The following is a 57671-nucleotide window of genomic DNA, read 5'->3' as shown; positions in this document are numbered from 1 at the left end:
CACCAGGCACGCGACGTTTTTCCGTCATCCGCCACCACCACCAGCCCGGCCTCGCCCGCGGCCACCGCCAGGGCCGCGTCGCCGCGTGCCGGCACCGGCGCCGGCACGATCACCGGACGCCACGACACGCCGCCGTCACCCGATATCCACAATCGGCGATCCGCGCCGTCCCCGGTCACCGCGACCAGGCGCCCGCCGGCCACGGCCAGGCCCGTCACCGACGACACCCCCGGCCCGTCCGCGCCGAACCGGCCGACGCGAGTCCACCCGTCCGGCCGGTCGGCCGGGGCCCGCCACACCGCGAAGCCGTCACGGACCGGACCGACCGCCGTCGGCGCGCCGTCGCGCAGCACCACCCGCTCCGCCGCCCCGCCCCCGTCCGCCGGCAGCGCCGCCCGCCGCCACGACCGGCCGTCCGCCGACGACCAGGCCAACGGCGTCAACGCCGTGCCGCCCGCCGGCAGCAACGACCCCACCACCAGCCAACCCGATCCCAGGGCCGCCGCGTCGTACGCCGCGGTCCGCCCCCGGGCGTCGCCGGCCAGCTCCGCGACCCCCTCGCGCACCTCGAAACCGCCGGCGTCCGGCGACGTCCACACCGCCGCGCCGTCCGTACGCGCCCCGGCGATCAACCAGCCGCCCGGCCCGGCCGCCAACCGCGACGCGCTCACCGCGCGCGGCCCGCCGAACAGCTCGAACGCCGCCGGCACCTCCCGCACCGGCCCGCCCGGACGCCACACCCACGATCCGGTACGCGGATTGCCGTGCACGCCACCCGTCTTCGCCCCGAGCGCCGCCATCCCGTCGTCGCGGCACGCCACCGCGTAGAGCACGTGCTGGCGGCCGTAGAACGTCTGGGCGCGCATGGGCAACGCCGACCACGTCGTGCCGTCCGAGCTGGACCAGGCCGCCGGCCGGGTCTCCCCCGCCGGGTCGACCACGCCGCCGACCGCGTACCACCTGTTGGCGCAGCGCGCCGCGTCGCGGAGCAGGAGGCGACCCGCGGGCCCCGCCGGCACCGGAAGCTCGACCGCCCGCCAGGCCGGGCGCACCGGCGCCGGCGCGGTCGGCTCCTCCGGCGCCGACCGGCACGCGGCCAGCAGCACCGCGACACCGGCCACCACGACGACCACCGACCTCAGGCGCGGAAGAGGCATGGATCCGATCCTATCGATCGGTCGCCTCCCGGCGGGCGGTGAACCGCGCCCGATCGGTCAGGAGGCGGGCTGCTGCGCCACCTCGCCGCCGGCGGTCTCGGCGAGGATCCGCTCGGCGACCTCCTTCATGGTCATCCGGTGGTCCATCGCGGTGCGCTGGATCCACTTGAATGCCTGCGGCTCGGTCATGCCGTAGGTGGTCATCAGCGCGCCCTTGGCCCGCTCGACGGTCTTGCGGATCTCCAGCCGGTCGGTCAGGCCGGCGACCTCGGCCTCCAGCGCGGAGATCTCCGAGTAGCGGGACAGCGCGATCTCCACCGCCGGCACCAGGTCGCTCTTCTGGAACGGCTTCACCAGGTAGGCCATCGCGCCGGCCGCCCGGGCCCGCTCCACCAGGTCGCGCTGGCTGAACGCGGTCAGGATGATCACGGGGGCGATGCGCGCGCCGGCGATCCGCTCGGCGGCGGCCAGCCCGTCCATGATCGGCATCTTGATGTCGAGGATGACCAGATCCGGCTTGAGCTCCTCGGCGAGCTTGACGGCGGTCTCCCCGTCGCCGGCCTCGCCGACCACCTCGTAGCCCTCCTCGACAAGCATCTCGGCCAGGTCCAGCCGGATCAGCGCCTCGTCCTCGGCGATCAGAACGCGCTTGCGCTCGGCATCCGTCTGCATCTCGCCCACGAGCCACTCCCACCATCGATCTCGGCACGGTCACCACCCATGCTCCCGCATGAGCCTAGTCGGGTACAGTTACCGCACCCCGCCGGGATGGTGGAACGGCATACACGGAAGTCTCAAACACTTCTGCCCGAAAGGGCTTGCGGGTTCGAATCCCGCTCCCGGCACTTCTTGTCATACACGTGTTCGAGGATGTCGCTGTGCATCCTCCCGAAATGCGGGCACGAGCCCGCGCCCTTCGCGCTCGGGGTCACAACATCCGTTCGGTGGCCCGCAGCCTCTCCCTGCCCTACACCACGGTCTGGCACTGGTGCGTCGACCGACCCGAGCCGGCGATCTTCGGCAGCGCGGTCCGCTGCTTCCGCTGCCGCCCCGACCAGGACGATCCCCCGGACCGGGCGGCCTACGCCTACCTGCTCGGGCTCTATCTCGGAGACGGACACCTGGTCACCACGGACCGGACGCCGGTGCTCCGCGTCTACTGTGCGAACGCCTGGCCGAGCCTGATCGAGAAGTGCGACGCCGCGATGCGTGCGGTGTTGGCCAACAAGGTGCAGCGCATCCGGAAACCGGGCTGTGTCGCCGTGCAGAGCACCGCCATCCACTGGCCGTGCCTTTTCCCCCAGCACGGGCCGGGCAAGAAGCACGAGCGCCCGATCGTCCTGGCCGACTGGCAGCAGGTCATCATCGAGGCGCAACCGGGCGACTTCCTGCGCGGCCTGTTCCACTCCGACGGCTGCCGCTTCGCCAACCGGGTCGTGGTTCGCGGGAAGGAGTACGTCTATCCCCGCTACATGTTCTCCAACCGCTCCACCGACATCATGGCGCTGTGCCAGTCGGCCCTCGACCTGCTCGGCATCGCCTGGCGGATGAACCTGCCGTGGTCACTGTCGGTGGCCCGGCGGGAGGCCGTGGCCGCGCTGGACCGACACGTCGGCCCGAAGTCCTGACCGGACGGTCGCAGCATCGGCACGACGCCGGTGGCGACCGGTCCGACGGCCGACGCCGCCCGGCGCGCGTCAGATCGAGGCGAGCGCCCGGGCCAGGTCGGCGCGCAGGTCCTCCGGGTCCTCCAGGCCGACCGAGACCCGCAGCAGCCCGCCGCACGGCTTGGCGTCGCCCTCGACCGGCCGGTGGGTCAGCGAGGCCGGGTGCTGGATCAGCGTGTCGACGCCGCCGAGCGAGACCGCGTGGGTGATCAGCTCGCAGGCGCCGGCGACCGTGGCCGCGGCGGGCGCGCCGCCGCGTACCTCGAAGGCGAGCAGGCTGCCGCCGCCGGACATCTGGCGGCCGACAAGCCCGGCCGGGTCGTGCCGGGACGGGTGGTGCACCCGTTCGACGGCCGGGTGGCCGGCGAGCCAGGCGGCGAGCTTCTCCGCGCCGGCCTGCTGGGCGCGGACCCGCAGCGGCAGGGTCTGCAGGCCGCGGTGCAGCAGGTAGGCGCCGAGCGGGTGCAGGACGGCGCCGGTGACGGCGCGCACCTGGCGCAGCCGGGCGGCCCAGTCGGGCGCACAGGCGACGACGCCGGCGAGGACGTCGCCGTGGCCGCCGATGCTCTTGGTGGCGCTGTGCAGGACGAGCGCCGCGCCGTGCCGGGCGGGCTGCTGGAGCACGGGGGTGGCGACGGTGTTGTCGACGAGCAGCGGGACGTCGCCGGCGGCGGTGGCGAGCGCGGCGATGTCGACGAGGTCGAGCGTCGGGTTGGCCGGGGTCTCCACCACGACAAGCGCGGTGTCGGGGCGGATCGCGGCGGCGACGTCGTCGGCGCGGGCCCAGGTGACCTCGGTGCCGAGCAGGCCGGTGGCGAGGACGTGGTCGGTGCCGCCGTAGAGCGGGCGGACGGCGACGACGTGACGCTTGCCGTCGCGGGTGGCGGCGAGCAGGGTGGCGGTGAGCGCGGCCATGCCGCTGGCGAACGCGACCGACTCGGCGGTGTCTTCGAGTTGGGCGAGGGCGGTCTCGAAGCGGGCCACGGTGGGGTTCCAGAGCCGCTGGTAGACGGCGCTGCCGCCGGCCGGGAGCGGGTTGCCGGTGGCGAGCGTCTCGTAGGCGTCGCCGCCGTCGGCCACCGAGGGCAGCGGGTTGGTGGTGGAGAGGTCGATGGGCGGGACGTGGACGCCGAGGCCGGCGAGGTCGTCACGCCCGGCGTGCACGGCTGCGGTGTCCACGGCGGTCATGCCCGGAAGCGTCGAACATGATGGTGTTCGGGGGCAATACTCTCGAAGAAGATTCTGATGATCTCGCTTCCGCCCGACGCATCTGCGGTGGAGGATGGTGGGATGCCTCTCGCACCGAACGATGTGCGGCCGTTCTCCGGCCTGGACGACGTCGACCGCGCGATCCTCACCGAGCTGACCGCCGACGGGCGACTGCCCAACAACGCGCTCGCGGAGCGGGTGGGCGTGGCCCCGTCGACGTGTCTGACGCGTACCCGGGCGCTGCGCGAGTGCGGGGCGATCCGCGGGTTCCACGCGGACGTCGACCCGGCGGCGGTGGGCCTGCCGTTGCAGGCGCTGGTGTCGGTGCGGTTGACGGCGCACGAGCGGGCCGCGGTGGACGCCTTCCGGGCCCGGTCGGTGCGGCTGCCGGGGGTGGTGTCGGTGTTCCACGTGGCCGGCGCGGAGGACTACGTGCTGCACGTGCGGGCGGCGTCCGGGGACGCGCTGCGCGACTTCGTGCTCGACCACCTGGCGGTGGATCCGGCGGTGCGGCACACCCAGACCAGCCTGATCTTCGAGCAGGCCCGGGGTATGGGCTGACCCACCCCACGGAACAATTCCGGCACGTGGCCGGTTGCACCCTGGCGTGATCGACGTACCGATGTCTGTTCTTGACCTTGCCCCGGTGGCCGCGACCGGCAGTGCCGGTGAGGCGCTGCGGCACACCACCGAGCTGGCCCGGCGCACCGAGGAGCTGGGCTTCCGCCGGTTCTGGGTGGCCGAGCACCACAACATGCCGGCGATCGCCAGTTCGGCGCCGGCGGTGCTGCTCGCGCACCTGGCGGCCAACACCAGCACGATCCGGCTGGGCTCGGGTGGGGTGATGCTGCCCAACCACGCGCCGCTGGTCGTGGCGGAGCAGTTCGGCACCCTCGACGCGCTGCACCCGGGCCGGATCGACCTGGGCATCGGGCGGGCGCCCGGCACCGACCAGGTGACCGCGCTGGCGCTGCGCCGGACCATGGAGGGGCTCTCCGCCGAGCACTTCCCGCGTGAGCTGGCCGACCTGATGAACTACTTCAGCGGGGCGGAGCCGGGCCCGATCACCGCGACGCCGGGGCGCGGGCAGTCGCCGCAGGTGTGGCTGCTCGGGTCGAGCGGGTTCAGCGCCCAACTCGCCGGCCTGCTCGGGCTGCCGTTCTCGTTCGCGCACCACTTCAGCTCGCAGAACACGGTGCCGGCGTTGCAGCTCTACCGGCAGCACTTCCGGCCGTCGCAGTGGCTCGACAGGCCGTACGCGATGGTGGCGGTCAACGCCATCTGCGCGGAGACCGACGAGCGGGCGCAGTGGCTGGCCGGTCCGGCCGGGTTGTCGTTCCTGAAGCTGCGCTCGGGGCGGCCGGAGCCGCTTGTCACGCCGGAGGACGCGGCGGCCTACCCGTACACGGAGATGGAGCGGGAGTTCGTGGCCCAGCGCCGCGACGGCCAGGCGACGGGTGCGCCGGAGACGGTCGCCCGGCAGCTCGGCGCGTTGCTGGAGCGCACCGGCGCGGACGAGCTGATGCTGACCACGATGGTCTACGACGTGGCCGACCGGGTCCGCTCGTTCGAGCTGATCGCCGAGAAGGTGGCCGGTGGGCTGCGCCGGGAAGGCTGAAACACGCTCTTCATAGCCGCGTCACCGCAGCGTCGCGTGGGACGCATAACTTTGTCCCCGGTGGTGGTACGGCATTCCCGGTCGGGACGGGTCGGGAATGCTGCGGTGTGGTGCACCGGGTCGCCGGCTGAGCGGATTCCGCGGCCGGCGACCCGGTGCCTGCGTTCTAGCGCAGGTAGATGTTCGGCGCCGCTGGCGTGGCCATCCCGTCACCGAGGTGGAAGCCCGGGTGCGGCGGCTGGTTGTAGGCGGTGTTCTGCCAGGCGACCGCGACCCGATACTGGGGGTCGTGCATCAACGTCGGCAGGCGCAGGCCGGTGGTGACCGGCGTGCTGTAGATCCGTAGCGCGCTGCTGTCGGCGGTGCGCCAGACGACCTCCTCGCGCCAGTCACCGAGGATGTCGCCGGAGAGTGCCGGGGTGCTCTTGGTGCCGTTGTTGGAGGCGACGTTGGCGCCGGTGAGCAGCCGGGTCTCGCCGCTGGTGCCGTACTTGTCGATCTTCGTGCCGTCGAGCAGCTCACGGACCGGGTCGCCGTCCCACCAGATCAGGAAGTTCGCCGAGGACGGCTTGCGGCCCACGTTCTGCCCGCGCGTGTTGAGCAGACCGTCGGCGGCCGACGACCAGGACTCCGCGCCGGGGCTGCCGGCCCAGACGTCGTCGGAGACACCGCGACCGTTGTCACCGTTCGGGGCGGTCTGCCAGAGGATCTGGCCGGTACGCGCGTCGGCCATCCACGAGCTGGGCTTGCTGCCGTCCTCGTCGACCTTGAAGACCTCCAGGCCGGCGCGGCCCGGGTCGAGGTCGCCGACGTGCAGCGCGTCGCCATGCCCGTTGCCGGTGGAGTAGAGCAGCCGGCCGTTGTCGTCGATGGTGGCGGCCCCGTACACGATCTCCTGACGGCCGTCGTTGTCCACGTCGGCGACGGAGAGCTGGTGGTTGCCCTGGCCGGCGGCGGCGCCGTTGCCGGAGGTGTTGGAGTCGAACGTCCAGCGCCTGCGCAGCGTGCCGTCGCGGAAGTCCCAGGCGGCGATCACCGCCCGGGTGTAGTAGCCGCGCGCCATGACCAGCGAGGGCCGCTGCCCGTCCAGGTAGGCGGTGCCGGCGAGGAACCGGTCGACCCGGTTGCCGTACGAGTCGCCCCAGGACGAGACGGTGCCGCGGGGCGGGTCGTAGTCGACGGTGGACAGGGCCGCGCCGGTGCGCCCGTCGAACATGGTCAGGTATTCGGGGCCGGCGAGCACGTAGCCGCTGGAGTTGCGGTGGTCGGCCGAGGACGAGCCGATCACCTGACCGGTGCCGGAACGGGTGCCGTCGGCCGTCTTCATGGCCACCTCGGCGTCGCCGTCGCCGTCGTAGTCGTACACCTGGAACTGGGTGTAGTGGGCGCCGGCGCGGATGTTGCGACCCAGGTCGATGCGCCACAGCCGGGCCCCGGTGAGGGTGTACGCGTCGACGTAGACGTTGCCGGTGTAGCCGGACTGCGAGTTGTCCTTGCTGTTGGACGGGTCCCACTTGAGCACGAACTCGTAGCGTCCGTCGCCGTCGAGGTCGCCGACGCTCGCGTCGTTGGCGGAGTAGCTGTAGGCCTCGCCGCTCGGCGTGGTGCCCCCCGGTGGGGCCTGGATCGGCACGTCCAGGTAGCCGTTGGCGAACTGCAACGCCGGGGCGGACGCCGCCTGCTCGGCGCCGTTCACCACGGCCCGCACGGTGTACGCCGACCCGGCCGCCGCGCCGCCGTCGAGGTAGGTGGTGGCGCCGGTGATCGGGCTGGGGTTCACCCTGGTGGAGCCCCGGTAGAGGTTGAACGACACGCCGGAGGTCTCGGTGCCGAGCAGTCGCCAGGAGACCAGGTTCCCGGTGCCGGAGCGGACGCTGACGAGTCCTCGGTCGAGCTTCTCCATCTGCTTGGCGCCGGCCGGGGGCGTGGTGGGTGGCGGCGTGGTCGGTGGCGCGGTGGTCGGGCCGGACGTCGGCGGTGTCGAGGTCGGCGGCGCGCCGGTGCAGGTGGTGCCGTTGAGCGTGAACGCGGTGGGCACCGGGTTGGCGGCGTTGTTCCAGGAGCCGTTGAAGCCGAAGTTCGCGCTGCCGCCGGTGCCCAGCGCCGCGTTGTAGCCGGCGTCGCGGGCGGTGACCTGGGCGCCGGACTGACCGACCGTGGCGTTCCAGGCCTGGACGACCTGCTGACCGGCGGTGAAGCTCCAGCCGAGCGTCCAGCCGTCGACCGGGTCGCCGAGGTTGGTCACGGTGACGTCGGCGCCGAAGCCGCCGCTCCACTGGTTGGTGATCCGGTAGTCGGCCCGGCAGGCGGCGGCCGCTGCCTCGGCGGTCACGGCGGTGAGCGCGCCGGTCGCCAGGGTCGCCGCCGAGGCCGCAGCGAGCAGCGCGGTGCGGCGGCGTGAGCTGGTGGGATGCACGGGGTTGCCTTTCGCGAAGGTCAGGCGCGCGACGACGCCGGCCTGCCCGGACCGGCGGGAGAGTACGCGCTTCACATCGACGTTCGTAATTGGCTTCGCGCCCTGCCAGGGTAGGTCACCACCGGACGCCCTCACAAGCGCCGGCCACGCTCCGCCCGCGTCACTTACCGTGACCGTGCGGGAAAGAGGTCGCTGAAAACCGATATACCTCAGAGGCATAAATATGACTGTGCGGTATATCGCGCTAAAAGGCCCTGTTCACCTGGAGGCGACACGCCGTGCGACAGCGCGACACGGCGACGCGCCGCGACCCACCGGCGGCCCGCCAGCAGGGCGTGGACCGCGACGACGTCGACACGCCACGACCACCGAGGACGTTCGAGCGCGGCGCGCCGATCGCCGCCCGCCGATGCACCGGACATCGCAGGCACAGGGGCGTGACACGCGCGGCGCAGCCGCCGACGCACCGGACATCGCGGGCACAGGGGCGCGACACGCGCGGCGCAGCCGCCGACGCACCGGACATCGTGGGCACAAGCGCGGGCGAGCCGCGCACTCGCCGACGTACCGACACCGTAGGCAAAGGCGCATGGCAGGAGCCGCGCGGGCGTTGACGCCTCGGGACACCGATGACGCGAGCTCGCCGACGGCCTCGGGCGGCCCGTCGGCGGCGCGGGCTCAGCCCTCGACAACGGCGGCGAGCCGGCGGGGGTCCCCGCCCTCGGCGGGCGGAGCGTCGGCGGCCGGCACGGCGGCGGCAGTCGGGGCGGCGGCAGTCGGGGCGGCGGCCGCGACCTCGGGGGACGGGGCGGTGCCGGACCGGGCCTCGGCGGACGGGGCGGTGGCGGCGAGGGCCGCGTCGACGGTGGCGCGGGCCCGGCGGGTCCGGCGCAGCGCCCGCACCGCGAGCACCACGGCGGCCACCCAGCCGGCGGCGAGCACGGCGTAGACCAGGGCCGGCACCGGGCCGCCCAGCTCGCCGGCGCGCAACAGGGTGCGGGCGTTGGTCAGCACGATCACGCCGCCGATGACGGCGCCGAGCACCTGGGCCGGGACGATGCGGACCAGCCAGGCCGCGATCGGCGCGGCGATCAGGCCGCCGATCAGGAGGGCGGCCACGGTGGGCAGCAGGAAGCCTTCGGAGCCGAGGCCGATGAGGAAGCCGACGCTCGCCGCGCCGGCCACCACGAACTCGGAGGTGTCCACCGAGCCGATGACCTTGCGGGGCTCCATCCGGCCGGACACCAGCAGGGCCGGGGTGGCGACCGGGCCCCAGCCGCCACCGCCCGTCGCGTCGACGAAGCCGGCGACCAGTCCGAGCGGGGCGAGGAAGCGGCTACGCAGCCGGCCGGCGGCGCGGTTGGCGCGCAACGGCCGGGAGAAGCGAACCAGCAGGTAGGCGCCGAGGGTGAAGAGGATGGCGGCCATCCAGGGCGCGGCCGACTCGGTGGAGATGGAGCTGAGGAACGTGGCGCCGGCGAACGCGCCGATCGCGCCGGGCAACGCGATCCGGCCGACGACCTTCCAGTCGACGTTGCCGAAGCGCCAGTGCGAGACGCCGGCGGCGAGCGTGGTGCCGATCTCGGCGAGGTGCACCGAGGCGGAGGCGGCGGCCGGCGCGACCCCGGCGAAGAGCAGCAGGGTCGACGAGGTCAGCCCGTACGCCATGCCGAGCGCGCCGTCGACCAGTTGCGCGAGGAGCCCGACGAGGGCGAGTACCAGCAGCTTGCGCACGAGCGCCCCCAGACTTTTCGGCATCTCCTATCAACTTGGTCGACAATGCGGCACGGAGGCGTCCCGGGTCAAGTCCCCCATCCGGTTGGTGAGACTCGCCGGACGGCCCGGCGGTCAGCTCCAGGCGCGCGGGTCGGCGGCCAACTCGTTGACCCGTCCGGGCAGCGTGCCGGCCGCCACGTCGGCGATGGTGACCAGCTCCAGGATCTCCCGCTCGCTGGCCCGCAACGCGATCCACACGTCCTGCAGGGCGCGCGCGGCGCCCTGGTAGCCGAGCTGCTCCGGGCGCTGGCCCCGGACGTGCGCGAGCGGCCCGTCGATCACCCGGATCACCTCGGCCAGGGAGATCTCCGCGGCCGGTCGGGCCAGCCAGTAGCCGCCCTCGGGACCACGCTGGGCGTGCACGATGCCGCCCCGGCGCAGTTGGAGCAGGATGCTCTCCAGGAACTTCGGCGGGATGTCCTGCGAGCGGGCGATCTGCTCGGCGGTCACCGGCCGGCTCCGCCCGGAGGTCGTGCCCTCGGCGACCGAGGCCAGCTCGGCGGCCGCACGGAGGGCGTAGTCGACCCGGGCGGAGAGGCGCATGCGGGCAACGTTAGTCCCCTGCTCAGCCGCGCGGCTTCCCGCCCCTCGGCCGAACGGTCACGGTTGTCGGCTCAGCCGCCGACCCGGCGCAGCAGACCCTCCTGCACGGCGCTGGCGATGTGCCGGCCGTCGGTGGTGAACATCCGGCCGGTGGCCAGGCCCCGGGCCCCGGACGCGGACGGGCTCCAGCAGTCGTAGAGGAACCACTCGTCGGCCCGGAAGGACCTGTGGAACCACAGCGCGTGGTCGAGGCTCGCGCCGACCACCCCGCCCGGCCCCCACACCTCGCCGTGCACCGACAGCACGGAGTCGAGCAGCGTCAGGTCGGAGGCGTACGTCAGCGCGCACGCGTGCAGCAGCGGGTCGTCGGGCAGCTTGCCGTCGATCCGCATCCAGACCCGCTGGTGCGGCTCGGCCGGACGGTCGCCGGGGCGGACCCAGCCGGGCTCGCCGACGTAGCGGACGTCGATCGGGCGCGGGATCTGACCCCAGATGCCGAGCCGCTCCGGGTAGCGGGCGAGCCGGTCGGCCATGGTCGGCACCTCGTCCGGACCGGGCACGTCCGGCGGGAGCGGGGCGTGGTGGTCCAGCCCCTCCTCCTGCCGTTGGAACGACGCCGACATGAAGAAGATCGGCTCGTCGTGCTGCAACGCCACCGAGCGGCGCACCGAGAAGGAGCGTCCGTCGCGGACGTTCTCCACCTGGTATTCGATCGGCTCGGCCGGATCGCCGGGCCGCACGAAGTAGCCGTGCAGCGAGTGCACGGCACGCTCCGGGTCGACCGTGCGGCCGGCGGCCACCAACGCCTGACCGGCGACCTGACCGCCGTAGACCCGCTGCGGACCGACCGGCGGGCTCATCCCGCGGAAGGTCATCTCGCCGGTCTGCGCCAAGTCCAGCACCTCCAGGAGCTGGTCGACCGCCGCCTGCCCGGTCGCCACCGGAGCGTCACTCACCGCGCTGCCCCCGGTCGCCGTCACCCGGCCCGCCGAACCGGTTCACTGAAGCGCCCGGGCCGCCGCCGCGTCGACCAGCGAACCGAGCTGGTGCACGCGCAGCGTGTTGGTGGAGCCGGGGGTGCCGGGCGGGCTGCCGGCCACGATCACCACGTAGTCGCCCGGGTTGGCCCGGTTGAGGCCCAGCAGCGCCTGGTCGACCTGGCGGAACATGTCGTCGGTGTGCTGGACGAACGGCATCAGGAACGTCTCCACGCCCCAGCAGAGCGCGAGCTGGTTGCGCACCTCCGGCACCGGGGTGAAGGCCAGCAGCGGCAGGTCGCAGTGCAGCCGGCTGAGCCGCTTGACGGTGTCGCCGGTCTGCGAGAACGCCACCATGGCCTTGGCGCCGATGGCGCGCGCGATCGACGAGGCGGCGACGGTGAGCGCGCCGCCGTGCGTACGCGGGTCGTGCTGGAGCCGGGGCACGGCGATCGAGCCGGCCTCGGTGGTGGTGATGATCTTGGCCATGGTGCTGACGGTGAGCACCGGGTACTTGCCGACGCTGGTCTCGCCGGAGAGCATCACCGCGTCCGCGCCGTCGAGCACCGCGTTGGCCACGTCGGAGGCCTCGGCGCGGGTCGGGCGGGAGTTCTCGATCATGGAGTCGAGCATCTGGGTGGCCACGATGACCGGCTTGGCGTTCTCCCGGCAGAGCTGCACGGCGCGCTTCTGCACCAGCGGGACCTGGTCGAGCGGCAGCTCCACGCCGAGGTCGCCGCGGGCCACCATGACGCCGTCGAAGGCGAGCACGATCGCCTCCAGGTGGTCGACCGCCTCCGGCTTCTCCACCTTGGCGAGCACCGGGCGGCGCACGCCCTCCTCGTCCATGATCGAGTGGACCAGCTTGATGTCGTCCGGCGAGCGGACGAAGGAGAGCGCGACCAGGTCGACGCCGAGGCCGAGGGCGAAGCGCAGGTCCTCGGCGTCCTTGTCGGACATGGCCGGGACGCTCACCGCCACGTTCGGCAGCGAGACACCCTTGTTGTTGGAGACCGGGCCGCCCTCGGTGACCAGGCAGCGGATGTCGTTGCCGGTGACGTCGCTGACCTCGACCGCCACCCGGCCGTCGTCGATCAGCAGCCGGTCGCCCGGCTTCACCTCCTGCGGCAGCTTGCGGTAGGTGCAGGAGACCCGCTCCTTGGTGCCGACGATCTCGTCGCTCGTGATCACCACCGAGTCGCCGGTGCGCCACTCGTGCGGCCCGTCGGCGAAGCGGCCGAGGCGGATCTTGGGGCCCTGGAGGTCGGCGAGCACCGCGACCGGCTGCCCGGCCGCCTCCGCCGCCTCCCGGACCATCCGGCAGACCGACTCGTGGTCGGCGTGAGCGCCGTGGCTGAAGTTGAGCCTCGCCACGTTCATGCCGGCCTCGACGAGCCCCCGGATGCGCTCCGGGGACGAGGTGGCGGGGCCGAGAGTGCAGACGATCTTCGCGCGGCGTGTCACGCCCATCAGGCTAGTCTCTCCTCCGGATCGACCTGCCGGCCGACCCCTTGCGGACTGCGGAACAGTTGTCCAACGACGCGCGAAGAACCCGCGCTGGCGGGCGGTAGGCGTACCGCACCGGAACGTCGTGTGTGGCGGGCATCGGCGACCGCGCGGCGGAAATCGTACCGCCCCCCGTCACCGGTCTACCGGGTGCTCCCGGCGATCCGGCCCGGCCGCCCCGTCACGGGGCCCAGGCGGGCCGGCGGGCGGCAACGTCGGCACGGCGGAGAACGTCAGGTGCGGGTCGTAGCGGCGCTTGGCCGTGCGCAGCCGGTCCCAGTTCGGGCCGTAGGCGAGGCGGACCCGGTCGGTCTCCTCCGGCGCGAGCAGGTTCGGGTAGCCGCCGGGCAGCGCGTGCGGGGCCAGGGCCGCGCTCGTGCGCTCGGCCCAGGCACGGTGCGGCGCCGGGTCGTCGCCCGGCGCCCAGACCGCGATGATCTCCGCCAGCAGGTGGTCGGCGCGCAGCCCGAACGCGGTCTCGGTCACCCCGACCCGGCCGGCCGCGCCGTGGAAGTGGTGCAGCGCGATCGCCGAGAACGGCGACGTGACGGCCCCGGCCGCCGCGGTCAGCGCGGCCAGCACCGGCTCGTCCACCCCGGCCAACCAGCGGGTACGCAGCAGGTAGTGGTTGCCGTCGGCCATCCCGCCGTCGAACAGGCGTAACGCCTCCTCGTAGGGCAGCGGGGCGACCTGGTCGACGAGCGGGGTGCCGAGCGCGCGCAGCCGGTCCACCGCGGCCTCGCCGGCCGCCGGGTCGTCGCCGCTGTGGAACGGGGCGAGGAAAACCACCGGCTCCCCCGCCGGGCCGGGCAGGAAACCGGCCATCACGGTCAGCTCGTCCGGCGCGTCGCGCACCACGGCGCCGTAGCCGCGCAGCACCGCCGTCGCCTGCGCCAGCGGGAACAGCAGCATGCCGGCGAGCACGGTGGCGATCCGGTGGGTGCGGTAGCGCAGCGCGGTGACCAGCCCGAAGTTGCCGCCGCCGCCGCGCAGCGCCCAGAACAGCTCGCGCTCGTGGTGCGCGTCGGCGCTGACCCGCCGGCCGTCGGCGAGCACCACCTCGGCGCCGAGCAGGTTGTCCAGCGCCAGCCCGAGGCGACCGCAGAGCGGGCCGTAGCCGCCGGCCATGGTCAGCCCGGCCATCCCGACCGCGCGCACCACGCCGGTGGGGACCACCCGGTCGTACGGCCGCAGGGCGGCCAGCACGTCGGCGGCCGTCGCCCCGCCGCCCACGGTGACCACCCCGGAGTCGGGGTCGAGGTCGACGCCGCGCAGCGCGGTGAGGTCGACGACCAGGCCGCCGTCGCGCAGCGCCCGGCCGGCCCAGTCGTGGCCGCCGGCGCGGGCCGACAGCGGCAGGTGGCAGCGACGCGCGACGCGGACCGCCAGGGCGACCTCGTCGGCGTCACGCACCCGGGCGACGAGCGCCGGGGTCGCGCCCGGGACGCCGTTCCAGAGGCGTACGGCGTCCGGGAAGCCGGCGTCGGTCGGGGTGAGCAGGCGGTCTCCGAGCGCGTCGCGGAGCAGGTCGGCGGCGTGCGGCACATCCGGGGCGGAGGTCATGGCGGACTCCCTCGGCCGACCCCGGGCCGGCGGCGCCGGACGGGCCGGGGTCGCTGCTGCGCCGGACCGTAGCACCGCCGGGACGCGCGCGCGGTCGGCCGCCCGACAGTGCCTCAGCTCTCGGTCTTGACCAGCGGAAACTCCAGCGATCCGGCGGGACAGAGGAAGGTGAGCACCTCCACCCGGTAGAGCCCGGCCTGCACCGCCGGGTCCGCCTCCATCACGCTGCGCACGTTGTCCACCGAGCCGGTGCGGGCCAGTCCGAAGCCGATCGGCGGGTCCGGCTCGCGCGCCGGTCCGTCGACCGAGCCGTCGATCAGCACGATGCCGCGCCGCTGCAACGCCTGCATGTGCCGCAGGTGCTCGGACTGGAGCCGCTGCACGGTCTCCTCCGGCAGCGCCCGCCCGGAGGGGCCGGGATAGAGCACGATGCACTCGTACGTGTCCAGCGCGAAGTCGAGCCGGGGCGTCGCGCCCATGCGCACCTCCTGCAGCGGCGTCCCGCCCAGCCTCGCACGGTGCCACCCCGCCGCGGGGCCGCTCGCCGCAACTGCCCGCCGTGCCGCCCGGTCACCGACCTGCCGAGGCGTTCGTCCGGTCGTTGCCAGCGTGTCCAGGGCATTGATATCTTTCCCCGTGCACATCGACCGGGGACCGGCCGCGAACGCCTCACCGTGGTTCGCCGGCCCGCCCGGGGAGGCCGGCACCGACCCAGCCCCGTCGTCGCTGGGCCGGGCCGTCCGCGACGTCGCGGTCCGCACGCTCACCGAGTTCGTCACCCGCTACGCGCCCGCCTTCCGCGTGCCGCGCGTCTTCGCGGGGTTCCCGGTGCAGGCGGACGTGCACGCCGACCTCGCCCACGTCCTCGGGCTGCTGCACGTCGGCGGCGTCACCCACCTCGCCGGCACGCCCGTCGACGAGGCGCTGTCGACGGTGCTCGGCGCGGTCGACGGTCCGCGCACCCACACGTTCGCCTCCTACCGGGTGGCCGAGACGGTGCGCCGGTTCGGGCCGTGGGCGGACAACGCGCTGCTGGCCCGGCTGCCGCCCGAGCGGCGGGAGCAACTGCGGGCCGCGGTCGACACCGGGCCGCACGACGCCTGGCTGGACGCCCGCACGCCGCGCAACTACGCCGCCGTGCTGGCCCGCTGCGAGCACGCCCGGGCGGCACTCGGGCTGCCCGTCGACCACGCGGCGCTGGACGGCCTGGTCGCGCGCACCCGCGCCCTGATCGAGGAGACGCCGGGCCGGCAACTGGACGACTCCACCGACGGCTCCGGCCGGTTCGACGTCTACGGCCCGGCCCTGTATCTGGTCGCCGAGCCGCTGGCCGCCCGGATCGGCCCGGCCTGGGAGGCGGGGGCCCGCCAGGCACTCGCCCTGGTGGACCTGGTGGTCACCGACAGCGGGACCGCCGTCGGGTGGGGCCGCTCGGCCGGGGCGCTGGCCCGCTGCCTCACGGTCGAGCTGGCCGGGCTGGTCGCCCGCCGCCCCGAGCTGTCGCCGACCGGCCCGGACGAGTGGGCGGCCCGGGCCGGGGACGCGCTCGCCGCGCTGCGGCAGTGGTTCGACCAGGGGCTGATCCAGTCGCACCGCCACCGGTCGACGTACGCGTACCGGGGGCCGGCCCGGCGGTTGCAGATGACCCTCGACTGCCTCGGCAAGCTGCTGGACGCCGCGAACTCGCTGGACGCCGTGCCGGTGCCGGGCCCGACCCCGCGCCGGACCCGTGACGCGGTGTTCTGGTTCGACCGCGACCGGCACGCCGGCGTCTGGTCCTACCGGTCGGCGCACACCGCCTTCGTCCTGCCGCTCGTCGGCTCCACCGTCTCGGACTACCTGCCCGTGCCGCAGTGGCCCGGCCTGTTCGAGGTGCCGGTGGACAGCGCCCTCGCCACCGGGGTGCCGGTGGCGGTGTACGACGGGCGTACGGTCGCGCCGGCCGGCCTGCCCGACGAGGTGGTCCACCGGCCGGGCGGCCTGGAGGTGGTCCACCACCGCTGGCCGGACACCGGCCGGCGGCAGGTCCCCGACGAGCCCGCGCCGGTGCGGGCGACGCGCCGCGCCCGGTACGAGGTCCGCGGCCGGACCCTGCACGTGCACGAGGAACTGCGCTTCGACGAGCCGCCGGACGCGGTCGCCCTGCAGGTGACGGAGGCGGCGGCCCGGCCGCTGCGGGTCGAGTTCGCGGTCGGCCCGGCCGACGTGGTCACCACAGTCGAGGTGCGCGGCGTGAAGGACTACCGCAGCTACTTCGGTGAGCTGCCGGTGGTGCACCAGGTGGAGTTGGCGCCGGCCGCCCGGCTGGACTTCCGCTGGTCGGTCACGCCCAAGCTGCGGGTGGCCAGCTCGGCGTACGGCCACCACTACGACGCCCTGCTCTACGGCCCGCTGCGGGACCGGGTGCACGAGGTAGCGCTCACCCGCGCGCGGCTCGACCGGCACCGGGAGATCCTCGCCGAGGTGGACGTGTTCCACCTGCACTGGCCGGAGCGGCTCCTCCCGCCGGACCTGGCCGGGCACCTCGCGCTCATCGACGCGGTGCGCGACAGCGGCACCCGGCTCCTGCTCACCCAGCACAACCTCACGCCGCACGACAGGCGGCCGGAGTGGCGGGGGGTCTACCAGGCGTGGGCGGCCGCCGCCGACGGCGTGATCCACCACAGCGCGCGCGGGCGGGACCGGGCACGCGCCGAGTTGCCGTACGCCGACCAGGCCCGCCACGTGGTGATCCCGCACGGGCACTTCGGCGAGCTGATGACGGACATCCGCGACGACGACCGGGGCCGCACCGAGGCGGATCTCGGCCTGCGACCCGGGGCGCTGCGGCTCGGCGTGATCGGGGCGCCCCGGCCGGAGAAGGACGTCGCGCTCGTGATCGACGCGGTGACCGCCTGCGGCCGCGACGACATCGAGCTGCTGGTGCTCTCCGGCACCCCGGAGCTGCCCCGCCCGCCGGATCCCCGGATCCGGGTCGTGCCCTACGAGCTGGTGCCGCGCCGCGAGTACAACCGCCGGCTCGCCGCGATCGACGTGCTGGTGCTGCCGTTCCACGACGGCGACATGCTGGCCACCGGCACGGTCGCCGACGCGGTCGGGCGGGGACTGCCGGCGCTGGTGTCGCCGTGGCCGTTCCTCACCGAGATGCTCGGCGGGTCCGCCATCCCGTACGGCCGCACCCGCGAGGACCTGACCCGCTGCCTGGACTCGCTCGACGACGCCCGCCTCGAGGAGGCCCGCGCGGCGAGCGGGCGGCTGCGCGACGCCCACGACTGGGCGCGGGTGGCGGAGCTGCACCTCGCCGCGTTGGAGTCCCTTGGTCCCGCGAAGCTCTGAGGAGAGTGGATGACCGACCAGACCACCGGCGTGGGCGCGGCCCCGCGGACGTACCCGGACCACCCGGCCGAACTGCGCGCCGCCGCCGCCGCGGTGGCGGCCCGGGCCGCGCACGTCCGGCCGTCGTCGCGCCCGGTCGACGCCGGCTACCTCGACGAGCTGCGCCGCCACCCGCCGGTGGAGTCCGGGCTGTCCCGGCTGCCGGACGAACGAACCCGGATCGGCTTCGTGATCGTCCGCGACGCGATCAACTTCGGCTCCGGACTGCACCCGCACCTGGTGAAGCTGCCCGGCCTGTCCGGCGCCCGGACCATCGGTCAGCACCTGCTCGACCGGGTGCTCCGGCAGGGCGTGCCGGAGCCCGCGTACCTGGCCGGTCTCGACGCGCACGCCTGCGCGGAGCTGTTCGGCCAGCCGACGCGGGGCCCGGCGTTCACCCTGATGACCATGTTCGCGACCGCCTGGAACGAGTTGGGCGCGCACACCCGGGACCGGTTCGGCGGGGAGTACCCGGCGCTGGTGGAGGAGGCGGCCGGGTCACCGACGCGGATGGTGGCGATCCTGGCCGGGATGCCGCACTGGCGGGACGTCTCCCGGCACGGCGACCTCGCGGTGCCGTTCCACAAGCGGGCCCAGCTCGCGACGTACGGCCTGTCGTTGTGTCACGACCCCGGGGGCGGACGGCGGTTCGCCGACCTCGGCCGGCTCACCGCGTTCGCGGACAACCTCATCCCGCACGTGCTGATCGAGGACGGGCTGTTGGAGGTCTCCGCGGAGCTGGCCGACGCGCTGCGGGCCGGCCGGCCGCTGGAGCACGGCTCGACGCCGGAGGTGGAGCTGCGGGCCGGCGCGGTGGAGGTGTGCGAGCGGCTGGCCCGGCGGGCGGCGGCGGACGGTGACCCGCTGCACCCGGTCGAGCTGGCCAGCCTGCTGTGGAAGCGAGGTCAGCAGCCGCGCTACAAGGCCACGCCCCGGCCGCGCAGCGTCAGCTTCGCCTACTGAGGAGGACCTGGATGCTCCCGGCCGCCCTGCTGATGCGCGCGGACCTGCCCGACCAGCTCTTCTCCCCCGCCGGTCGGGCCCGGCTGGACCACCTGCTCACGCTCGCCACCTGGACCTCCTGGGCGGACGCGTCGCCGGCGGCGTTGCGCCGCACCGAGCTGCTGGTGACCGGCTGGGGCTGTCCCCGCGTCGGCGCGGCGGAGCTGGCCGCCCTGCCCCGCCTGCGGGCGGTGGTGCACACCGGCGGCTCGGTGAAGGACCTGCTCGATCCGGCGGTCTGGGCGCGCGGCATCCGGGTGACCAGTTCGGCGCGGGCCAACGCGGTGCCGGTGGCCGACTACACGGTGGCGATGGTGCTGCTGGCCGGCAAGAACGTCCTCGCCGCCGCCGCGCGCTACCGGCACACCCTGGACCGCCGGGCCCTGCTGACCGGCTACCCGGAGACCGGCAACGCGGACCGGACTGTCGGTCTGCTCGGCGCGTCCCGGGTCGGCCGGCTGGTGGCGGCCCGGCTGTCCGGCCTCGGCTTCCGGCTGCTCTGCCACGACCCGCACCTCGACCCGGACGACGCGCGACGGCTCGGGGTGCGACAGGTCGGCCTGGACCGGTTGTTCGCGGAGGCGTCGATCGTCAGCCTGCACGCCCCGCTCACCGCGGACACCGCCGGGATGGTCGGCGCGGCCGAGCTGGCGCTGATGCCTGACGGCGGCACCCTGGTCAACACCGCCCGGGCCGGGCTGCTGGACCAGGACGCGCTCCTCGTCGAGCTGCGGAGCGGCCGGCTCTCGGCCGTGCTGGACGTGACCGACCCCGAGCCGCTGCCGCTGGACCATCCGCTGCGCGAGCTGCCGAACGTCCTCGTCACCCCGCACGTGGCCGGCGCCCAGGGCACCGAGCTGCGCCGCCTCGGCGACCAGGCTGTGGAGGAGGTGGAGCGGTTCGTCGACGGCCGGCCGCCGGCGGACCCGGTGCTTGCGGAGCGGCTGCCGTTCCTCGCCTGAGTCGAGGACGGCTCAGGCGCCCACCTCCGCGCGGTATTTCCAGTAGCGCCGGCCGAACTCGCTGAAGTCGGGGAACTCGGCGGTCCAGAACTTCTTCGGACCGACGCAGTGCACCAGGGACGCCTGGGCCGGGTCGCCGCCGTAGACCGGCTCCAGCCGCCAGCCCATCATGTGGTTCCACCGGTGCGGCAGCCGGCGCCACAGTCCGAACAGGACGGAGTTCAGGGCGTCCTGGTCGGGATAGCGGGCCGCGTCGGCGTGCCGCTCGATGTACGCCAGGGCGTCCCGGGTGACGCCCGCCTCCCGCCAGCGCGCGAGGTCGATCAGCAGCATGCCCGAGTTGAAGTAGGGCGCCTGCGGGTCGAGCCCGGCCTCCTCGCGCAGCCCGGGCAGCGCGCCCCCGTCGGCCAGTCGCCGGGTGTACGCGTCGCGGACCGCGCCGATCACCGCGTCGCCCAGCTCGACCTCGGCGAGCCCGGTCAGCGGCCCGGTGCAGAGCATGTCGCAGTCGAGGTAGAGCAGCCGGTCCAGCTCGGCGGGCACGAGCCAGGGCATGAACAGCCGCAGGTACATGCCCTGGGAGATGTGTCGGGCGCTGTCCCGGGTGGACAGCGGCAGGTGTGCGACCTGTTCCACCGGCAGGAAGTGCGCCTCCCCGCGGTCGCCGACCTGCCGCCGGACGGCGTCGCGCACGGCCCGGCCCGGCTCGCGGTCGGTGATCAGCCAGAACCGGGGCGCCGCCAGGGCGCTCTCGCGCAGGATGCTCTCGATGAGGACCCGCGCGTGCGGCACGTACGCCTCGTCGAAGCCGAGTCCGATGTGCACCGGCTCCCCATCGTCGTCACGGCGCACCCCGTGGTGGCGCCACTGTCAGCTTCGGGCATCCGGGGCGGTCCTGCCAACCCCGTACGACCCCTACCGGCAACGACGTCCGCCGATGCCGGGCCCGCCGGCCGGTAGGCTCGGCCGGTGGTGCCCTTCCCCGTCTTCTGGTGCTTCGCGCTGCTGTCCAACACCGCGGCCTCGGCCCAGTGGGTGAACATCGCCTGGGCGCTGGGCGACAACCGCCTGCCGGCGGCGGTGCTCGCCGTGTGGCAGATCTCCGCCCTGCTGGGCACGATTCCGGGCGTGCTGCTCGGGGCGCGGGCGGCCCGCCGGTTCGGCCACGTCCGTACCCTGGTCTGGTCGTCCGCGGTCGAGGCGGTGAGCTGCCTGGCGGTGGCCGCCGCCGCCTGGGACACCGGCGGTGGCCTGTCCACCCGCCGGGCGCTGCTGGTCGCGGTCGTCTGCTCGGTCACCCCGTTCGCGGTCGGCTTCGGCGGCCCGTCGTGGCTGGCCCTGGTCGGCGCCTGGCCGGGCTCCGCGAGCCGCACCCGCCAACTGCTGCTGGACAGCATCCAGTTCCAGCTCGGCCGCACCGCCGGACCGCCGGTGGCGGCGTTCCTGATCGCCACCGTCGACCATCCGGTGCCGGTGGCGGCGGTGGCGAACGCCGCCACCTTCCTCGCCGTCACGGTGATCATGGCGGCGGCGGCGCGGGCGCTGCGCGACGTGCCGCCACCGCCCGCGCCGGCCGGCGGGCCGACGCCGGCGCGCCGGCCGTCCTGGCGGCTGTTCGGCTCCACCGCGGTGCTGGCCGCCGCCGGGTACGCGCTGGCCAGCGACACCTCCCGGCTCTACGTGGCCCGCCTGATCCGGGCCGCTGACCAGCCCGCGGTGGTCTTCTCGGTGACGGTCTCGGTGGTGGCGCTCACCGCCGCCGTGGCCGCCGCGGTGGCCGCCCGCCGCCGGCTGCCGGACCGCCGGCTGGCCCAGCTCGGGCTCGGCCTGCTCGCCGCCGGCCTGGTCACCTGGGCCACCGCCAGCACCCTCGGCGTCCCGGCCTGGATCGTCGGCGGGGCGCTTGTCGGCGCGTCCCTGCCGCTGGCGCACGCCGCGCTCACCTCGCTGGTGATGGGCGAGGCCGGCGACGCGGACCAGGCGACCGGCGCCGCCGTCACGATGGCCACCAACACCGGCGCGGTGGCGCTCGGCAGCACCGTGGTCGCGCCGCTGGTGAGCCCGCTCGGGCCGCTGGTGTTCCTGCCGATGGCCGCGGTCGCCGCGGTCGCGCTGGCGCGGGTGCGCCGCCGCTACCGCGCCGACCCTCCCCCGCCACCGCCGCCGGCCGGACCGGTGCCGGTGGGCGCCGTCACCGCCCGAGGCACCCCGCCAGATCGTCCGCGATGACCGTGGCGCCGCTGACCGGGGCGCGCAACGCCGCGGGCAGCGGGGTGTCGCGCTGGCCGGGATGCCGCCACGCCGCGGCGAGCGCCGCGCCGAAGGCCGGGTCGGCGAGCACCCGCGCGTTGAGGTCGTGCACCGCGCGGACCCCGTCGCCCTCGGGCAGGTCGGACCCGATCGGCGCGTACGCGTCGTCCAGCACCCGCCAGGCCGGGCCCAGCTCCGCGCCGTGGTGGCGCAGCAACCGCCGCAGGTTGAGCACCTGGGAGTAGTTCTCCGGCGGCAGCGGCAGCATCGGCCGACCGAGCTGGGCCAGCTCCAGGATCGTGGTCAGTCCCGGGGGCGCGAGGACCGCCCCGGCGGCCCGGAACAGCGCGAGCGCCGCGTCGTGGCTGAGCGAACGGGCGTCGAACCCGGCGAAGAGGTCGGCGAACCGGTCGATGGCGCCCGCGCTGGTGAGCACCACCGGCGGGCCCGCCGACGCATCGGCGACCAGGCGCAGCACGTGTTCCAGGTAGACGTGCTGGCTGCCCGGGTAGGGATTGAGCAGGCCACCGAGGCTGGCCACGGTCGGCGCGCCGGACTCCGCCGCCGGCTCGTGACCGTCCGGCCGGGGCTCGACGTCGGTGATCGGCGGCACGGCCCGGACGTTCGGCACGCCGGTGCGGCCCATCACCTCCACCGAGTCGAACAGGTCCTGCACCCAGTAGCGGCGTACCGCCTGGATGCCGGGGAAACCGGCGAACGAGTCCGGCCGCCACATGTAGGCCAGGCTGTCGACGCAGAACACCGGCAGTTCCGGCGCCAGCCGGGCGGCCAGCGGCCGGTGCATCACCACGATCATCGCGTCGAGGCTCGGCCGCACCTCGACCCCGGCCTGCTCGGCGTCGTGGACGCTGCCGGTGTCCACCACCCGGGCCGGCAACCCGGTGCGCCGGAGCAGTTCCAGTCCCAGACCGCTGGACACGAACGTCCAGCGCACGGCGTCGCCCAGCCGCCACTGCACCGCCTCGGCGACGGCCACGGCCTTGCTCGCCGGCCCGTACCCGAACGGCAGCGCGTAGAGCCCCAGCCGCAGCGGGGTCCCGGCCGGGGCGCTCACCGGACGCCGCCCGAGGACCGGGCCGGCCCGGTCGCGCCGACCGGGTCGGGGTCGCCGCCGAGGCTGCGCAGCAGCGCCCGCACCGAGCGGTCGAGGCCGAACCGCTCGGCGATCCGGGCCCGGTCGGCGGCGGGCACCTCCGGCGCGTCCAGCGCGTCGCGGACCGCCCCGGTCAGCGCGTCGAGGTCACCCACGGGCACCGCGACCGCGGCCGGCCCGACGGTCTCGGGCAGGCCCGCGTCGTCGTACACCACGGTCCTCGTGCCGCTGGCCTGCGCCTCGATGGAGACCATGCCGAACGGCTCGCCGACCGAGGGCAGGACCACCGCGGAGGCCGCGGCGAACAGGCCGGCCATCTCGGCGGGGGACGACGGCGGCGGGACCAGCCGCACCCCGGGCAGCCGGCGCAACCGGTCCCGGAAGTCGGCGGTGTCCGGGTCGACCACGCCGGGGGTGACGTCGGTGACCAGCAGCTCCACCCCGAGACGGCCGGCGGCCGTCGCCGCGTCCGCGAGCCCCTTGTTCGCCACCAGGCGTCCCGCCCACACCAGGTGCCGTCCCTTCTCGACGCGCGGCTGCTCGACGAACTCGGCGGCCACGAACGGGGTGACCACGTCCACCGGGCGGTCGACCTCGGCCTCGATCAGCCCGGCCAGCCACCGCGAGCACGCCTGCCTCGACGGCGCGCCGGCGATGGCGGCGCGCAGCGCGCCGGCCGTGGCGGCGGGCGGCCAGACCCGGCCGGGCGCGAAGCAGGGCGGGTTGTGCATCATCAGGCCCGCCCGCGGCAGGTGGGGCAGCCAGTGCGCCTCCTGGTGCAGCGAGACGAGGTCGATGCCGGCCACCACCTCGGCGGCCTCCGCCGGGCTGCCCACCGCGTGCTTGCGCACCCCGGCGAGCCGGTGGGCGTGCGTGGCGAAGGCGAGGTCCAGGTCGTCGGGCACCGTGTCGTAGACGGCGACCACGTGCACCTCGTAGCGCCGGGTGAGCGCCTGGGCCCAGCCGGCCATCACGTTGGAGATCCCACCGACCCGGAAGCCGGACGGGTAGTGGCCCATGCTGACGAACGCGATCGATCCGGTCGGAGCGTGCACCCGGTCCCTCCCCGAGGGCTCAGTAGACCATCCCCATGGCGGCGCGGACCTCGGCCAGCGTGGCGTCACCGACCTCGTTGGCCCGGCGGTTGCCCTCGGCCAGGACCGAACGCAGGTAACCCTCGTCGGCCGCCAGCTCCGCCCGCCGGCTGCGGATCGGTGCCAGCCGCTCGTTGACCGCCTCGGTCACCACCGCCTTCAGCCCGGCGCCGCCGGCGCCGGCCAGCTCGTCGGCCAGCTCCTCCGGCGACCGGCCGCTGCTGAGCGCGGCCAACAGCAGCAGGTTGGCCACCTCGGGGCGACGCTGCGGCTCCCAGGTGATCTGCCGCTCGCTGTCGGTGACGGCCCGGCGGATCAGCTTGGCCGTGACGTCGGCGCTCATCGCCAGCTCGATGGCGTTGCCCCGGGACTTGCTCATCTTCTGCCCGTCCACGCCGAGGATGTTCACCGCCTCGGACAGCAGGGCGTCCGGCCGGGGGAACACGGCGTGCCGCTTGTCGGCGCGGCCGTAGATCTCGTCGAACCGGCGGGCGATCGCCCGGGACTGCTCGACGTGCGGCAACTGGTCCTTGCCGACCGGCACCAGGTTGGCCTTGCAGAACAGGATGTCGGCGGCCTGGTGCACCGGGTAGGTCAGCATCAGCCCGGACATCGGGCGGCCGTTGGTGGCCGCCAGCTCCGCCTTCACCGTCGGGTTGCGACGCAGCTCGGCGTCGGTGACCAGGGCGAGGAACGGCAGCATGAGCTGGTTGAGGGCCGGCACGGCGGAGTGGGCGAAGATCGTGCAGCGGCTCGGGTCGAGCCCCACGGCCAGGTAGTCGGTGACCAGCGAGAGCACCCGTTCGCCCACCGGGCCGACCGCGTCCCGGTCGGTGATGACCTGGTAGTCGGCGATGATGACGAAGGTCTCCACCCCGGCGTCCTGCAACCGGACCCGGTTCTCCAGCGAGCCGAAGAGGTGACCGACGTGCAGCCGGCCGGTCGGCCGGTCGCCGGTCAGCACCCGGAACCGGGACGGGTCCTCGCGCAGCTCCCGCTCGATCGCCTCCGACCGCTTGCGGGCGGCCGCGAAGGACGCGTTGTCCGACCCGCCGTCGGCCGGGTCGTCCGGGCCCGCCTCCCGAGGCGGGTCCATCAGCGAGCTGTCCTGCGCAGCGTGCATGAAACGGCAAGCCTCTCTCGTCACCGACGGCCGGTCACGGTCCGTCCCGTTCGTCCCGTGGGATTGTAGGGGTTCAATCGATCGGCGAGCCGGACGACCCGACCGCCACCGGGTCCGCGCCGAGCGCCGCGAGGAAGTCCTCGCGGGTGTACGTGCCGTGGCGCAGGGTGCGCCGCAGCAGCCCGCGGCGGACCAGGCCCCGGTAGTCGGCGCTCAGGTCGGGAAAGCGCGCGCTCCACCGCTGCCAGAGGTAGGCGGCGGTGCGCAGGCCGTACCCCTGCATCTCCGGCGCGGCCTGGAGGAACGCGGCGGCCTCCGGCTGCTCGAACAGCTCGGCCAGGTCCGCGCCGGTGATCCGGCCGGCGGCGAAGCGACCGACGGCGTGCAGGTAGCCGGCGCCGTCGGGGAACGGCATCTTGGGCCGGTGCGCCAGGTGCGCCGGGAGGAACTCCTCCGCGACCTCCCGCAGCGCGACCTTCTGCCGGGCCGGACGCGCCGAGTAGTCGATCTTGCGAGCCGGCGGCAGAGCGCGCGCGTGGGCGACCACCGCCGAGTCCAGGTACGGCACCCGCGCCTCGACGTGGTGCGCCATGGCGCACCGGTCCAGCCGCAGGCACTCCCGCGCGCCCAGGTCGCGCTGCTCGAAGCGCATCCACGGCTCGACCATGGCCGGCGGCAGGTCGGCGTAGAAGCCGTAGCCGCCGAACAACTCGTCCGCGCCCTCGCCGGAGAGCAGCACCTTGACCCCGGCGTCGTGGGCGAGCCGGGCGGTGAGCCAGGTGCCCACCCCGCCGAGCACGGTGAAGACGTCCGGACTGACCGTGTGCGTGACCACCGCGTCGAGGAGGTCGGGGATCTCCGCCTCGTCGAAGATCACCTCGTGGTGGTCGGTGCCGAGGTACGCCGCCACCTCCCGCGCCGCGTCGAGGTCGGCGCTGCCCTCCAGGCCGGCGGTGAACGTGCTGACCCGGCCCACCTCCCGGGTCGCGATCGCGGTCAGCAACGAGCTGTCCAGGCCGCCGCTGAGCATGCAGCCCCACCGCACCTCGGCCGGGATCTGGTCCCGTACCGCGGTCACCACCAGGTCCCGCAGGGCCCCCTCGCGGGGCCGGGGTCTGATCGCGACGACGTCCCCCCGGGACGACCACACCGTGCCCGGGGCCACCCGGCAGGCGAACGGGCGCAGCTCGGCGGGGATCGTCTCCGGCGTGCTGCTGACGAAGAGCGCCCCGCCCCGCCGCGCCGCGTACAGCGGCTTCACGCCGATGCCGTCCACCGCCACCACGAGCAGGTCCTGCTCCAGGTCGTAGAGGCAGAGCGCGTACATGCCCTCCAGGTGGTCGGCGAACCGCAGCCCGTACTTCTCGTAGAGGATGCCGACGACGTGGCCGTCGTTGCCCGACGGCGCGGGCACCCCCACCTCGTCGAGGATCCGGTGGTGGTTGTAGACCGCGCCGTTGAACACCACCCAGGCCCGCCCGCCGGGCGACCGCAGCGGCTGGTCCCCGTGTGCCAGGTCGGTGATGGCGAGCCGGACCACCCCGAGGGTGAACCGGGGGTCGTCGAGCACGGCCGTCGCGTCCGGGCCGCGGTGGCTCATGCCGGCCAGGGCCGCCTCGACGGCGGACCGGTCGGCGGGGACGGCGGCAGCTATCCCGCACATGGGACCGCACCCTCTCTCGTCTCGTCGGGCCGGCGCGCCCGCGCGCCGGTCGTGGTCACGCCCGCCCCGCGGGCTCGCCGAGGTCGGCGACGAGGTGCCGCCGGCGGCGCAGGTAGTCGAGGTAGCCGTCCAGCGCCGGCGGCTCGAACGTCGGCACCAGCACCAGCCGCGGCGGCGCGGGACGGTGCACCAGATGCCGCCGGAGCTTGGCCGCGACGGCCGCCTCCAACGCGCTCAGCTCGTCGTCGCCCGGATCCCGCTCCGGCACCCGCAGGAACAGCACGTCGTAGACCAGGCCGAAGCGGAGGCTGCCGGTCAGGCACTCCTGCAGGGCCCGGGTCTTCGGCTCCACGAAACCGCCCGGCAGCTCGGAGAGCAGCGCGGTGGTCACCCGGGCGTTCGCCGGCGTGGTGAGCATCGACAGCGCCGGCAGCACGTACGTGGTCAGCTCCTGGTCGAAGACGGTGCCGCCCAACTCCACGAACAGGTGCGCCGGGCGGCCCGCGTCGACCCATGCCCGGTGCAGGGTGAGCAGGAAGTAGCGGCTCAGGTGCGGCACGAAGCTGAGGTGCTCCCAGTCCGTGCCGCCGAACTCGCGCAGGAAGGACAGCAGCACGTCGCCGCCGAGGATCTGGTTCGGCCAGCCCATCACCGTGTCCGGCAGGAACCGCCGGTAGGTGGCGAGGTCGTCGGTCGGCGAAGGGTGGTTGCCGCGCTCGTTGGTGTTGAGGATGCCGTCGAACTTGACCACAGTCGCCGGGCCGGGGACGGTCGCGGCGAGCCGGGCCACCAACTGCCCCTTGCCGATGTCCGAGCGCGGATGGCCCAGCAGCACGAAGACGTGGCACCCGCCGAAGTCGACGTGCCGGAACGCCTCGTCCAGCCGGTCGGTGACCGGAGTCGGTTCCATCAGCGGCCATGAGCCGGTCATCGGTCGGTCCCTTCCTGGACGGTCCGGGTGCGCGCGTCGTCCCAGCCGAGCGCGCGGGCCCGGCTGACGTCGTACCGCAGGTCCCGGGTGGACCGGCGGATGCCGTAGCGGAGGTTGGGCCACCGGGCGGGCCGGCCACGGGCCCGGGCGGCGGCCCAGGTGAGCAGGCCCAGCGCCGCGTAGGCAGGCCGCGGCACGGGCAGCACCCGCAGGCCGGGGGCGTGCCGGCGACACCAGGCCCGGGCGAACGGCAGCGCCGCGACCGCTCGGGCGGGCGCCGCGTGGTAGACCGCCGGCCGGCCGTCCTCCACCGCCCGCCGGACCAGGTCGGCGACGTCCGCGGCGTGCACGAACGGCAGGTGGTTGCGGCCCGCGCCGACCAGCAGTCCGAACCGCCCGACGGTACGGACCACCGGCGGGGTGCGGTCGTCGAAGAGGATCCCCGGGCGGATCACCACCAGGTTCACGCCGAGCCGCTCCGCCAGCGCGCCCAGCCGGCGCTCCAGCTCGATCTTCATAGCCGGGTACGGGTCCAGCACCTCGGCGACGGCGGCCGGTGACCGCGTCTCCGGCAGCGGGACCGCGCCCGCGGCGGCGTCCAGGCCGTACACCATCACGCTGGAGACCTGCACGAACGTGCGCACGCCGTGGGCCCGCCCGTGTTCCATCAGCCGCAGCGCGGCGTCCAGGTTGTCCCGCCGGTAGTCGGCGGCCGGGTGCGGCGCGAACCGGAAGGCGCAGTGCACGATCGCGTCGATGTCGCGGGTGAGGTCCGCCGGCGCGCCCTGCCGTACCTCGATCCGCCGGCCCGCGACGGGCGCGACCGGACGGCGGTGCCGGACGGCCACGACCTCGTGCCCGGCGTGGGCCAGCGCCGCGACGCAGGCCCCGCCCAGCCGCCCCGCGGCACCGGTCACCAGCACGCGCATCAGCCGACCGCCACGCGGGGACGCACCCGGCGGAGCACGTGCGCGGCGGTCACCAGATCGGCCCAGGGGTCGCCGGTCGAGCTGAAGACGGTGGTGCGCAACGCCAGGTCGGCCGGCAGGTCGGCGAGCAGCGCGCCGAGGTCGGTGGCGTCCCGGTGCGCCGGGCCCGCCTCGGCGACTGCCAGCTCCCGGTCCTCGACCAGCAGCAGGTGCTCCCGCAGCAGGTCGGACGCCACCTCCCGGCGGTCGGCCGCGTGCGCGCCCATGCAGTTGACGTGCACCGGCCCGGGCGGCAGCCGGACGATCAGCGGCTCGACCGAGCCGGTCGCCGTGCCGATCACGTCCCGCCCGTCGACCACGTCCGCCGGCCGGTCGGCGACCTCCACGCGGCACCCCGGGCCGACCAGCCCGGCGGCCCACCTGGCGAACGCCTCGGCGTTGCCGGCCCGCCGACTGGTGACCGTGACCGAGGCCAGCGGCCGCACCGCGCACATCCCGCGCACCTGCTGCCGGGCCAGCACCCCGCTGCCGACCAGGCCCACGTGCAGCGGCCGGTCCGGGGTGCAGAGGTCGGTCACCAGCGCGGTCACGGCCGCGCACCGCAGGTCGGTCACGGCCGCGCCGTCCAGGACCGCCAGCGGGCGTCCGGTCCGCGTCGACATCACCACGGAGAGCGCGTGGATCGCGGGTTCCCCCGCCGGGCGGTCCGGCACCAGGGCGGCCAGCTTCGTCACGAAGAGACCGTCCCGGGAGCTGACCGAGGGCATGACGCCGAACGTCGCCGGCGGGTCCGTGCCGGCCACCGTGGTCCGGTGCGGGGTACGGGCGGCGGCGCGATGCCCCTCGGCGTACCCCCGGCGCAGCTCCTCGACCAGGGCGGGCAGGTCCGCCGCCTCGGCGACGGCCTGCCTGTCGACCACCAGCGGGACGAGGCCGGCTCCGGCGCTCACGCGGCGCCGCTCCCGTCGGCGCACGGGATCAGCGCGCTGCGGGTGAAGACCATGACCGGGGTGCCGTCGGACTTGAGCCCCCGGGTTCGGAACGTCACCACGCCGGCGCCGGGGCGGGACCGGGAGAGGCGCTTGGCCACCACCTCGGACTCGGCGGTCAGCGTGTCGCCGACGAAGACCGGCGCGCTGAGCCGGATCTCGTCCCAGCCGAGGTTCGCCACCGCCCGCGCGCTGGTGCCGTTCGTGCTCATCCCGCCGACGATGGCGAGCGTCACCAGGCTGGACACGACCGGACGGCCGAACTCGGTCTCCTCGGCGTAGGCCGCGTCGATGTGCAGCGGGTGGGCGTTGAGGCTGAGCAGCGACATCCAGACGTTGTCCGTCTCGGTGACGGTCCGGCCGGGACGGTGCTCGATCACGTCGCCGACGTCGAACTCGTCGTAGTAGAGGCCCCGGGACTCGCGGTAGCGGCCCGGCGCGACCTCGGTGAACGCGCGCGGTGGCCTCATCGCGACCGCCCGGCCCGGGCCAGCGTGCTCTCGGCCTGGCGCAGGAAGGGCGGGCCGAGCATCCGGCCGTCCATGGTGATGATGCTGGAACCGGTCCGCCGGAACTCGCCCACGATCCGGTCCGCGCGGTGCACGTCGGCGGGGCTGGGGGTGAACACCTCGTTGATGACGTCGACCTGGCCGGGGTGCACGGCCACCTTGCCGGTGTAGCCGAGTGCGGCGGCGCGCCGGGCGTCGGACTCGAGCGCGGCCGCGTCCTCCAGGTCGAACGTGGGGCCGTCCACCGCCTCGATGCCTGCCGACCGGGCGGCCAGCGCGACGCGGGACCGGGCCATCAGCAGCGGTTCCCACTCCATCGCGGTGCCGGTGTCGGCGCAGAAGTCGGCCGCGCCGAAGGTCAGCGCCACCAGTCGGGGGCGGGACCGGGCGACGGCCATCGCGCTCTCCAGGCCGGCGGCGGTCTCCAGGATGGCCCACAGCACGGTGTCGATCCCGGCGCCGGCGAGGACGTCGTCGACGAGTTCGACGTCGTAGGGCGACTCCACCTTGGGCAGCACGATCATGTCGGGGGCGGTCCGGGCGTCGAGCACCATGTGCAGGTCGCGTAGGCCCTCCGGGGACCGGATCGGGTTGACGCGCAGGCTGTAGCCGGCCGGCACCGCCAGCGGGTCGAGCGCGGCCACCGCCTGCCGCGCGTCGTGCTTGGCCTCCGGCGGCACGGAGTCCTCCAGGTCGAGCAGGTGGATGTCGGCGGCGTCCACCGCGCTGCCGAGGAACCGCTCCATCCGGACGGCCGGGGTGACGAGGAGGCAGCGGCAGATGCCGCGGGACCGGGCCCGGGGTAGGCCCTCGACGACTGTCATCTCGCGCTCCCGGTGACCGCGGCGGCGTCCGCCCCCCGCAGGTGGGGCACCACCCACTCGACGAGCAGGTCGACGAAGCGGCGCAGGTTCTCGTCGCCGAGGTTGGCCCGGATCATCACCCGCAGGCCCTCCCGCCCCCGGGAGGTGACCGGGAAGTAGACCGGCGCGCAGTAGAAGCCCTCGTCGAGCAGCCGCCGGGACAGGTCCACGGCCAGGTCCCGGTCGCCCACCGGGAGCGCCCGCACCGGCAGGATGCTGCCGGCGGACTCGTTGGGCACCCGCGAGTCGAAGTAGTCGAGGTTGGCGCGCAACCGGCTCTGCAACTGGTGCAGCTCCGGTCCGGCGTGCAGCCGGGCCGAGGCCAGCACGCTGCCCATGTTGGCCACGCTCGGGCTCTGCGACCAGCACATCGGTCCGGCGAACGTGTTGACCAGGGCGGGATCGACCGATTCGGGGAGCATCACCACACCGCCGGAACAGCCGAACCCCTTCTCCAGCGATCCGGTGATCAGTGTCAGGTCGTTGAGTTCACCCATCTTCGAGCGGATGTAGCCCTCACCCCGGTCGCCCATCACCGAAATGGCGTGCGAATCGTCCATCCACAGAAAGAGGCCGTACCGGTCCTGGAGATGGCGCAGGCCGTCCAGATCCGCCAGGCCGCCCATGGAATAGGCGCCGTCGGCGACGTAGGCCACCCGCCCGTACTTCTTGCACGCGTCCTCGACGAAGTCGATGTCGTTGTGCGGCGCGACCAGCACGGGCGCCTCGTCGGCGCAGATCGGTTTCACGTAGTCCATGCAGAAGTGGCTGCGCTTGTCGAAGACGGTGACCCGGGGCCGGCCGTCGACGAGGTGGCCCGACGACACGAGCGGCAGCAGCCCGGCGGTCGCCACGCTGCAGGAGAGCGCCAGCAGGCACTGCGCCCGCCAGATCTCGGAGAGCTGGTCCTGGGCCTGCCGCAGCACCGACGGACGCATCCGGGTGGGCGTGATGCCCAGACCGACGCAGCCCTGCGAGGTCAGGGCGTCGATCGCCCCCTGCACCACCGCCGGGTGCGTGTTCAGGCCGAGGTACGAGTAGGAGCTGAGGTTGAGGAACGAGCGGCCCGTGTCCGGGTCGTGCAGGGTGCCGTCGGGCCGGCACTCGAGGTGCAGGTTGATCAGGCCCCCGCTCTCCGCCTCGCGCCAGTTGCCCTGCGACAGACGCATCATCTTCGCGGTGTCGCGGAAACGGCGGGGGCCCTCGAGACCGGCCTCGCCGGAATCGTCACCACTCATGCTTCAACTCCTTAGGGGTTGCCGCGCGCACATACAGGGGTCGCCGCGCGCAAGATAAGGGTTTCGATATAGGGGTGTGAATGCATCGAGCACTCGCCACCACTCCGGGACGCACTCGGATGCAATTCCTACAAAGCCGGTGCCAGCGTATACGGGATCGCTTCACACACAAGCATTGACTTGCGTTCGTCAATGGGATAGGAGTGGTGCGGACCCGGCGAATGGTCGGGACGTAAACGGGGGCGGCAGTACGCGATGACGAATCTGCGGGGAAACCGGTGCGACAACACCAGCGTCGGCGTGCTGGTCACCGACCCGGCCGGCCGGTTGCTGCTGCTGCGCCGGGCCACCGCCCCGGTGGGGATGGCCCCGGTCGCCGGGCACGTGGACGACCACGGCACCCCGGCCGACGCCGCCCGCCGCGAGGTGGCGGAGGAGGTCGGCCTGACCGTCCTGACGCTGGACCCGGTGGCCGACGGCTGGCGGCCCAACGCCTGCCGGCGGCGGCCCGGCCCGCGCGGCACCGGCCACCACTGGTTCCTGTACCGGGCGGCGGTCACCGGCGCCCTCCGGGCCGACCCGGACGCCGCCCACGGGGTCGGCTGGTACACCCCGGACGAGGTGCGGGACCTCGCCCACCGCACGGTGGCGCACGCCCGCGCGCGGGTCACCGGGGAACGGTTCGCCGAGGAGCCGGGCATCGAGCCGGTGTGGGTGGGATTCCTGCGCGACCTGGCGCTGGTCGACGCCACCACCGAGGATCTCGCGGCGGTGGACGCGCTCGCCGCCGGACGACCGCCCCGACCACCGCGCGCCTGACCCGCGACGATCGCCGCCTGTCGTACCCCGCTGGTACGTTTCCGGGTACTCCCGTCGCCCGAGCGGAGGTCCCGGGTGAGCATCACCCCGCCCCACGGCGCCCGGTGGCCGGACATCGCCGCCGCCACCGGTGGGGGCGCGGGCACGACGATCACAGGGCGTGACGGGGCCGGGACGCCACTCGGTCCGATCGCCGACTGGCCGGCGAGCCTGCGCACCGCGTTCGCGCTCTGCCGGCTCTCCCCCGCCCCGGCGGTGCTCTGGTGGGGCGACGGCCCGGTGGCGCTGCCGAACGACGTCTACCGGGACCTGCTCGGCCCGGACCACGACGCACCGACCGGCGTCGACTGGTGGCCGGGCGACCGGGACGCGCTGGCCGCGCTGCTCGCCGGCGTGGGTGCCGGCGGGCCCGCCGCGACCAGCCCTGACGTGCCGGTGCGCCGCACCCGCGACGGCGTCGACGAGGAGCGCTGGTTCACCTTCACGCACACGCCGGTGACCGACGAGTCGGGCCGTCCGGCCGGTGTCCTCACCGTCGGCGCCGAGACCACCGCGGCGGTGGTGGGCGCGCGCCGACTGCGGCTGCTCGCCGTGCTCGCCGACGCGCTGGCCGGCGCCGCCGACCCGCTGGAGGTGGCCCGGCGGGCGGTCGCCACGCTGGCCGGCGCCGGCCGGGCGCCGTTCGCGCAGCTCCACCTGGTCACGCCGGACGGCCCACGGCTGGCCGCCGCGGACGGGGCCGACGTGCCACCCGGGGCGCCCGGCGGCTGGCCGCTGGCCGAGGTGCTGGCCGACGGCGTGCCCCGCCTGGTGCCTCCGCGGGCGACCGCCGGCCGTCCGGCCGCCCCGGTGGTGGCCGTGCTGCCGGTGCCCGACCCCGCCGCCGGACCGGCCGCAGTCCTGGTCGCCGGGTTGGACCCGCGCCGGCCGGTCGACGCCGACCACCGGGCGTTCGCCGGGCTGGTCGCCGGGCAGATCGGCGCGGCGCTGGCCGCCGCCCGGGCCCGGCAGGCGGACCACCTCCGGTCGGGCGGCGGACCGGACCCGAGCCGCGCCGAGCGGCGGGCGCTGCGGCGGGCGGAGGCGCTCGCCCGGCTGGCCGGGGCGCTCAGCTCGGCGCGGGGCCGGGAGGCCGTCGTGCAGGTGCTCACCACGCTCGCCCCGGCCGTGGTGGACGCCGCCGCGCTGCGGGTGGCCATCGCCCCGCCGGGGCTCACCGTGCTCGACGTGGCCGGCGACGACACGCCGGCCGGCCGGTTGCCGATCGACGCCGACGACCCGCTGGCCCGGGCGGTCCGCGGCGACGCGGCGCTGCCGCCCGCCGGTGGCCGGACGACCGGGCTCTGCCTGCCGCTGCGCGACGGCGACGGGCACGCGCTCGGCGCGCTGGAGGTGCGCTGGGCCGGCCCGGTCGCCGACGACGAGGCGCTGCGCAACCTGCTCGACACCGTGGCCGGGCTGGGCAGCCAGGCGCTGCAACGGGCCGAGCTGACCGGGTCGGCGCAGGCGATGGCCGGGTTCGCGGCCCGGCTGAGCGTGACCCGCTCCACCGCCGAGGCGATCGAGGTGATCCTGGACGCCGCCACCACCGCGCTCGGCGCCGAGCTGCCCGGCCTGGCCATGCGGGGCGAGGGGCGCCGGGTCCGGCTCTGGCACCACGACGACGTGCCGGGCACGCTGGCCGCGACGTTCCGCGACCTGACCGTCGACGACCCGCGCCCGATCGTGCGCGCGCTGCGCGCCGGGGAACGCATCGTGCTGCGCGACCGCGCCGAGTTCGCCGCCCGGTTCCCCGGCCTGCCCGACCCGGTCGGGGCGCACGGCCTGGTGACCACCGTGGCGCTGCCGCTGTTCGGCGCCGGGCACCGCCCGATCGCCGCGCTGGGCTTCGGCTGGCGGCGGGAGCGCCCGCTGCGCGACACCGACCTGGCGCTGCTGGACACCGTCGCCGACCTGTGCGAGCAGACCCTGGAGCGGGTCCGGCTGGCCGCCGCCGAGCACAACCTGGTGACCCGGCTGGCCGGCCGGCTGCGCAGCTCGTCGCTGACCACGCCGCCCGGGGTGGAGGTGGCCACCCGCTACCGGCCGGCGATGAGCGGCCTGCACCTGGGCGGCGACTGGTACGACCTGGTCCGGCAGGACGGCGACCGGCTGGCCGTGGTGGTCGGCGACGTGGTCGGGCACCAGGTCGAGGCGGCGGCCGACATGGCCCAGCTACGCACCATGCTGAACACGCTGATCCGGATGGGCGTGCCGCTGGAGGAGGTGTTCCTCCGGCTCACCGAGCTGCTCGGCGTCGGTTTCCTGGGCACCTGCCTGGTCGTGGTGGTCGACCCGGCGGCGCGCACGGCGCGGGTGGCCCGCGCCGGGCACCCGCACCCGGTGCTGCTGCCGGTCGGACGGCCGCCGCACAGCGTGCAGACCGCGAACGCGTTGCCGCTGGGCATGGTGGACCGGCCGATGACCGTCACCATCGTCCCGTTCGCCCCGGGCGACGTGCTCGTCGCCTACACCGACGGGTTGGTGGAGCGGCGCGGCCGGCCGTACGACGAGGGGGTCGCGGCGCTGCGCCGGTCGCTGGCCGGGGTGCGCGACGAGCCGGTGGAGGCGATCGCGGACGCGCTGCTGCACGACCTGGCCGGCTCCGAGGACGACCAGGCGCTGGTGGTGCTGCGACATCTGGGCTGAGCAGGCTTCGGCACCGCTTTTCGGGGAATGACCTCCGGTCGGAAGACCACCCACCTCAGGAGGACCGTGATGGCCACCAGCACCCAGCCGGCCAAGGCGTCGGGCAGCTACCGGATCGGTGGTGACCTGCGGGTCGACCGCCTGGGCTACGGGGCGATGCAGCTCACCGGCCCCGGTGTCTGGGGCGATCCGAAGGACCCGGCCGAGGCGGTGCGGGTGCTGCGCCGGGCGTACGAGCTGGGGGTCACGTTCATCGACACCGCCGACTCGTACGGGCCGTTCGTCAGCGAGATGCTGATCTCCGAGGCGCTGCACCCGCACGCCGACGACCTGGTGATCGCGACGAAGGCCGGCCTGACCCGCTCCGGTCCGGGTGACTGGCGACCGGTGGGTCGCCCGGAATACCTGCGCCAGCAGTGCGAGCTGAGCCTGCGCCACCTGCGCCTGGAGTCGATCGGGCTCTACCAGTTGCACCGGATCGACGCCAAGGTGCCGCTGGAGGACCAGCTCGGCGAGCTGGCGTTGCTGAAGCAGGAGGGCAAGATCCGGCACATCGGGCTCTCCGAGGTGAACGTGGAGCAGATCGAGGCGGCCCGGAAGATCACCCCGATCGTGTCCGTGCAGAACCTCTACAACCTGGCCGACCGCAGCGCCGAGGACGTGCTGGAGCACTGCGAGCGCAACGACCTGGCGTTCATCCCCTGGTTCCCGATCGCCACCGGCAACCTGGCCCGGCCGGGCGGCCCGCTGGACGCGATCTCGACCGGGCACGGCGCGACCCCGGCGCAGCTCGCCCTGGCGTGGCTGTTGCGCCGGTCGCCGGTGATGCTGCCGATCCCCGGCACGTCGTCGGTGGGCCACCTGGAGGAGAACGTGGCGGCCGCCGAGGTGGAGCTGACCGACGACGAGTACGAGGCGCTGGCCAAGGCGGCCTGACCGGCCCTCTATGCGTGGCGTGATCGAGAAACTACTGTCGGAAGGATTCTCGTGACTGGGGGTCCTGGGTGGTGGAATTCGACTACGTCGTGGTGGGCGCCGGGGCGGCGGGCTGCGTGCTGGCCGACCGGCTGAGCGAGGATCCGGGCACCCGGGTGCTGCTGCTGGAGGCCGGGGGCTGGGACCGCAGCCCGTTCGTCCGGGTGCCGAAGGCGTTCTCCCGGTTGATGGACGACAGCCGCACCGCCTGGCACTACCCGGCGACGATCGGGCCGGACCGGCGGGAGACCTGGCAACGCGGCCGGATGATCGGCGGCTCGACCTCGGTCAACGGCATGATCTGGAGCCGGGGCGCGGCCCGGGACTGGGACACGCTGGCGCCGCTGGGCTGGGGCTGGTCGGCGGTGCGGGAGGCGTTCCGGAAACTGGAGGACCATCCGCTGGGGCCCGCGCCGCACCGGGGCGTCGGCGGGCCGGTACGGCTCTCCGTCGCCACCGACACCGACCCGCTGGCCGAGGAGATGGTGGCCACCGGGGCCGAGCTGGGGTGGCGGCCGGTGGACGACCTGGACGCCGACGACGACGAGCGGATCGGGTACCCGACCGCGACCATCCACCGCGGCCGGCGCGTCAGCGCCGCGGACGCGTTCCTGCACCCGGCCCGCCGCCGGCCCAACCTCACCGTCGTGGTCGACGCGCTCGCGCTTCGGGTGCTGGTGGAGGACGGTCGGGCGGTGGGTGTCCGGGTGGCGCACCGGGGCCGGGAGGTCGACCACCGGGCGGCCGGCGAGGTGATCCTCGCCGCCGGCGCGCTCGCCACCCCGCAGTTGCTGCAGGTCTCCGGCATCGGTCCGGCCGACACGCTGCGCGCCGCCGGCGTGCCGGTGCTGCTCGACCGCCCTCGGGTCGGCGCCGGGCTGCGGGAGCACCGGTCGATCCCGTTGCAGTACCGGCTCGCCGGGCCGGGCGGGCACAACGCGCGGCTCGGCAGCCCGCTCGGGCAGGCCCGGGCGACGCTGCGCTGGCTGCTCACCCGCGGTGGCCCGCTGGCGCTGCCGGTGCTCGACGTGGCCGCACACGTGAAGTCCCGGCCGGACCTGGACCGCCCGGACGGCCACCTGCTGATGGCGCCGTTCTCGGCCGCGCCGCCCCGCCCCGGCCGGGCGCTGGAACTGGAACGGGAGCCGGGCGTGATGTGCCTCGGCACGGTGACCCGGCCGGACAGCGAGGGCAGCCTCGCCGTCACCGACGCCGATCCGCGCGTCCCGCCGGCGATCGTGGCGAACTACCTCGCCACCGGGCACGACCGGCGGGTGGCGGTGGACCTGTTCCGCCGGATGCGGGAGTTCTTCGCCGGCGGCCCGATCGCGAAGCGGATCCGGGCGGAGACGGTGCCCGGCACGGCGACGCGGACCGACGAGGAGATCGTCGAGGCGGCGGTGGCGCGCGGCTACTGCGGCTACCACGCGGTCGGCACCTGCGCGATGGGCGCGGACGACGACCACGTGGTCGACCCCGAGCTGCGGGTCCGCGGCGTCGACGGGCTGCGGGTGGTGGACGCCTCGGTGCTGCCGGCGATGGTGGCCGGCTGGACCAGCGCCCCGGTGACGGCGCTGGCCTGGCGGGCCGCCGACCTGATCCGCCGTCGCGCCGACGGGTGAGCGCGGTCGTCCCGGGCCCGCACCGACGGCGGGCCCGGGACGGCTCAGACCGCGAAGCAGTTCGGCCGGACCGTGGCGCCGGCCAGCGTCTGGCGTACCGCCGTGTAGGTGGTGCCGTCGAGGACCAGGCCGAGGTGGCCGACGACCCGCAGCGGGCACCACGCCTGCACCAGCACGTTCGTCGCGCCGTCGGCGAGTACGGCGTTGTCGACCGGCCGGACCAGTTCGTCCTGCCAGGTGCGCACCGTGGTCCAGCGGACCGGTCCGGGGGTGTCGTCACCGCCGTTCAGCTCGGCCAGGAAGCTCGACCCGATGGTCATCTGCTGGCAGGCGACGATGCCGGCGCAACTGCCCAGCCCGACGACCTGGAGGATGTTGGCGACGTACGTGCCGTACTGCGGGCTGCCGAGGCTGACGTACTGGTCGACCTTGTCGGCGCCGCCGAGGAACTTGACGTACCAGCGGCTGACCAGGCCACCCTCGGAGTGGGTGACCAGGTCCACCCGGCTCGCGCCGGTGGCGGCCCGGACCTGGTCCACGTAGGACGACAGTGCCCGGGCGGACTCGCGGATGTCGCCGAAGCCGAGGTTGGGCAACTGGTAGATGGAGACCCGGTAGCCGTCGGCGCGCAGCCGGGCGGCGATCGGCTCGTACGCGATGGAGATTCCGATCAGGCCACCGACCACGACGACCGGGTCGGCGGCCGCGGCGGCGGCCCGTTCGGCGGCGGTGACGGTGCTGGCGGGGGTGGCGTCGGTGGTGGTGACGGTGTCCGGCCGGGGGGTGGGCGCGGCGGCGTGCGCGGCGGTGGCCGGGACGAGCAGGGCGGTGGCGGCGATGGTGGTGGCGGCCAGGATCGTTCGGAGCAGCATGGGCTGCACCTCCGATGGGAGGGGGCACCCGGGGTGACCGGGAGGGACGGGTGGGATCCGATCGATCGTGGGAACGATGATGCGTGTCCGATTTCACACACGTCAATGAAAAGTTACGCGCCGGTAACCAGTTGTCTCCCCCCGCGCACGAACCGGCATTTCCGACGGCGACCGGCGCCCCCCGGCGCGCGTCGACGGATGGCATGCTGGGCGCCGTGTCCGCCCCACCGCCGGAGAAGCCGCTGAAGGTGATGCCCTGGTGGCTGGCGCTGCTCGGGCTGCTGCTCGCCGGCCTGCTCGGCTGGCTGGTGCTCGACTGGCTGCTCGCCGAGGCCGACCGGGCCGTCCAGCCCGACACCCGCGCCACGCTGCGGGTCGACGCCATCCGCACCGGCCTCACCGTGGTCGCCGGCACCGGCGGCGGACTCGCGCTGCTCCTCGCCGCCCGTCGACAGTGGATCAGCGAACGCGGCCAGCGGCACCAGGAGGCCGTCGCCGCCCGCGACCAGACGCACCGCGACCGGGTGCAGGCGCACGCCGAGACCGTCGCCGAGACCGCCACGCGGCACCAGGAACGCCAGGCCACCGCCGCCGAGCACGACGCCGCCGAGCGCCGGCTCACCGAGCTGTACGTCCGGGCCATCGAACTGGTCGGCAGCGACAACCCGGGGGTACGCCTCGGCGGCCTGCACGCGCTGGAACGGCTCGGTCAGGACAACCCGGGGCAGCGCCCGACAATCGTGGCGGTGCTCTGCGCGTACCTCCGGATGCCGGCGCCCGACGACCCGCGCGAGACCGAGGTGCGCCGCACCGCGCAGCGGACCCTGACCCGGCACCTGCGGGCGGACCGGGACACCTGGTGGCCCGGCGTCGCGCTGGACCTGACCGGCGCCCGGCTGGACGACTTCGACGCCACCGGCTGCACCCTCGTCGACCTCGACCTCACCGGCGCGGTCTGCACCGGCACCACGAACCTCGCCGGCGCACTCGTGCACGGCCGGCTGCGGCTGACCGCCGAATTCGCGGACGTGGTCTGCGACGACCTCACCGGCGACGCCGAGATCGTGCTCGACGACGCCCGAATCAGCGGCCGGGCCAGCTTCGACCGGGCCGACCTCGGCGGCGAGATGTCCTGCCGGGGGACGCGCTTCGGGGAGTTCTCGTTCCGGGGCGCCACGTTGCGGCAGCCGAGCAGCTTCGACCGGGCCACCTTCACCGGCAGCGCCAGCTTCCGGGAGGCGGAGTTCCTGAGCGGACTGTCCATGGAGCACACCACGTTCGCCGCGTACGCCGGCTTCCACCGGGCCCGCTTCGCCGACATGGCGCTGTTCCGCTGGACCCAGTTCGGCGAGGAGGCCTGGTTCGAGGGCGCGCGCTTCGAGGGCGGCACCAACTTCGGCCGGGCCGTGTTCCACGGTCGGGCCCGCTTCGAGGGCGCCGTCCTGGCCCGCCGCCCCCTGGTCGACCAGGCCCGCGCGTCCACGGCGGTCACCCACGTCTGGCCGCCGGACGTCACCGTCACGCGACGCGACGGCGACTGGCTGGTCCTCACCGACCCGTGACGGCCGGTCAGTTGCCCAGCGCCTGGACCTTCGCGATGGTCTCCTGCACGTGCTGGCGGGCCGGCTCGCCACCCTGCGCGGCCTGGGCGAGCGCCTGCCGGTAGGCGTCGATCACCCCGATCAGCGGCCCCGCCGTGGCGCCTTCGAGCGCACCCGCGACGAGCGCCCGTGCCTCGGCCGCGTCCTGCGCGGCGGCAGCCGTGCGGGCCTTCGCCTCGTCAAGTTTCTGTGCCGCCGCCGCCAGCCTGGCGATGACCTCCGCAGCGCTCACAAGCCCTCCCCCGCGTCGCCTCCCGCCACCCTACCGCCCCACCCCGCCCCTCCCACCCCACGAAGATCGGCGACGCGAGGAGCCGACAACGTGACGGGGCGGCAAGCGGCCGAGGGAGCGGGCGGCGAATCGGGGGTCAGCGGAGGAGGCGGAAGAGGATCAGGTAGAGGCAGAACAGGGACGGGGAGACCAGGGCGCAGATGACGAAGCCCAGCGGGACGTAGCGCCCGGGCGGCGTCGGGCCGTCGGCCAGCACGGGGCGGCCCCAGCGGGCGAGCACGAGCTGACCGGCCAGGAAGGACGTCAACGGCACGCCCGCGCAGGACACCGCCGCCACCAGGTCCATCCCGGACACCGGCAGCGGCGAACCGACAAGCGCGATCAGCATGAGCACCGAGCCGACCAGCGCGCACCCGGCGTAGACCGCGACCGCCCGGGCCGGCGCCGACCAGGTCGGCAGCAGCACCGGCCGCCGGGCCAGCGCCTCGGTCTCCTGCCCGTGCCGGTCGGCCTCGTCGGCCAGCCGCCCGGCCGCCGCCAGATCCGCCGCCGGGTCGCCGGTGGGCACGCTCCCGTCGGGATACGCCCCGACACCCGACCGCCCCGGCGCGGCGGCTCCGCCGCCGGGCGTCCCGTCCCCCGATCCGGGTCCGGCGGCCGGCGGCGTGTCCGGGACGGACGCCATGGGCGTGCCGATCGCCTCGCCGAGCCGGTCGAGGTGGGCGCCCTGGGCGGTCAGCCGGCGTCCGAGCTGGTCCACACCGGACTGGAGTTCGCGGCGGCGCTGGGCCTCCACGGCGATCGCGCGCTCTCCGCCGCGCTGTCGGGTGGACAGCTCCCGGATCAGCGCGGCGTACTCGTCGAATCCGCTCATCCCGCACCGTCCTCGGTGAACGGCACGATCAGCGCGGTGCGGTGCTCGTGCCGGTCGACCAGCAGGGCCCGGCCCTCACGCGGCGTCCAGGCGAGGTCGTGCACGCCCAGGTGCAGGCCGAGGTCGGCGGCCGGCACGTTCAGCGCGACCAGGCCGGTGACGTCGTCGCGGTGCCCGCTGCCACCGAGGTCGTCGGCGAGCCGGCGCAGCCCGCGCCACCAGCCGAGCACGTGCACGCCGCGCCCCGGGCCGTGGCGCAGCACGGCGCGCAGGTCGTCGTGGCCGGAGCGGAACGTGCCCGGGTCGGTGGCGGCGAGCGTGCCGGCGGCCGCGTCCATCCCGAAGCCCACCAGGTAGGTGCGGCCCGGGGCGGGGGTGTCGCCGGCCGCCTCGGCGAGGAAGGCGCGCAGCGCGGCGGCGTCGAACCGGCGCACCTGGTGACCGGCGGCGGCCAGCGTCATGGCCAGGTCGTCGGCGAGGTCGGTGGTGCCGGGGGCCAGCGGCGCGAACAGGAAGCGGGCGGTGCCCGGGGCGTGCTGGCGGGCCAGGGACAGCACGGCGCTGCGCAGCAGCTCCGCGCCGGCGGCGGCGGTGCCCACCACGGCGAGGTGCCGGCCGGGGCTGGCGTCGAGGGTGAACCCGGCCGGGCTGCCGGCGACGTCCACGACACGGCCGACAAGCGCGTACGGCGGGTCGGCGCCGGCCGCCAGCGCGGCCCAGGCGGGGTCGTCGGCGAGCCGGGGCGTGTCGTGTCCGCGGAACACCGACGGCGGCGCGGATCCGTCCGGCCGGGCGGCGTGCAGCTCGTGGCGCAACGCCGCGAGGTCGGACGCGGCGGCGTGCGCGTCCGGGAAGCACACCTCGACGTCGGCGCCGGGCGCGCCGGCGGCGGTGTTCACCACCCCGGTGCCGACGGTGAGCCCGCGCGCGGCGTCGTTGCGCGGGTCCAGCACGGCATCGCCCCCGGGCAGCGCGATCCGCAGCGGAAACTGGCCGAAGATGGCCTCCGCGCGGCCGTACAGGGCCTCGATGCCTGTGGTGCTCTGGCTGGCCAGCACCAGGTGCAGGCCGTACGAGCGGCCCTTGCGGGCCAGTTCCTCGATCAGGTCGACCGCCTGCCGGGCCAGCGCGTCGTTGCCGGCGAACAGCACATGGAACTCGTCGACGACGGTGACGATCCGGGGCGGCCGGGCGTTCGGCGGCACGTCGGCGAGCCGGCTGACGCCGTGGCGCTTGAGCAGGTCGGCCCGGCGGGCCAGTTCGGCGCGCAGTTCCCGGAGCACGGCCACGCCGTACTCCCGGTCGGACTCGATGCCGACCGCGCGGGCGTGCGGCAGCCAGGACGGGTCGCGCCCGGTGGGCACGAACTCGGTGAAGCTGACCCCCTCCTTGAAGTCGAGCAGCATCAGCCGCAGCTCGGCCGGGGAGTAGCGGGCGGCCAGCCCGTAGAGCACGTCGAGCAGCAGCACCGTCTTGCCGGCGCCGGTGCGCCCGCCGACCAGCCAGTGCGGCGTGGCGTCGTCGAACGCGACGGTCACCGGTTTGCGGCCGGCGCGGCCGAGCACGGTCCGCAGCCCGGAGCCGGCCGACTCGGTCCAGCGCGACGCCGGCAGCAGGTCGGCGAACGTGACGCCGGAGCTGTCGTCGGCGGCTTCGGCGAGCCGGCGGGCCAGCGCGGTCACCGCGGCGTGCGACGGGTCGCCGTCGAGCACCACCGGCGCGGCCAGTCCACTGCCGTCGGTGCTGAACGGCCGCCCCGGCGGATCCCCCACCAGGGTGTAGCGCTCGGTGACCCGGAGCTGGGTGGTGGCCCCCAGCGGCGGCGCCCCGCCCGGTGACCCGGACGCCGCTCCCGCGCCGGGCGGCCACGGCCCGGTCGCACCCGGCCCGGCCGGCCACTGCCCGCCGGCACGCCCGGCCGCACCACCCGGCCCGGCCGGTGAATAGCCGGCCAGCAGCACGCAGACCGCGGCGGCCGGGCCGGCGTGGGTGAGCGCGGCCAGCCGGGCCAGCTCCCGCGCCGGCGGCGCCGACGCGGCGACCACCACCAGCAGCTCACGGTCCTCCGGGTCGGCCCGTTGGGCGGTACGCGCGTGCCGCTCGGCGGCGTCCAGCAACGCGGTCGTCTCCGCCTCCGTGGTCGCCGCGGCGCCGAGGACCCCGGCGTCGTGCAGCGGGCGCAGCGGCAGGAACGCCGCACCGAACGCGGCCTGGTCAATGCCGACCACCCGGACCGCGCCGGCCGGTGCGGCGGTGAGCAGCCGCACCACCACGGCACGCAGCAGCTCGCCGACGCGCGGGTCCCGGCCGTCCGCGTCGATCGCCAGGTGGGCGCCCGCCCCCACCGGCACGAGCACGGGGAACGCGCCGTCGACGGTGGTCGCCTCGCCGAGGCGTACCGGAACGGGGTGGGTCGCGACGCGGGCGGTGCCGGGCACCGCGGCGGCCAGCTCCCCGCCCAGGCGGGCCAGCCGGGCGACAAGTTCGGGGCTGCCGACGGGCGCCGGGCCGGCGGCGCCCAGCGCGCGCCGGGCCGCCTCCCAGTGGCGCAACGCCTGCCGGTGCCGGTCGACCGCCTGCCGGTACGCCGCCGCGAGCCTGTTCACCGTCCGCCCTTCGACGCCGTCTGCGATCGAGGGAACCCTAACGGACGCGCGCGAGCGGGGCACGGGACGCTCGGCACCCGAGGTTCGTCCACTGTTCACCCGCCGGCGGCCGGTCCCGCCGCCCGCCGTTCCCGCGCCGCGACTTGCCTGCCAGTGCAACCTCGTGTGCACAGGAAGGCGACGACGTGACCTCCTCTCCCCTCTCCCGGCGGGCCCTGCTCGGTGGCGCGGCCGGTGGCCTCGGCATCGTGGTGGCCGGCAACCTGGACGCCATCGCCGGCCCCGCCGCGGCCCGGGCCGCCTGCCGTCCCGCGGTCGGCTACGGCGACCTGGTGCCGGACCCCGCCGGTCTGCTGGCCCTCCCGCCGGGCTTCTCGTACACCGTCGTCGCGCAGGCGGGCGCGACGCTGCTGGAGTCGGGCCAGCCCACCCCCAGTGACGCCGACGGCACCGGCTGCTTCCGCGGCCCGCGCGGCTCGGTGCTCGTCAACAACCACGAGATCGGTGGCAGCGAGCCCTACCCGGTGCCGGCGCTGCCCGGCCTCACCTACGACCCGGGCGCGCGCGGCGGCACCACCACCATCGAGGTGGACAAGCAGGGCCGGCGGCTGCGCGAGTACGTGAGCGTGGCCGGCACGCACAACAACTGCGCCGGCGGCATCACCCCGTGGGGCACCTGGCTGACCTGCGAGGAGACCGAACAGCGCGCCGGTGGCCAGTTCCTCAAGGACCACGGGTACGTCTTCGAGGTCGACCCGCACGACCGGGCCGCCAACGCCGACCCGGTGCCGCTGACGTTCCTCGGCCGCTACTCCCACGAGGCGGTGGCGGTCGACCCGTACACCCACTCGATCTATCTGACCGAGGACGCGAGCGGGCCGAACGGCCTGTACTTCCGGTGGACGCCGCCGCCCGGCTTCCGGGCCGGCAAGGGCGCGCTGCGCGCGCTCGCGCAGCGGCCGGACGGCGGCACCGCCGGCACCCTGGAGGCGATGCGCTGCCTGCGCGGCGACGGGCACGTGGCGGACCTGTCCGAGGCCACCACGCCGGGTACCCGCTACCAGGTGGAGTGGGTGGAGGTGCCGGACCGGGACGCCCGGACCGTGTCGGTACGCAAGCAGTTCGCCGACGGCGAGGTGACCCGCAGCCGCAAGCTGGAGGGCGCCTGGTGGGGCGACGGTGGCGCCTACTTCGTGGCCAGCTACGCCCGGCTCAGCGACGGCAGCGTGCACGAGCACGACGGGCAGGTCTGGTTCTACGACCCGCGCCGGCAGACCGTCACGCTGAAGACCATCTTCGGGGTGAACACCGACCCGGAGGCGGACAACGGCAACTACGACGGGCCGGACAACATCACCGTCTCCCCGTACGGCGGGGTGATCCTGGCCGAGGACGGCGAGGGCGTGTCGCACCTGGTCGGCGTCACGGAGCAGGGCAAGGCGTACGCGCTGGCCCGCAACGAGCTGAACGACAGCGAGTTCACCGGGCCGACGTTCAGCGCCGACGGAAAGATCCTGTTCGCCAACATCCAGACCCCGGGCTACGTCTTCGCCATCACCGCCCCGTGGGGCCGCCCGAGCAACGCCCACCGCTGAGCGCTCCTGCCGGCCGGCGGCCCCCGCCCCGGGAGCCGCCGGCCAGCCTCGTCGATCTTGCACTTGTCGCCCCGACGAATGGGGGCATGAGCCGCGTTCCGCGGGCCGAAAGTGCAAGATCGACGGGTGTCAGAGCGCGCGGGTGACGTGCTCGGCGATCGTGCGGAGGGCGGTGGGGTCGGCGGTGGACAGGACGTTCACGGCGACTCCGGGCTCGGTGAGCCAGAAGGCCTCGGTGTCGCCGATCAGGCCCGGGCCGTCGGGGTGGGGGAAGCCGGCCAGCTCGGCGGTGGCGGGGTCGCGCTCGTGGTAGTCGGCGAGGAAGTCGCGGAGCGCGCCCAGGTCGGTGAGCTGGTCGCCCCGCAGCACGTGCACCCGCAGGTCGACCCGGTAGCCGTCCTCGACCTGGCGCTCCCAGACCCGGGTGGCGAAGCGGACCCCCTCCCACTCGGTGGCGAAGTCCGACACCTGCTCCCCGACCCCGCCCGGCAGCTCTCCGATGTGGAACCCGTCCAGCTCCCCGCCGTCACGCGCCATCCCGACCTCCACCCAGATCTTGGAAGGAAACGGCCCCCGGGAGGGCCCTCGGCTTCCAAGATCTCGCAGCGGCGGGTTCACCGCCACCCGGAATGCTCCGACGCCGTCACCTCCGTGCGGAAGCGCAGCCGGGATCCGGGGCCGCGTCGGCCACGCCGCAGTGGAAGACCTCGACCGGCGCGGCCGCCACGTCGGGCACCTTCGCCACGGTGAGCAGGGCCAGGCGCTTGGCGACCGGCTCGCCGGAGTCCGGGGCGTACCGGATCAGGCCGCTCACCCCCGGATAGCCGCCGGCGGCGTTCTGCCGCAGCACCTCGGCGTGCACGCCGACCGGGTTGACCGCGCGCGGCTCCCAGCGGCGTCCGGTGTCCGCGTGCCGCAACCGGGCGGCCAGGATCTCCAGCGCGCGCACCATCATCATCGCGGCGTCGTAGGCGAGGCTGACCCGCTCGCCGACCGGCGGGCCGGCGCCCTCCCGGCAGCGCGGCGGGTCGAGCAGGTCGTCCGCGCCGATCCAGGTGAGGAAGCTGCCCCGGGCGTCGTCCCGGGCGGCCTGCGCGGCCCGCAGCGCGGCGCAGGTGGCAAGCGACGCCTTCGACACGTACGTGACCGGCAGGTTGCCCGGCGCGCTGGCCCGCAGCCCCGGGTTCGCCATGTAGCGGTTCACCGAGTCGTCGGCGACGAGGTGCCGGGGCGGGTCCGCGCCGCACTCCTTGAGCGCGCGCAGGAAGCCGTCGAACTCCGACCAGCGGCCGGCGAAGAAGAGCATTCCGGACCAGCCGCACTCCTGGGTGAGCCGGCGCCCGCTGCGCCACTCGTCCAGGCGGGTGAGGCGGGCGCCGAACCGCTCCCGCAGGCCGTCGACGAGGGTGGAGACGTAGAGGTCGTCGGTGAGCGAACTGCGCTCGCCGGTGGTCCAGTAGACGTGCGCCTCGCCCACCCGCAGCACCTGCCGGGCGTACGCCTCGACCATTCGGGCCTGCTCCCGGTTGGGCGCGGACATGGCCAGGTAGAGGCTGGAGTTCTCGTCCATCCGGTCGGCGGACAGGGTGGGCGCGAGCACCGGCAGGCCGACCCGGTTGAGTTCGCGCAGCGCCGCCGCCGTGCTGGTGCGGCTGTCCACCAGCCCGACGACGCCGAGCACGGTCGGGTCGTCGCGGGCCAGGCCCTCCAGCATCCGTACCGCGTCGCCGGCGTGGCGCATCTGCCGGCCGGCGTTGGCCACCACGATGTGCAGCAGCGCCGCGTCGTCGGCCGCCGCCGACTCCTTCAGCAGGGCGTACTGGGCGGTGGCCATGCCCTCCAGCTCCTCGCGCTCGGAGACGTAGGACTCCTCGTCCGCACGGGTCAGGTTGCCGGTGAGGCTGCCCAGGTAGACGAGCGTCAGGTAGGGGCGGCGGCGGTCGCTGCGCCGCCACACCTCCTCGGTGGCCCGGTTCTGCGCGAAGACGCGCCGCTGCACCGCGCGCAGCCGGTCCTGGCCGGGCTCGCTGTTGAAGACCTGCCCGGCGGTGTCGCTGTAGCCGACGCACTCGCCGCCCACCAGGCGCACGCTCACCCGGTCGGTCGGCCAGGGGCGACAGTCCGGCGCCCACCGCCCGTGCGCCCAGACCCCCACCCCGGCGAGCAGCACCACGGCCACCGCGGCGGGCAGGAAGCGCCGCGCCCACCAGGGCGGATCCGGCGCCACAAGCGCCGGCGGGGCAACCCCCGGGGGTACGACCGCAGCGTCCTCCTCCGCCGCCAGCACCACCAGCCACGTGCCCGGGCGGCGCAGCCGCCGGCGTTCCGGCAGCGCCTCGGCCCACTCCTCGTACGCCTCCTCGGCCTCGACCATCGGCCGCGGCGCGGCGGGTTCCGGCGGCGGGTCGGCGGCGACCGCCACCACCAGCAGCGGGTCGTTGCGGCCGGTCTCGTTGCGGACCTCGTCGACGATGCGGACCAGGGTGTGCCCGACGTTGTCCGGGCGCACGCCGTCGAGCAGCACCACCGGGTAGGCGGTGCGACGCCAGTCCCCCGGCCGCCAGAACCGCCGCCGGTAGGCCAGCCGCAGGTCCTCCAGGAACGCGTGCAACAGCAGCTTCTCCACCTGCGCCGGGTGCTCGCCGTCGCGCCAACCGGCGGTGAGCCGCTCGGCGAAGCCGAGGAACGTCACCGACTGCCGGGGCGCCAGGTACTGCTGGCGCATGAACCAGCGGTACTGCCGGCCGACCAGCGGCACCCGGCCGGAGACGGCGATCCGGAACACCACGCTGGGCACCGCCCGGCGCAGCAGCCAGAGCAGCAGTTGCAGCGTGGCGCCGAGCCCGGAGTCGCCGCCCACCTGCGGGTCGTCGCCGGCCCGCCGGCCCCGCCAGTCCCGCAGCCGGCGCACCAGCGAGGCCCGGCCGCTGTCCGCGGCGTCCACGTCGACGGCGAGCGTCTGGTGCATCAGCCAGTCGGCGAGCGGATAGTGCCGGAACCGCAGCCGGGGCGCGCCGAACGCCTCCAGGGAGAGCTGCCGGTGCAGCTCGCGCAGCGCCGCCGCCACGTCGTCGGTGGCGGGCCGGTCGGCCAGGTCGAGCACCGCGTGCGGCACCCGGCGGCCGGTGCCCCGGGCGGTGAAGCGGCGCAGCAGGCCGGCCACCGCGCCGTCGCCGGCCGGCCGGAGCAGCCAGAGCAGCGGGAGCCGGCGGTCACCGCGGCGGGGCCGCCGCAGCAGCCGGGCCAGCAGGGTGAGCAGCTCCAGGCCACCGGCCGGGAGCTGCTCCCGGGTGGGGCGGGGCCGGGTCGCCGGTTCGCGCATGGTCACCTCCGGGTGACTGCCGGTGTCCCACCATTGTCGACACCCCACGCAAGAAATGTAAGGAAGGGCCCCCTGTTAACGCCTGAGGCATAGGAGGGGGCCCCGCTTAACACCTCGTCACCGAGGCGGGCGCAGGCCGTCCAGTGCGATGGTCAGCACCCGGTCGCGCTGGGCCGGGTCCGGGAACTGATAGGCGGCGAGGCCGCTGATCAGGCGCACCACGTCGTCGAAGTCGGCGTCCGGCCGGGCGGCCCCGGCGGCCTGGGCGCGGCGCAGCAGCGGCTCGCCGGCGGCGTAGATCTCGGTGCGGCAGCTCCGGAACACCTCGGAGTCGTGCACCAGCTCCTCGGCGAGCGCCCGCTTGGTCCCGACGTACGCGACGAAGCGGTGCAGCCAGCCGACCAGGGCGTCCCACGGGTCGAGGTCGGCCAGGTCGGCGGCGGAGGCGCTGAGCGCCCGCACCTCCTCGACGTAGACCGCCTCGAACAGGTCCCGCCGCTGCGGGAAGTTGCGGTAGAGCGTGCCGATGCCCACGCCGGCCCGGCGGGCGATCTGCTCCAGCGAGGCGCTCGCGCCGCACTCGCCGAACACCTCGCGGGCGGCGGCGACCAGCGCGTCGTAGTTGCGCCGGGCGTCGGCCCGCTTCGGGCGCCGCGCGAAGACCTCGGTCGACCGGTCGGCACTGGGCATGACGCGCGTCACTCCTTCCCTCTTGCAACCGGAGGCACCCCTCCACTACGTTGGTGGAGGCACCCCTCCGGATAGCGTACTCCGAGGGCCCCGGCCCGATGCGCCGCCATCGCCGCCCCACGCGCGAGCGGCCGACCATCTCGTACCGAACGGGAGTTCTCCCACATGATCGACACCTTCCGGCGCGGCTCGCGCCGGATGACGTTCCTCGTCCTCGCGGCCGGCACCGGCTTCTTCGCGATGCTCCAGTCGCTGATCACGCCGGTGCTGCCCACCATCCAGCACGACCTGCACACCTCGCCGAACACGGTGACCTGGGTGCTGACCGCCTACCTGCTCTCCGCGTCGATCTTCACACCGATCCTCGGCCGGATCGGCGACATGGTCGGCAAGGAGCGGACGCTCGTCGTCTCGCTCGCCGCGCTCGCGCTGGGCTGCCTGCTGGCGGCCGTCGCGCCGAACATCGGCGTGCTCATCGCCGCCCGGGTGGTCCAGGGCATCGGCGGCGCCGTCTTCCCGCTGTCGTTCGGCATCATTCGCGACGAGTTCCCGGCCGCCCGGGTCAGCTCCGCGGTGGCGTCGATCTCGGCCGTGGTGGCAGTGGGCGGCGGCCTGGGCGTCGTGCTCGCCGGCCCGATCGTGACCACCCTGGGCTACCGCTGGCTGTTCTGGATCCCGATGGTCGTGGTCGGCCTCACCGCGCTGGCCGCGCACCGGTTCGTGCCGCGCTCGCCGGTACGCACCCCGGGCCGGATCAACTGGGCCAGCGCCGTACTCCTCTCCGGGTGGCTGGTGGCGCTCCTGCTGCCGGTCAGCCAGGGCGCCGCCTGGGGTTGGGGTTCCGGTCGGGTGATCGGCCTGCTCGCGCTCGCCGCGGTGCTGCTGTCCGGCTGGCTGGCGGTCGAGGCCCGCGCCGCGAACCCGCTTATCGACCTGCGGATGATGCGCCTGCCCGCGGTCTGGACCACCAACCTGGTCGCGCTGCTCTACGGCGCCTCGATGTTCGCCGTCTACGCCTTCCTGCCGCAGTTCGCGCAGATCCCGACCAGCGCCGGCTACGGCTTCGGCGCCAGCATCACCCAGGCCGGACTGCTCATGCTGCCGATGCTCGTCGGCATGTTCGCCGCCGGCCTGCTGGCCGGGCGGCTGGAGTCCCGGTTCAGCCCGAAGGCGCAGCTCACCACCGGCGCGGTCTTCAACGTGACGGCCGCGGCGATGCTCACCGTCGCGCACGACACCCGGTGGGAGGTCGCCCTGGCCGGGGGCCTGGTCGGACTCGGCATCGGGCTGGCGTTCGCCTCGATGGCCAATCTCATCGTGGGCAACGTGCCGGCCTCGCAGACCGGCGCGGCGACCGGCATGAACGCCAACATCCGCACCATCGGCGGGGCGATCGGCGCGGCGCTGGCCAGCACCGTGATCACCGCCGACCCACAGCCGAGCGGGCTGCCCCGGGAGGCCGGTTTCACCGCCGGCTTCCTGCTGCTCACCGGCATCTCGCTGGCCGCGGCGCTGGCCGCGCTCGCCGTACCGTCCGGACGGCGCGCCCGGCCGTGGCGGCGCACCGGACCGACGCCGGAGGTCGTGCCGACCGCGCTGTCCCCGGTGACGCCCGGTACGCCCGCCGCCGCGACCGCACTGCCGGAGAGGATCGGCGGGCTGGCGCCGGCGGGCCGCTGAGCCTCTCCGCCTCGGCGGTTGTTAGGAGGGGCCCCCTGTTATGCAGAATGCGTTAACAGGGGGCCCCTCCTTACACCTCAGCCGATCGCGGCGGTGAGCGCGGCCAGGTAGCCGTAGCGGTAGCCGTTCGCGTTCGGGTGGTACGCCTCGATCACCCCGCTGACGTCGCGGATCCACGGGTCGGCAGCGCACACCCCGTGCCCGGTGAAGGCCGGCCGCGCGTCGACGAACGTCGCCCCGGCCGCGGCGGCCCGCCCGGCGGTGACCCCGTTCAGCACGTCGGCGGCCTGGTTGAGGATGGTGCGCTTGTAGCTGCTCATGGCGAGCAGCCCGCAGGAGCCGGTCTCGAACAGGCGCGGGTAGCCGAGCACCACGAGCCGGGCGTTCGGGGCCCGGTCGCGGATCGCGGCGTAGGTCGCGTCCAGCCGGCCGGGCAGCGTCGCGGTGGCGAACGCCTTCGCGCCGGCCACCGCGCTCTCGCAGCTCGACGTGCTGCCGAAGCGGCAACTGGTCATCACGTCGGCGAAACCGGCGTCGTTGCCGCCGATGGTGATGGTGACGAGCGTGGTGGTGGAGCTGAGCTGACCCACCTGGCTGTTCAGCACGTCGGCGGTGACCGCGCCACCGCAGGCCGGGAAGCGGAAGCTGGTGACCGCGTGCGCCGCCGCCCAGAGCGGGGCGTACGACTTCTGGCTGCGCAGGCAGGTGGAGAGGTCGTACGGGCCGGCACCGACGCCGGAGGAGTAGGAGTCGCCGAGGGCGACGTAGTTGACGGTGGCCGCCCGGGCGGCGCCGGGCAGGAGCACGGCGCCGAGGACGGCCGCCAACACCGCGGCGAGCGCGGTACGGACGCGACGGGACATGACAGGACCTCCACGGGACAGGGGTGGTGGAGCCCGTTGACCGCGCGCGTGGCCGAGGGGTCGTGCTTGTTACTAGCGGGTAATGCTATCGAAACATTCGCAAAAATTGAATAGCTGTCGGCTCCCGGGCGGGGCAGATCCGTTTACATGCGTCGATTAGGTTCAGGGTGCGTACACCCCGACGGAGGGAGTCCCACCCGTGCGACGCGCACTCCCGGCGGCGATCGCCGCCCTGACGCTCACCACCGCCGTCACCACCGTGACCGGCGCACCCGGCCAGGCCGCCCCGACCGGACCGGGCCGCCCGCACGTCTCGGCGGCCACCCCCACGCCGGGCAGCCCCGGGTTGGGCGACAGCTACTTCCCCGACTACGGCAACGGCGGCTACGACGTCGACCACTACGACATCCGGCTGCGCTACGACCCGGCCACCGACCGGCTCAGCGGCACCACCACCATCCTGGCCGCCGCCACCAAGGACCTGTCCCGGTTCAACCTCGACTTCGCGCTCGACGTGGAGTCGGTGCGGGTCAACGGCTGGGTGGCCGGCTTCGCCCGGGCCGGCGACCACGAGCTGGTCGTCACCCCGCCCCGGACGCTCCTCAAGGGCCAGCAGCTCACCGTCGTGGTTAACTACGCCGGCGTCCCCTCGCAGACCAAGGTCTACGGCTACACCGGGTGGACCCGCACCGCCGACGGCGCGCTCGCCGTGAACGAGCCCGAGTCGGCCTGGTGGTGGTACCCGAGCAACGACCACCCGAAGGACAAGGCCACCTGGGACATCTCCGTCTCGGTGCCGACCGGCGTGGAGGTGGTCAGCAACGGCGTGCAGCCGCGCGACCCGCTGCCCGAGGCGGGCAACCGCACCCGGTGGAGCTGGCGCAGCGTCAAGCCCGGCGCCACCTACCAGGCGTTCCTGGCCATCGGGCAGTACGACATCGTCACCGACACCGCGCCGAACGGGCAGCCGGTGGTGAACGCGTACAGCACCACGCTGGGCGAGCGCCTGCCGGCCGCCCGGGCCAGCATCGAACGCACCGCCGAGATCGTCGACTGGGAGAGCGGGGTGTTCGGCCCGTACCCGTTCGAGGCGCAGGGCGGCGTGGCCGGTCCGATCGACGGCATCGGGTTCGCCCTGGAGACGCAGACCCGACCGGTCTACGGCCCCGGCTTCTGGCGGCGCGGCGCGAACCCCTACGTGGTGGTGCACGAGAACGCCCACCAGTGGTTCGGCGACTCCGTCTCGGTGGCGGCGTGGCGCAACATCTGGCTCAACGAGGGCTTCGCCTCGTACGCCGAGTGGCTCTGGTCGGAGGAGCAGGACGAGGGCACCGCGCAGGAGCTGTTCGACTTCACCTACGACAGCTACCCGGCCGACTCGGAGTTCTGGCAGGTCCTCCCCGGCGACCCGGGCGCCGACCGGGTCTTCGACGACGCCGTCTACGACCGGGGCGCGATGGCGCTGCACCAGATCCGGCTGGCCGTCGGTGACCCGGCGTTCTTCCGGATCCTGCGCACCTGGACCGCCCGGCACCAGTACGGCAACGGCACCATCGAGCAGTTCCAGGCGCTCGCCGAGCGGATCTCCGGCCAGGATCTCGACGCGGTGTTCACCACCTGGCTGTTCACCGCCGGCCGGCCCGAGGTGGGCGCCGCCGCGCGTACCTCGGCGGCCCCGGCCCGACCGGCGTCCTGGTCGAAGATCCGGGCGGCGCACGACCTGCTGCACCGCTGAGGTGTCAGGTCGGGCGGGGCTCCCGCGCGAGCGGGGCCCCGCCCGACCCCACCGCCGCCTCCACGGCGCGGATGTGCCGGTAGGCGAACCAGAGCGGCGGGAACGCGCCCACCGCGAACGACAGGTCGACGAGCGTCCAGAACCAGGGGATGTCCCGGATCGGGCCGCAGATCAACGCCAGCGGCACGATGCCGGCGCAGGCGACCATGCCCACCTGCACCACCCAGACGTTGCGCACCGGGTCACGCAGCGGTCCCCAGAACGCCACCGCGAGCACCAGATGAGCGAAGGCCAGCCAGTCGGTGCCGTAGAGCAGGAACGGGTAGTCACGGTCGGCGGTCACCAGTCCGGTGTGGACGCGCTCGATCCAGCTCAGCAACGCCGGGAGCCGGCCGGCGAGCGGATCGAGCGCCGCCAGCAGCCACCGCACCTCGATCTCCAGCGGGAACGCGGTCACCCCGCTGAGAAAGAGCCCCACCACCACGATCCAGAGCCAGCGGCGTGCCCGCCGCAGGCGTGCCTCGACGTCCATGCCCGCAGCGTAACGATGATCTTCGTGCCGTCGGTGCCCCGCCGGACGAGACGTGGCCCACGCCCAGCGGTGTTAAAAGGGGCCCCCGCCTATACCGAATGCGTTAAGCGGGGGCCCCTCCTTACCCCGCCAGCGGCTGCCGGGCCGGGTCGACCGGGGCGGGCAGCTCGCCCACCCCGCCCAGGTAGGCGTGCACGGCCGCGGCGGCGGCCCGCCCCTCGGCGATCGCCCAGACGATGAGCGAGGCGCCCCGGTGCATGTCCCCGGCGACGAACACGCCGTCGGCCGCCTGCCAGTCCGGGCGGGCGTCGACCGCGCCGCGACCGTTGCGGGCCACCCCGAGCTGGGCCAGCAACGGCTGCTCCTCGGTGCCCTCGAAGCCGATCGCGAGCAGCACCAGGTCGGCCGGGATCTCCCGCTCCGAGCCGGGCAGCGCGGTGACGATGCGCCGGCCGTCGACCTTCTCCACCGTCACCTCGGCGATCCGCACGGCGCGGACCTGCCCGGTGCCGTCGTCGACGAACTCCTGCACGGCCACCGCGAAGACCCGCTCGCCGCCCTCCTCGTGCGCCGGGTAGGAGCGCAGCACCCACGGCCAGGTCGGCCACGGGTCGCGGGCGGCGTCCCGGTCCGCCGGGGGCTGCGGGTAGAGATCGAGCTGGTGGACGCCGGCCGCGCCCTGCCGGTGCGCCACACCGAGGCAGTCCGCGGCGGTGTCCCCACCTCCGATGATCACCACGTGCTTGCCGGCCGCGTCGATAGGCGTGCCGTCCGGCAGCACGGCGAGGGCCGGTCGACCGTCGCCCGCCGCCGCCACCACCCGGTTCGCGGCCACCAGGTGCGACATCGCCTGGTGTACGCCGCGCAGCGCCCGACCCGGCGTCTCCAGGGTGTCCCGGCCCTGCAACGCGCCGCAGGCGAGCAGCACCGCGTCGTGCGCGGCGCGCAACTGCTCGGCGGTCACGTCGACACCGACGTCCACACCGGTGCGGAAGCGCACCCCCTCGGCGGTGAGCTGGGCCACCCGGCGGTCGACGTGGCGCTTCTCCAGCTTGAAGTCGGGGATGCCGTAGCGGAGCAGGCCGCCGATCGCGTCGTCGCGCTCGTACACGGTGACGCTGTGGCCGGCGCGGGCGAGCTGCTGCGCGGCGGCCAGCCCGGCCGGGCCGGAGCCGACCACCGCGACCGAGCGACCGGTCGACGTCGACGCGGGCCGGGGCCGCAGTCCGTCGCCGGCCACCGCCGCGTCGGCGATCTCCACCTCGACCTGCTTGATGGTGACCGGTTGCTGGCCGCCGAGGCCGAGCACGCAGGCCGCCTCGCACGGGGCCGGGCAGAGCCGGCCGGTGAACTCGGGGAAGTTGTTCGTGGCGTGCAGCGACTCCACCGCCGCGTCCCAGTTGCCGGTGCGGACCAGGTCGTTCCAGTCCGGGATGCGGTTGCCCAGCGGGCAGCCGTCGTGGCAGAACGGGATGCCGCAGTCCATGCACCGGGTGGCCTGCTCACGGACCAGTTCCTCGCCGGCCGGCGGGTAGACCTCCCGCCAGTCGGTGATCCGCACCGGGACCGGGCGGCGGGCGGGCAGCCGCCGGTCGTAGCGCAGGAAACCGTTCGGGTCAGGCACGAGCCACCTCCTGGGCGACCGCCCGCGGCGCGGGCGGCGCCGGGGTTGGTGAGAGCGCACTCATCACCGCGTCGTCGACGTCGTGGCCGGCGGCTTCGGCGGCCCGCACGATCTCCATGACCCGGCGGTAGTCCCGGGGTACCACGGCGGTGAACTCCTCCACCGCCTCCGGCCAGCGCTTCAGCAGCGCCTCGGCGACCGCCGAGGCGGTCTCCGCGACGTGCCGCTGGACCAGGTCGTGCAGCCGGTCGCGTTCCTCGTCGCGCAACGGCGACAGGTCGACCAGCTCGGCGTTGACCAGCCGCCGGTCGAGCCGGTGCACGAACGCGGTGCCGCCGGACATGCCGGCGGCGAAGTTGCGCCCGGTCGGGCCGAGCACCACCACCGTGCCGCCGGTCATGTACTCGCAGCCGTGGTCGCCGAGCCCCTCGACCACGGCCACCGCGCCGGAGTTGCGCACCGCGAACCGCTCGCCGACCCGACCACGCAGGAACACCTCGCCGCCGGTCGCGCCGTAGAGGATGGTGTTGCCGGCGATGATCTGGTCCTCGGCGCGCCGACCCGGCTCGGCGTCCTCGCCGACGAACGGCGCGGCGGCGTCCGGCCGGACCACGATCCGGCCACCGGACAGCCCCTTGCCGACGTAGTCGTTGGCGTCGCCGTGCAGGCGCAGCGTGACGCCGCGCGGCAGGAACGCGCCGAACGACTGGCCGGCGGTGCCGCGCAGCAGGAACTCGACGGTGTCGTCGGGCAGCCCGGCGCCGCCGAACCGGCGGGTCACCTCGCCGCCGAGCATCGCGCCGACGCTGCGGTGCTCGTTGCGCACCTCGACCTCGACCCGCACCGGGGAGCCCTCGCGCAGCGCCG

The 57671-nt window shown here is 74.8% G+C and carries 47 protein-coding genes and 1 tRNA gene (2 of these 48 running past the window's edge); 16 read left to right on the top strand and 32 right to left on the bottom strand.

The genetic code is table 11. From position 1 onward, the window contains the following. Positions 1–1157, bottom strand: the 5' portion of a protein-coding gene (locus ACIA5A_RS04855) for a hypothetical protein (protein ID WP_396756457.1). Its footprint begins 28 nt before the window's first position; 1157 of the gene's 1185 nt are visible here — the first part of the coding sequence; it begins with the start codon at positions 1155–1157; its stop codon lies beyond the left edge, outside the window. Positions 1158–1214: 57 nt separating this feature from the next. Further along, positions 1215–1838: an ANTAR domain-containing response regulator gene (locus ACIA5A_RS04850; RefSeq protein ID WP_091059864.1), complete on the bottom strand. Its 624-nt coding sequence runs from the start codon at positions 1836–1838 to the stop codon at positions 1215–1217. 81 nt (positions 1839–1919) lie between these two features. Here ACIA5A_RS04850 and ACIA5A_RS04845 point away from each other — a divergent pair. Both ACIA5A_RS04845 and ACIA5A_RS04840 read left to right on the top strand, forming a co-directional pair. Further along, positions 1920–2002 (top strand) — tRNA-Leu (locus ACIA5A_RS04845). Positions 2003–2101: 99 nt separating this feature from the next. Then, on the top strand, positions 2102–2785 hold the full coding sequence (locus ACIA5A_RS04840; protein ID WP_396756455.1) for a transcriptional regulator: 684 nt from the start codon (positions 2102–2104) through the stop codon (positions 2783–2785). A gap of 69 nt (positions 2786–2854) precedes the next feature. Here the strand turns inward: ACIA5A_RS04840 and ACIA5A_RS04835 are convergent, their stop codons facing one another. Beyond that, complete coding sequence (locus ACIA5A_RS04835; RefSeq protein WP_396756453.1) at positions 2855–4012, bottom strand: trans-sulfuration enzyme family protein; 1158 nt, start codon at positions 4010–4012, stop codon at positions 2855–2857. Positions 4013–4114: 102 nt separating this feature from the next. Here ACIA5A_RS04835 and ACIA5A_RS04830 point away from each other — a divergent pair, with 102 nt between their 5' ends. Both ACIA5A_RS04830 and ACIA5A_RS04825 read left to right on the top strand, forming a co-directional pair. After that, entirely contained in the window at positions 4115–4594 is a 480-nt protein-coding gene (locus ACIA5A_RS04830; protein WP_091059852.1) for an Lrp/AsnC family transcriptional regulator, read from the top strand. 61 nt (positions 4595–4655) lie between these two features. Continuing rightward, a complete protein-coding gene (locus ACIA5A_RS04825; RefSeq protein WP_396756451.1) occupies positions 4656–5651 on the top strand; it encodes an LLM class flavin-dependent oxidoreductase in 996 nt (331 codons plus the stop codon). A gap of 166 nt (positions 5652–5817) precedes the next feature. Here ACIA5A_RS04825 and ACIA5A_RS04820 read toward each other — a convergent pair whose 3' ends face one another. From ACIA5A_RS04820 to ACIA5A_RS04790, 7 genes are all read right to left on the bottom strand, one after another. Next, positions 5818–8067, bottom strand: a complete 2250-nt coding sequence (locus ACIA5A_RS04820) for a cellulose binding domain-containing protein (protein ID WP_396756517.1) — start codon at positions 8065–8067, stop codon at positions 5818–5820. Positions 8068–8745: 678 nt separating this feature from the next. After that, the gene (locus tag ACIA5A_RS04815; protein ID WP_396756515.1) at positions 8746–9801 is read right to left on the bottom strand and encodes a sulfite exporter TauE/SafE family protein; all 1056 of its coding nucleotides are present in this window, start codon (positions 9799–9801) and stop codon (positions 8746–8748) included. 114 nt (positions 9802–9915) lie between these two features. After that, positions 9916–10386: an Rrf2 family transcriptional regulator gene (locus ACIA5A_RS04810; protein WP_181569445.1), complete on the bottom strand. Its 471-nt coding sequence runs from the start codon at positions 10384–10386 to the stop codon at positions 9916–9918. Positions 10387–10457: 71 nt separating this feature from the next. After that, positions 10458–11327 carry an acyl-CoA thioesterase gene (locus ACIA5A_RS04805; protein ID WP_396756513.1) on the bottom strand — a complete coding sequence of 290 codons (870 nt, stop codon included), beginning with the start codon at positions 11325–11327 and terminating at the stop codon, positions 10458–10460. 57 nt (positions 11328–11384) lie between these two features. Continuing rightward, positions 11385–12833: a pyruvate kinase gene (gene pyk / locus ACIA5A_RS04800; RefSeq protein WP_396756449.1), complete on the bottom strand. Its 1449-nt coding sequence runs from the start codon at positions 12831–12833 to the stop codon at positions 11385–11387. A gap of 171 nt (positions 12834–13004) precedes the next feature. Beyond that, the gene (locus ACIA5A_RS04795) at positions 13005–14432 is read right to left on the bottom strand and encodes an FAD-binding oxidoreductase (RefSeq protein ID WP_396756447.1); all 1428 of its coding nucleotides are present in this window, start codon (positions 14430–14432) and stop codon (positions 13005–13007) included. Between the two features lie 113 nt (positions 14433–14545). Beyond that, positions 14546–14911: a YciI family protein gene (locus tag ACIA5A_RS04790; protein WP_396756445.1), complete on the bottom strand. Its 366-nt coding sequence runs from the start codon at positions 14909–14911 to the stop codon at positions 14546–14548. Between the two features lie 157 nt (positions 14912–15068). Here ACIA5A_RS04790 and ACIA5A_RS04785 point away from each other — a divergent pair, with 157 nt between their 5' ends. The 3 genes from ACIA5A_RS04785 to ACIA5A_RS04775 are packed head-to-tail and all read left to right on the top strand — an operon-like array spanning position 15069 to position 19771. After that, a complete protein-coding gene (locus ACIA5A_RS04785; RefSeq protein WP_396756443.1) occupies positions 15069–17768 on the top strand; it encodes a hypothetical protein in 2700 nt (899 codons plus the stop codon). A 9-nt stretch (positions 17769–17777) separates the two neighbouring features. Next, positions 17778–18770 carry a queuosine salvage family protein gene (locus ACIA5A_RS04780; RefSeq protein ID WP_396756441.1) on the top strand — a complete coding sequence of 331 codons (993 nt, stop codon included), beginning with the start codon at positions 17778–17780 and terminating at the stop codon, positions 18768–18770. 11 nt (positions 18771–18781) lie between these two features. After that, positions 18782–19771, top strand: coding sequence for a hydroxyacid dehydrogenase (locus tag ACIA5A_RS04775; RefSeq protein WP_396756439.1), 990 nt, complete (start codon positions 18782–18784; stop codon positions 19769–19771). A gap of 12 nt (positions 19772–19783) precedes the next feature. Here ACIA5A_RS04775 and ACIA5A_RS04770 read toward each other — a convergent pair whose 3' ends face one another. Next, the gene (locus ACIA5A_RS04770; protein WP_396756438.1) at positions 19784–20596 is read right to left on the bottom strand and encodes a glycosyltransferase family 8 protein; all 813 of its coding nucleotides are present in this window, start codon (positions 20594–20596) and stop codon (positions 19784–19786) included. A gap of 144 nt (positions 20597–20740) precedes the next feature. Between ACIA5A_RS04770 and ACIA5A_RS04765 the strand changes: the two genes are divergently transcribed. Beyond that, positions 20741–22000 carry an MFS transporter gene (locus ACIA5A_RS04765; RefSeq protein ID WP_396756436.1) on the top strand — a complete coding sequence of 420 codons (1260 nt, stop codon included), beginning with the start codon at positions 20741–20743 and terminating at the stop codon, positions 21998–22000. On the opposite strand, the gene ACIA5A_RS04760 is transcribed toward ACIA5A_RS04765, so the two are convergent. The 10 genes from ACIA5A_RS04760 to ACIA5A_RS04715 all read right to left on the bottom strand — a co-directional run bounded on the left by ACIA5A_RS04760 (position 21963) and on the right by ACIA5A_RS04715 (position 32474). Then, positions 21963–23096 (bottom strand): hypothetical protein, encoded by a 1134-nt coding sequence (locus tag ACIA5A_RS04760; RefSeq protein ID WP_396756434.1) that lies wholly within the window; start codon positions 23094–23096, stop codon positions 21963–21965. The two genes, ACIA5A_RS04765 and ACIA5A_RS04760, sit on opposite strands and share 38 nt — an antisense overlap. Further along, positions 23093–24190, bottom strand: coding sequence for a glycosyltransferase family 4 protein (locus tag ACIA5A_RS04755; protein ID WP_396756432.1), 1098 nt, complete (start codon positions 24188–24190; stop codon positions 23093–23095). Before ACIA5A_RS04755 ends, ACIA5A_RS04760 begins: the two co-directional genes overlap by 4 nt. 19 nt (positions 24191–24209) lie before the next feature. After that, a complete protein-coding gene (gene trpS / locus ACIA5A_RS04750) occupies positions 24210–25325 on the bottom strand; it encodes a tryptophan--tRNA ligase (protein WP_396756511.1) in 1116 nt (371 codons plus the stop codon). Between the two features lie 100 nt (positions 25326–25425). After that, entirely contained in the window at positions 25426–27015 is a 1590-nt protein-coding gene (locus ACIA5A_RS04745) for an asparagine synthetase B family protein (RefSeq protein ID WP_396756430.1), read from the bottom strand. Between the two features lie 55 nt (positions 27016–27070). Further along, a complete protein-coding gene (locus tag ACIA5A_RS04740; RefSeq protein WP_396756428.1) occupies positions 27071–27946 on the bottom strand; it encodes a hypothetical protein in 876 nt (291 codons plus the stop codon). Beyond that, the gene (locus tag ACIA5A_RS04735; RefSeq protein ID WP_396756426.1) at positions 27943–28875 is read right to left on the bottom strand and encodes an NAD-dependent epimerase/dehydratase family protein; all 933 of its coding nucleotides are present in this window, start codon (positions 28873–28875) and stop codon (positions 27943–27945) included. The genes ACIA5A_RS04740 and ACIA5A_RS04735 overlap by 4 nt, the downstream gene beginning before the upstream one ends. Beyond that, positions 28875–29825: an ornithine cyclodeaminase family protein gene (locus tag ACIA5A_RS04730; RefSeq protein ID WP_396756424.1), complete on the bottom strand. Its 951-nt coding sequence runs from the start codon at positions 29823–29825 to the stop codon at positions 28875–28877. The genes ACIA5A_RS04735 and ACIA5A_RS04730 overlap by 1 nt, the downstream gene beginning before the upstream one ends. After that, positions 29822–30334, bottom strand: coding sequence for a MaoC family dehydratase (locus ACIA5A_RS04725; protein WP_396756422.1), 513 nt, complete (start codon positions 30332–30334; stop codon positions 29822–29824). The genes ACIA5A_RS04730 and ACIA5A_RS04725 overlap by 4 nt, the downstream gene beginning before the upstream one ends. Then, complete coding sequence (locus tag ACIA5A_RS04720; RefSeq protein ID WP_396756420.1) at positions 30331–31197, bottom strand: HpcH/HpaI aldolase/citrate lyase family protein; 867 nt, start codon at positions 31195–31197, stop codon at positions 30331–30333. Before ACIA5A_RS04720 ends, ACIA5A_RS04725 begins: the two co-directional genes overlap by 4 nt. Further along, positions 31194–32474 (bottom strand): aminotransferase class I/II-fold pyridoxal phosphate-dependent enzyme, encoded by a 1281-nt coding sequence (locus ACIA5A_RS04715; protein WP_396756418.1) that lies wholly within the window; start codon positions 32472–32474, stop codon positions 31194–31196. The genes ACIA5A_RS04720 and ACIA5A_RS04715 overlap by 4 nt, the downstream gene beginning before the upstream one ends. Before the next feature lie 255 nt (positions 32475–32729). On the opposite strand from ACIA5A_RS04715, the gene ACIA5A_RS04710 reads away from it, so the two are divergent. The 4 genes from ACIA5A_RS04710 to ACIA5A_RS04695 all read left to right on the top strand — a co-directional run bounded on the left by ACIA5A_RS04710 (position 32730) and on the right by ACIA5A_RS04695 (position 38578). Further along, entirely contained in the window at positions 32730–33293 is a 564-nt protein-coding gene (locus tag ACIA5A_RS04710) for an NUDIX hydrolase (RefSeq protein WP_396756416.1), read from the top strand. Positions 33294–33368: 75 nt separating this feature from the next. Further along, a complete protein-coding gene (locus ACIA5A_RS04705; protein WP_396756414.1) occupies positions 33369–35981 on the top strand; it encodes a SpoIIE family protein phosphatase in 2613 nt (870 codons plus the stop codon). Positions 35982–36050: 69 nt separating this feature from the next. Next, positions 36051–36917: an aldo/keto reductase gene (locus tag ACIA5A_RS04700; protein ID WP_396756412.1), complete on the top strand. Its 867-nt coding sequence runs from the start codon at positions 36051–36053 to the stop codon at positions 36915–36917. Between the two features lie 71 nt (positions 36918–36988). Continuing rightward, on the top strand, positions 36989–38578 hold the full coding sequence (locus ACIA5A_RS04695; protein ID WP_396756410.1) for a GMC family oxidoreductase: 1590 nt from the start codon (positions 36989–36991) through the stop codon (positions 38576–38578). Positions 38579–38622: 44 nt separating this feature from the next. On the opposite strand, the gene ACIA5A_RS04690 is transcribed toward ACIA5A_RS04695, so the two are convergent. Next, positions 38623–39450 (bottom strand): lipase family alpha/beta hydrolase, encoded by an 828-nt coding sequence (locus ACIA5A_RS04690; RefSeq protein ID WP_396756408.1) that lies wholly within the window; start codon positions 39448–39450, stop codon positions 38623–38625. Between the two features lie 215 nt (positions 39451–39665). On the opposite strand from ACIA5A_RS04690, the gene ACIA5A_RS04685 reads away from it, so the two are divergent. Continuing rightward, positions 39666–41012 (top strand): pentapeptide repeat-containing protein, encoded by a 1347-nt coding sequence (locus ACIA5A_RS04685; protein WP_396756406.1) that lies wholly within the window; start codon positions 39666–39668, stop codon positions 41010–41012. A 7-nt stretch (positions 41013–41019) separates the two neighbouring features. On the opposite strand, the gene ACIA5A_RS04680 is transcribed toward ACIA5A_RS04685, so the two are convergent. From ACIA5A_RS04680 to ACIA5A_RS04670, 3 genes are all read right to left on the bottom strand, one after another. Next, the gene (locus ACIA5A_RS04680; protein WP_089157165.1) at positions 41020–41283 is read right to left on the bottom strand and encodes a DUF6244 family protein; all 264 of its coding nucleotides are present in this window, start codon (positions 41281–41283) and stop codon (positions 41020–41022) included. 136 nt (positions 41284–41419) lie between these two features. Continuing rightward, positions 41420–42157 (bottom strand): hypothetical protein, encoded by a 738-nt coding sequence (locus ACIA5A_RS04675; protein ID WP_396756404.1) that lies wholly within the window; start codon positions 42155–42157, stop codon positions 41420–41422. Continuing rightward, positions 42154–44763 carry an FtsK/SpoIIIE domain-containing protein gene (locus ACIA5A_RS04670; protein WP_396756402.1) on the bottom strand — a complete coding sequence of 870 codons (2610 nt, stop codon included), beginning with the start codon at positions 44761–44763 and terminating at the stop codon, positions 42154–42156. The genes ACIA5A_RS04675 and ACIA5A_RS04670 overlap by 4 nt, the downstream gene beginning before the upstream one ends. A gap of 185 nt (positions 44764–44948) precedes the next feature. On the opposite strand from ACIA5A_RS04670, the gene ACIA5A_RS04665 reads away from it, so the two are divergent. Further along, on the top strand, positions 44949–46358 hold the full coding sequence (locus tag ACIA5A_RS04665) for an alkaline phosphatase PhoX (protein WP_396756400.1): 1410 nt from the start codon (positions 44949–44951) through the stop codon (positions 46356–46358). Between the two features lie 129 nt (positions 46359–46487). Here ACIA5A_RS04665 and ACIA5A_RS04660 read toward each other — a convergent pair whose 3' ends face one another. The 3 genes from ACIA5A_RS04660 to ACIA5A_RS04650 form a co-directional block, all read right to left on the bottom strand. Further along, positions 46488–46895 (bottom strand): hypothetical protein, encoded by a 408-nt coding sequence (locus tag ACIA5A_RS04660; protein ID WP_396756398.1) that lies wholly within the window; start codon positions 46893–46895, stop codon positions 46488–46490. A 106-nt stretch (positions 46896–47001) separates the two neighbouring features. After that, positions 47002–49728 carry a hypothetical protein gene (locus tag ACIA5A_RS04655; RefSeq protein WP_396756396.1) on the bottom strand — a complete coding sequence of 909 codons (2727 nt, stop codon included), beginning with the start codon at positions 49726–49728 and terminating at the stop codon, positions 47002–47004. A 69-nt stretch (positions 49729–49797) separates the two neighbouring features. Continuing rightward, a complete protein-coding gene (locus tag ACIA5A_RS04650; RefSeq protein ID WP_396756394.1) occupies positions 49798–50370 on the bottom strand; it encodes a TetR/AcrR family transcriptional regulator in 573 nt (190 codons plus the stop codon). Between the two features lie 165 nt (positions 50371–50535). Between ACIA5A_RS04650 and ACIA5A_RS04645 the strand changes: the two genes are divergently transcribed. Continuing rightward, positions 50536–52050, top strand: a complete 1515-nt coding sequence (locus tag ACIA5A_RS04645) for an MFS transporter (protein ID WP_396756392.1) — start codon at positions 50536–50538, stop codon at positions 52048–52050. Positions 52051–52127: 77 nt separating this feature from the next. Here ACIA5A_RS04645 and ACIA5A_RS04640 read toward each other — a convergent pair whose 3' ends face one another. Beyond that, entirely contained in the window at positions 52128–52913 is a 786-nt protein-coding gene (locus ACIA5A_RS04640) for an SGNH/GDSL hydrolase family protein (RefSeq protein WP_396756390.1), read from the bottom strand. A gap of 199 nt (positions 52914–53112) precedes the next feature. Here ACIA5A_RS04640 and ACIA5A_RS04635 point away from each other — a divergent pair, with 199 nt between their 5' ends. Then, positions 53113–54648 (top strand): M1 family metallopeptidase, encoded by a 1536-nt coding sequence (locus tag ACIA5A_RS04635; protein ID WP_396756388.1) that lies wholly within the window; start codon positions 53113–53115, stop codon positions 54646–54648. 4 nt (positions 54649–54652) lie between these two features. On the opposite strand, the gene ACIA5A_RS04630 is transcribed toward ACIA5A_RS04635, so the two are convergent. The 3 genes from ACIA5A_RS04630 to gltB all read right to left on the bottom strand — a co-directional run. Then, positions 54653–55180, bottom strand: coding sequence for a hypothetical protein (locus ACIA5A_RS04630; RefSeq protein ID WP_396756386.1), 528 nt, complete (start codon positions 55178–55180; stop codon positions 54653–54655). Between the two features lie 121 nt (positions 55181–55301). Then, positions 55302–56804, bottom strand: coding sequence for a glutamate synthase subunit beta (locus ACIA5A_RS04625; protein WP_396756384.1), 1503 nt, complete (start codon positions 56802–56804; stop codon positions 55302–55304). Next, positions 56797–57671: the 3' portion of a glutamate synthase large subunit gene (gltB, locus tag ACIA5A_RS04620; protein WP_396756382.1), read on the bottom strand. It continues 3784 nt past the right edge of the window; 875 of the gene's 4659 nt are visible here — the last part of the coding sequence; its start codon lies off the right edge, out of view; the stop codon is at positions 56797–56799. Before gltB ends, ACIA5A_RS04625 begins: the two co-directional genes overlap by 8 nt.

It is taken from the genome of Micromonospora sp. NPDC051300, from assembly GCF_044455315.1.
GTDB lineage: Bacteria > Actinomycetota > Actinomycetes > Mycobacteriales > Micromonosporaceae > Micromonospora > Micromonospora robiginosa.
Note: the sequence above shows the minus strand (reverse complement) of the source record. Positions and strands in the feature narration are given on the sequence as shown.

What these genes read in the sequence shown, in the direction of transcription:
- ACIA5A_RS04835 (WP_396756453.1), bottom strand. Translation starts at nt 4,012, where the DNA reads ATGACCGCCGTGGACACCGCAGCCGTGCACGCCGGGCGTGACGACCTC.
- ACIA5A_RS04830 (WP_091059852.1), top strand. Translation starts at nt 4,115, where the DNA reads ATGCCTCTCGCACCGAACGATGTGCGGCCGTTCTCCGGCCTGGACGAC.
- ACIA5A_RS04825 (WP_396756451.1), top strand. Translation starts at nt 4,656, where the DNA reads ATGTCTGTTCTTGACCTTGCCCCGGTGGCCGCGACCGGCAGTGCCGGT.
- ACIA5A_RS04810 (WP_181569445.1), bottom strand. Translation starts at nt 10,386, where the DNA reads ATGCGCCTCTCCGCCCGGGTCGACTACGCCCTCCGTGCGGCCGCCGAG.
- pyk (WP_396756449.1), bottom strand. Translation starts at nt 12,833, where the DNA reads ATGGGCGTGACACGCCGCGCGAAGATCGTCTGCACTCTCGGCCCCGCC.
- ACIA5A_RS04795 (WP_396756447.1), bottom strand. Translation starts at nt 14,432, where the DNA reads ATGACCTCCGCCCCGGATGTGCCGCACGCCGCCGACCTGCTCCGCGAC.
- ACIA5A_RS04790 (WP_396756445.1), bottom strand. Translation starts at nt 14,911, where the DNA reads ATGGGCGCGACGCCCCGGCTCGACTTCGCGCTGGACACGTACGAGTGC.
- ACIA5A_RS04780 (WP_396756441.1), top strand. Translation starts at nt 17,778, where the DNA reads ATGACCGACCAGACCACCGGCGTGGGCGCGGCCCCGCGGACGTACCCG.
- ACIA5A_RS04775 (WP_396756439.1), top strand. Translation starts at nt 18,782, where the DNA reads ATGCTCCCGGCCGCCCTGCTGATGCGCGCGGACCTGCCCGACCAGCTC.
- trpS (WP_396756511.1), bottom strand. Translation starts at nt 25,325, where the DNA reads ATGGACCCGCCTCGGGAGGCGGGCCCGGACGACCCGGCCGACGGCGGG.
- ACIA5A_RS04745 (WP_396756430.1), bottom strand. Translation starts at nt 27,015, where the DNA reads ATGTGCGGGATAGCTGCCGCCGTCCCCGCCGACCGGTCCGCCGTCGAG.
- ACIA5A_RS04740 (WP_396756428.1), bottom strand. Translation starts at nt 27,946, where the DNA reads ATGACCGGCTCATGGCCGCTGATGGAACCGACTCCGGTCACCGACCGG.
- ACIA5A_RS04735 (WP_396756426.1), bottom strand. Translation starts at nt 28,875, where the DNA reads ATGCGCGTGCTGGTGACCGGTGCCGCGGGGCGGCTGGGCGGGGCCTGC.
- ACIA5A_RS04725 (WP_396756422.1), bottom strand. Translation starts at nt 30,334, where the DNA reads ATGAGGCCACCGCGCGCGTTCACCGAGGTCGCGCCGGGCCGCTACCGC.
- ACIA5A_RS04720 (WP_396756420.1), bottom strand. Translation starts at nt 31,197, where the DNA reads ATGACAGTCGTCGAGGGCCTACCCCGGGCCCGGTCCCGCGGCATCTGC.
- ACIA5A_RS04715 (WP_396756418.1), bottom strand. Translation starts at nt 32,474, where the DNA reads ATGAGTGGTGACGATTCCGGCGAGGCCGGTCTCGAGGGCCCCCGCCGT.
- ACIA5A_RS04710 (WP_396756416.1), top strand. Translation starts at nt 32,730, where the DNA reads ATGACGAATCTGCGGGGAAACCGGTGCGACAACACCAGCGTCGGCGTG.
- ACIA5A_RS04700 (WP_396756412.1), top strand. Translation starts at nt 36,051, where the DNA reads ATGGCCACCAGCACCCAGCCGGCCAAGGCGTCGGGCAGCTACCGGATC.
- ACIA5A_RS04690 (WP_396756408.1), bottom strand. Translation starts at nt 39,450, where the DNA reads ATGCTGCTCCGAACGATCCTGGCCGCCACCACCATCGCCGCCACCGCC.
- ACIA5A_RS04675 (WP_396756404.1), bottom strand. Translation starts at nt 42,157, where the DNA reads ATGAGCGGATTCGACGAGTACGCCGCGCTGATCCGGGAGCTGTCCACC.
- ACIA5A_RS04660 (WP_396756398.1), bottom strand. Translation starts at nt 46,895, where the DNA reads ATGGCGCGTGACGGCGGGGAGCTGGACGGGTTCCACATCGGAGAGCTG.
- ACIA5A_RS04650 (WP_396756394.1), bottom strand. Translation starts at nt 50,370, where the DNA reads ATGCCCAGTGCCGACCGGTCGACCGAGGTCTTCGCGCGGCGCCCGAAG.
- ACIA5A_RS04645 (WP_396756392.1), top strand. Translation starts at nt 50,536, where the DNA reads ATGATCGACACCTTCCGGCGCGGCTCGCGCCGGATGACGTTCCTCGTC.
- ACIA5A_RS04640 (WP_396756390.1), bottom strand. Translation starts at nt 52,913, where the DNA reads ATGTCCCGTCGCGTCCGTACCGCGCTCGCCGCGGTGTTGGCGGCCGTC.
- ACIA5A_RS04630 (WP_396756386.1), bottom strand. Translation starts at nt 55,180, where the DNA reads ATGGACGTCGAGGCACGCCTGCGGCGGGCACGCCGCTGGCTCTGGATC.